We start from the raw sequence: 56,087 nt of genomic DNA, 5'->3' as shown, positions 1-56,087 counted from the left end.
TTCGCCCCATTCCGCGTGGCACTATTGGTGCGGGTAGATGGAGTGGGAACCATGACTGCAATTTTGGACGACATGCGTCGTCTTGATGCCGCGCATGCGCGTGGCGATATCTCGGCGCGGGAACTGGCCGCGGCCAAGGCCGATCTGATCGACGCCATACCAGAGGCAACAGAACACGCGCCCCCCGATCCGGCAGAGGCTGCGGCTAAGCCGCAGGCGTCCGAAGGCATCGGTGTCGGGCAGATCCTGCTGCTTTGTGCGGTGATCCTGATGGTCTGCGTTGGAGCAACCGTCTTGCTGACCGGCGACCTCATGTTGTCGGCCACACTGGCCATCACGGTGCTGGCCGCGTTCACGATCATGCTGTTCCGCCAGCTTGACGGATAGCGCGGGGCGCACCGTGGGGCATGGGGATCAGACACGCTCAATGATCTTCTCCCCGAACAGGCCCTGCGGACGGAAGACAAGGAAGATCAGTGCCAATACATAGGCAAACCAGTTTTCTGTCGCGTTCATGGTGAATCCGAACAGGGCACCGGCCAGATCACTGCTCGACATGAAGAACTCGAACAGTTTCTCGCCCACGCCGATGATCAGCCCGCCGACAATCGCCCCGGGGATCGAGGTGAACCCACCCAGCATCAGCACCGGCAATGCCTTCAGCGCGATCAGCGAGAGGGAGAATTGAACCCCCGATTTCGCGCCCCACATGATCCCCGCGACCAAGGCGACAAAACCCGCAACCGACCACACCAGAATCCAGATGTAGTTCAGCGATACACCCACCGACAGCGCCGCCTGATGGTCATCCGCCACAGCGCGCATCGCACGCCCTTGCTTGGTGTATTGCGAGAACGCCACAAGTGCGATGACCAGCACGATCGCAATGATCGTCGCCGTGATATCAAGGTTGTCGATAAAGAACCCGTAGCCAAAGATGTTGAACGTCACCTCGTCGATGGCAAGGTTGATGCCCTGCGGCAGACAGGTCGCATCGGTCAGACACACGTCCAGCTTCTTGATCTCGGACCCCCACATCAGGTCGGCCAACCCTTCAAGGAAATAGGCAAGGCCGATGGTGGCCATGAACAGGATGATCGGCTCTTGCCCGACCAGAAAGCGGAAGATGAACCGTTGTACCACCCACGCAAGGGCGATCATCACCACCACGGTCAGCACAATGGCGATGATGGAATGCACCTCCCAGCCGAAATAGTGGATGTTGGTGCCGAACAGCGCGTTGATCAGGTGATAGAACGGCACCTGTCCGGTCTGGATGCCCACAAGGGTCATCGCCGCAAACAGGGCCATTACCCCTTGGGCAAAGTTGAAAATCCCCGATGCCTTGAAGATCAGGACAAAGCCGAGCGCGACAAGCGCGTACATCACGCCCGCCATCAGCCCGTTCAGAAAGACCTCCATCGCATAAATCAACTGATCCGGCATGATCTAACCCTTCCATCCCATAGAGGTGCAAAATGCAGCCGCTGTCGGACCCGTGGCCGCAGCGAACACGACGCGGTCACCCGGTCCTGCATTGAACAAGAAATATACGTCCGGCGTCTCGGCAGTGCAGTCGGCATAGGCGCGCTGCGGACCCGGATAGTTCAGCTCGACCAGCCCGTTGCTGCGCAGCCGCGCATCCGCACCGATCCAGCCTGTGATGTCGAATTGCGGCCACAACGGCGATTTCGGCCCCGCGCCTGCACAGGTCCACGCACCAGGCGTGGTCGAAGTGCCCTTGTTGTGTGAAAAGCTGACCCCGAAATCGAAATTGCCCGCCGATCCCGCAGGATAGACAACGCTGGCGTCAGTGCCTGTCTCGCTGCTGTCCATCGAGGCGGGCGGGGTTGGAAAGGCCCACGCCGTCTCCGGTTTGGCGGTGATATAGGCCGCACATTCGCTCAACCCCGTGTCAAAAGCGGCCTGATCCTGCGCCAGCGCTGCGCAAGGCACCGCCCCCATGGCAAGGATCAACGCAGCCGCTGTAACAGGGTTACTCATGCGCCACCCCCAGATAGGCGTCGATCACGTCCTGATTGTTGCGCACCTCGTCCGGTGTGCCATCGCCGATCTTCTTGCCGTAATCCATCACGACCACGCGGTCCGACAGGTCCATGACCACGCCCATATCGTGTTCGATCAGCGCAATCGTGGTGCCGAACTCGTCATTCACATCAAGGATAAAGCGGCTCATGTCTTCTTTTTCCTCAACGTTCATGCCCGCCATCGGCTCGTCCAACAGCAGCAGCGATGGCTCCGCCGCTAGCGCCCGCGCCAGTTCCACCCGCTTTTTCAACCCGTAGGGCAAGCGCGACACAGGTGTCTTGCGGATGGCCTGAATTTCCAGAAAATCGATGATCTTTTCGGCGACTTCGCGGTTCTCGGTCTCTTCGGCCTCGGCGCGTCCTTTCCAGAAGCTTTGGGCAAAAAGTCCCGTCTTCATATGGGTCAGTCGCCCTGTCATCACGTTGTCCAGAACTGACATACCCTCGAACAGGGCGATGTTCTGGAACGTGCGGGCGATGCCCTGACGCGCCACCTCGAACGGCTTCATCGGTGGCCGCGGCGCACCTTTGTACAGAACCTGACCCTCTTGCGGCACATAGAACCCCGAGATCACATTCAGCATCGACGACTTGCCTGCCCCGTTCGGGCCGATAATCGCGCGGATTTCTCCCTCGCGAATGTCGAACGAAATGTCCTTGATCGCCTCCACCCCGCCAAAGCGCAGGGTGATATTGCGCATTTCCATCACGACGGGGCCGATCTTGCGACCGTCCGCGGTGGTATAGCCATCCGTCTGATCAAGCATGAACGCCACCCCTTCTCTGTTCCAAAAAATCCTCCCCGAAGGGCCGGTTGGCCAAACGCGCGGACCCATCCGTCGCAGCGCATGCACAAGACACCACGATCATTCCGCGGCCATCTTCGATGCGACATCCACCACTTCTGCGTCGCAAATCACCAAAGTGGCCGAGATCGCCCCCTTGCGACCGTCCTCATAAGTCACCTCGGTGGTGGTCGAGATCGTTTCCGACCCGTCATAAAGCGCTGCAATGATGTCGCCGTATTTCTCTTCGATGATACGGCGACGGACCTTTTGCGTGCGGGTCAATTCACCATCATCGGCGTCCAGTTGTTTGTGCAGCACAACAAAGCGGTGCACCTGACAGCTCGACAGCATCTCGTCCTGTGCGACCGACCGGTTCACATCCTCGACATGGCTTTTGATCGTAGCCAGCACCTGCGGATGCTGCGCCAGTTCCTGATAGGACGCATAGCCAATATTGTTCCGCTCGGCCCAGTTGCCCACGGCATTCAGGTCGATATTCACAAAGGCCGTGCACTCGTCCCGCTCATTGCCAAAGACGACCGCCTCCAGAATGTTGGGAAAGAACTTCAGTTTGTTCTCAACATACTTTGGTGCAAACAGCGCGCCAGAGGCCATTTTGCCCACATCCTTGGCGCGGTCGATGATCCGCAGATGTCCGGTTTCCGGTTCGATAAATCCGGCATCACCCGTGGCGACCCAGCCTTCGGCATCCTTGGTATCGGCGGTGCTTTCGGGGTTCTTGTAATATTCGACAAACACCCCGGGCGAGCGATAGAACACCTCGCCGTTCTCCTCGATCTTCAACTCGACACCGGGGCACTTCACGCCCACCGTATCGCTGCGCACCTCGCCATCGGGCTGTGCGGTGATGAACACCGTCGCCTCGGTCTGGCCGTAAAGCTGTTTTAGGTTGATGCCGAGCGAGCGATAGAAATCGAAGATTTCCGGCCCGATTGCTTCGCCCGCCGTGTAACCGACGCGCACCCGTGTGAAGCCAAGCGTGTTCTTCAGCGGCCCATAGACCATCGCCTCGCCCAGTGCATATTTCACGCGGTCCATGAAGCCGACCGGCTTGCCATCCAGAATGGCGGGGCCGACCTTGCGGGCGTGACCCATGAAATAGTGGAACATGCGCTGCTTAAGGGCGCCTGCATCCTCCATCCGGATCATCACATTGGTCAGCTGGTTTTCAAAAACGCGGGGCGGCGCAAAGTAATAGGTGGGCCCGATCTCGCGTAGATCGACATGCATCGTTTCCGCACTTTCGGGACAGTTGGTACAGAACCCCGTCCACAGCGCCTGACCGACGGAAAAGATGAAATCCCCGACCCAAGCCATCGGCAGATAGGCCAGAATGTCGTCCGTCCGGCGCAGCCCGTCGAATTCGGACGAGGATTTGCTCGTCTCGATCACGTTGCGGTTGCTCAGTACCACGCCTTTGGGTTTGCCGGTGGTGCCCGACGTATACAGCATCACGCAGGTGCTGTCGTAATCCAGCTTGGCAATGCGACGCTCCATTTCGGGGGTCAGTTCGTCCCGTTTGGCGCGTCCTGCGGCCTGTACATGGGAATACTGGTGCAGCTTGGCATGGTCGTATTTCCGCAGCCCGCGCGGATCAAGGTAGATGATCTGCTCGAACTGGGGCAACTGGTCCTGCACTTCGATGACCTTGTCGACCTGCTCCTGATCTCCGGCAATCACAAAGCGCGCACCGCAATGCCCGAGGGTATAGGCCATCTCTTCGGCGGCGGCGTCCTGATACAGCGGCACCGGAACGGCCCCGCACATCTGCGCCGCCATCATCGCCCAGTACAGGTGCGGGCGGTTGCGACCGATCACGGCGATAAAGTCGCCCTCGGCCACGCCCATGTCGATCAGCCCCAGTGCCAATGCTTGGATTTCGTCGCGGGTTTGGGACCAGTTCCAGCTTTGCCAGATGCCGAATTCTTTCTCGCGATACGCAGGCGCGTTTCCGAATTCTGCCACGTTACGGTGCAAAAGTGCAGGGACGGACTGCAAGCCCACCCCGCCAACAGGCGTCTCAACCAAATTCTTTCCTCCCACGCGCGCCCAGTTTTTGTTATCGGGTCACGCTTGATCGCTCGTGCGATTCTATCCTGCATTCAGGATGTTGATCTGACGGTGAAGGTCAACTTTTTCCTGATGTTGTCACAATCCTTACGAATTGTAACAGGCGCATCCAAACAGTGTACGTGACCGCGCGCTGGTGCTAGCCATTTGGTCATGCAGCATGATAACGCATCGTCCCTCATGGCATCCGGCCTGAACCTGATCGCACAGGCATTGACGATCTATGACAGCGATTTGCGCCTTGCCGTCTGCAATGCCCCGTTCCAGCGGATGTTCGATCTGCCTGACGCTTTGGTGACTCCAGGGGCGGGGTTTCACGAAACGATCCTGCATCTTGCACAGCGTGGTGAATATGGTCCCATCGACGATATCGACGCCTTCATGCAGGAACGCGTCGAACAGGCGCTGGCGTTCGAACCGCATTACATGGAACGCACACGCGCCAACGGCCAGACCATCAGCGTCGAAGGATCGCCCCTGCCGCAAGGGGGCTGGGTGACGGTCTATACCGACATTTCGCAAACCATCGCGCAAGAGGCATTGCTACACGCCCGCGCCAGTGAGTTGAACGCGCAGGTGCTGGGCAATGCCGAAGCACTCAGCGCCAGTAACCGCCAGTTGGCCGCCACCGTTGCCGCGCTGGAAGAAACCAAGCGCCAGTTGACACGGATCGAGGCACGCACCCGCCTGACCACCGAAATGATGCCCGCCCATATCGCCCATGTGGACGCCAGCGGGCATTACACATTTTCCAACCGCCGCCTCAGTTCGGTTATGCCGGGGCGTCCGTCCGACATTGTCGGCATGTCTATTGCCGAGGTGCTTGGCCCCTTCGCCTATGGGCGCATCGCCCCGTCGCTGGAACAGGCACTCACTGGCACGGCCTCTGTGCTGGAATTCACGGACGAAGACAGCACACGCCGCATACGCGTCGCCTTTACCCCCGACGATTCTGGCGGCGTGTATCTGTTGTCGATGGACCTGACCGAAGAAACTCAAGCGCGCGCGGCGCTGCAACAAAACCGGCGCCGGACGTTGGCCGCGCAGATGACCTCGGGCCTTGCCCACGACTTCTCCAACCTGTTGACCATCATCCTCGGCCTGCAATCGAAACTGGCGCGCAATACTGACCTGCCGCCCGACGCGAAGGCGCTGATCGACGGCACCCTTGCAGCGGCCCAGCGGGGCGGAGAGTTGTTGAATTCCATCGCCGACATGACTGCGGGTCCGGTGATGCGCCCCGTCGCAACTGATATTGCCGCTTTGGTCGACGAGGTGGGGATACTGGCCCAATCCACCCTACCCGACGGGATCGAACTGACCACCACCAGCAGCGCGCAAGGGCGCTATGTGCTGGATCCGGGCATGGTGCGGGATTCCCTGCTGAACCTGATCCTGAATGCGCGCGATGCCTGCGGCAGCGAGGGGCGGATCACCCTGACCGCGCAGGCGGTGCACGACACATGGCTGCAATTCACCGTCACCGATACCGGCTCGGGCTTTTCGCCGGACGCGCTGGAACATGGCTGCGATCCGTTCTTTACCACCAAGGGGGGCGAGGGGTCGGGCCTTGGCCTGCCGATGGTCTATGACATGACCAAAAGGGCAGGGGGCGATTTGCGCCTTGGCAACGGCGATCGCGGGGCCATCGTGCGCCTGCGCGTGCCGCTCAGGCCCGCACCGGATGTCACAGGCGCGCTGGTGCTGTTGGTCGAGGATGAAGACGCGCTGCGCCAGCACTACCGCGACTTGCTGACCGGACTGGGCCATTCGGTGATCGAAGCAGGCAGCGTGGACGAGGCGCTTGCCCTCACGGCCGACCTGCCGGATATCGCCTTGGTGCTCTCGGACATAAACCTTGGCAATGGCAGCCGCACGGGCATCGACCTCGCCCGTCAGGTCAAAGGGCGTGTGCCCGTCATCCTGATGACATCCCTTGCCGAAACCGACCCCGCCTACAATGTCGCCACCGGCGTCGCGCCCGTCTTGCGCAAGCCTTTCGGGCCGGACGACCTCTGTGCCATATACCAAGGACAAACCGCATGAGCGCGCCCCTTGTTACTATCCTCGACGACGAACCCGCCATCCGCCTGATCCTGTCGGACGCGTTGGAGGACGCAGGGTTCCGCACGCTCTCCTTCTCTCACGCCCGCGCGTTCGAGGCGGCGCTCAAAACCCACAAACCGGATGTCTGTCTGGTCGATCTCGGCCTGCCCGACACCGACGGGCTGACCCTTGTGCACCGCCTCGCACTGGAACAGGGCGCAACGGTCATCATCATTTCGGGCCGTGCACAGGTGCAGGATCGGGTGACGGGGCTCGAACTGGGGGCGGACGACTATATCATCAAACCCTTTGATCCCGCCGAAGTGGTGGCCCGCATCCGCGTCCGCCTGCGCAGCCCCAAAGCAGCTGGTACAGGCGGCCAGATCGCCCGCTTCAACGGCTGGACCGCGTCATTTGACAGCTATACCCTGACCGACGCGGCAGGCACGCAAACCGCGTTTTCCCATGCCGAAGGGGAAGTGCTGCGCATGTTCCTCGACTCCCCCAAAAGGCTCATCAGCCGCGCCCAGATGCAAGACAGCCTTGGCAGCGCCGCGGGCGACAGCTTTGACCGCGCAATGGACGTGCGCATCTCGCGCCTGCGCACCAAACTGCGCGAAGACCCGAAAAACCCGCGCCTTATCAAAACCATCTACGGCGCAGGCTATATCTTCCTCGGCGATGTCACATGGACAGGTGCGTAACCCGAACCATCAAAAAAGGGCATCCCATCACCACGGAACGCCCACCTTCTTTTGGCTAGAAATACTGTGGGGAGTTTGAGGGGTGAAACCCCTCATTCAAAAACCTTCAAACAGATCCTTCATTCACTCCGCCGCAACCGGTTCCGAAACCGCTTCGACCTTCACGGCCGAGAATTTGAATTCCGGAATTTTCCCATACGGGTCAACCGCAGGGTTGGTCAGGATATTCGCCGCCGCTTCCACATAGGCAAAAGGCAGAAACACCATGTCAGGCGCCACCGCGCGGTCTTCGCGGGCCATAATCTCGATTGACCCGCGCTTGGTGCTCAGGCGCACCAACCCGCCTGCCGGAACCCCCAGCTTGCGCAGAGTTGAAGGGTGCAGCGAACAGTTCGCCTCCGGCTCGACTGCGTCCAGAACGGATGCACGGCGCGTCATCGACCCCGTGTGCCAATGTTCCAGCTGACGTCCAGTGGTCAGGATCATGGGATAGTCCGCATCCGGCACATCATCCGGCGCAATGACAGCGGCAGGGGTGAACCGCGCACGCCCGTCAGGGCGCGGAAACCCGTCGCCAAAGACGATCGCCTGCCCCGGATCCTCGGGCGACAGCGATGGGTAGGTGACTGCGCCTTCTGCCTCCAACCGCGCCCAAGTAATGTTTTCCAGCGACCGCATGTTCAGCTTCATCTCGGCAAACACATCCGCAGGGCCTGCATAGTCCCAGCCAAGGCCAAGCCGCTTGGCCAGTTCCACCTCGATCCACCAATCCGCACGCGCCTCACCCGGAGGGGCCAGTGCCGCTCGGCCCATTTGTACCTGCCGGTTGGTGTTCGTCACCGTGCCGTCTTTCTCGGCAAAGGCACCGGCGGGCAGGATCACATCGGCATAGTTGGCGGTTTCGGTGATAAAAATGTCCTGCACTACCAGATGGTCCAGTTTGGCCAGCGCGGCGCGCGCGTGGTCCACATCAGGGTCGGACATGGCTGGGTTTTCGCCCAGCACATACATCGCCTTGATGTCGCCGTCATGGACTGCATCCATGATCTCGGTCACGGTCAGACCCTTCTCGCCGGAAAAGTCGCCTGATTGCCAGACATCGGTAAAGGCCGACCGCACTCCGTCATCCGTGACAGGCTGGTAGTCGGGCAGGAACATCGGGATCAGCCCCGCATCCGACGCCCCTTGCACGTTGTTCTGCCCGCGCAGCGGATGCAGACCCGCCCCCGGACGCCCGACTTGCCCCGTCATCAGCGCGAGCGAGATCAGACACCGCGCGTTGTCAGTGCCGTGGATATGCTGGCTTACCCCCATACCCCAGAAGATCATCGCGGATTTCGCCCCTGCAAAGGTCCGCGCCACATCGCGCAGCACCTCGGCTTCGATACCGCAAATTTCGGCCATCTTCTCGGGCGCGAAACCTGCCAGATGCGCCTTCTCGGCTTCCCAGTTCTCGGTATAGGCGTCGATATACTGCTGATCGTAAAGACCTTCCTCGACGATCACGTGCATGATCGCGTTCAGCATGGACACATCCGCCCCCGGACGGAATTGCAGCATATGCGACGAGAACCTCTTGAGCGCTTGGCCTCGCGGGTCCATCACGATCAATTTGCCGCCGCGCTTGGCGAACTGCTTGAAATAGGTGGCGGCGACGGGATGGTTCTCGATCGGGTTGCAGCCGATGGCAATCGCCACATCCGCGTTCTCGATTTCGTTGAATGTGGCGGTGACCGCGCCCGAACCGACGTTCTCCATCAGGGCGGCAACCGAACTGGCATGGCACAGGCGCGTGCAGTGATCCACGTTGTTGTGGCCAAAGCCTTGGCGGATCATCTTCTGGAACAGATAGGCTTCCTCGTTGGTGCATTTGGCACTGCCAAAGCCCGCAACCTCGCGCCCGCGCCCTTTCAAGCCAGCAGCCGCGAAATCCAAGGCTTCGTCCCATGTCGCCTCGCGGAACACGTCCGACCAGTTGCCCGGATCGACGTTCAACCCCTTGGCAGGTGCATCGTCGCGGCGGATCAGCGGCTTGGTGAGGCGATGATCGTGGTGGATATAGTCGAACCCGAACCGCCCCTTCACACACAAACGCCCCTCGTTGGCAGGGCCATTGATGCCCTCGACATATTTGACGCGCCCGTCTTTCACCTTGAGGGAAATCTGGCACCCGACGCCGCAGAACGGGCAAATACTCTTGGTTTCGCTGTCGAAATCGGCGCTGTCCCCGACCTGTGCCGCGTCTACAACGCTCGACGGCATCAACGCCCCCGTGGGACAGGCCTGCACACATTCGCCGCAGGCAACACAGGTACTGTCGCCCATCGGGTCCGCCAGATCAAAGGTGGGGAAACTGTCATGACCGCGTCCCGACATGCCGATCACATCATTGACCTGAACCTCGCGACAGGCGCGCACGCACAGCCCACACTGGATACAGGCATCAAGGTTCACCGACATGGCCACATGGCTGTCATCCAGCAACGGAATCCGCCCTTCTTCCAGCTTTGGAAAGCGGCTTTCGCTGACACCATTCAGTTCCACCATATCCCACAGATGCGCTGACGCATCATGCGCCACCTCGCGTTCGGGCTGGTCTGTCACCAGCATCTCGACCACCATCTTGCGCGCCGATTCGGCGCGGGCGGAATTGGTGGTTACCACCATGCCGTCCTTAGGTTCGCGAATGCACGAGGCCGCCAGAACGCGCTCCCCTTCGATCTCGACCATACAGGCACGACAATTACCGTCAGGCCGGTATCCCGGCGCGGGCTTGTGGCACAGATGCGGGATGACAAGGCCGCGCCCGTTGGCAACTTCCCAGATGGTCATGCCCGCCTCGGCCTCGACCTCGGTCCCGTCCAGCGTAAATGTCACCTTGTCCGTCATCGCACGCATCTCCCTGCCACTGCGGCCAACCTAAACCACAGCATAGATCCAAGGGACTCCCATTCCCGACTCCAAATCCCGTTTTCGCGCCCCTCCTGTTTCCGATCGTCAGCATTTTGTTTCATTGTTCCGGTAAATATGCCCGCCGGAGGCTCCCGCGCTTTCCACCACCCCGCCGCTGCCCTAGAACAGAATAAACTTCAGCCAAAGGCGCCCATGTCCCACATCACACTTATCCGCCACGGTCAGGCCAATTCCCTTGCCACCGACGAAGCCGACTATGACCGCCTCAGCGACCTTGGCCACCAGCAGGCCGCATGGCTAGGCGACCACCTGCGCGCCACGCACCAGCATCACACGCGGCTCTATACAGGCACATTGAGGCGTCACCGCGAAACGGCGGCGGCAATGGACACAGGGCTTGATCCTGTCGAAGATGCGCGCCTGAACGAGTTGGAATATTTCACCCTCGCCGCCGCCCTGCGCGATGAACATGGCGTGCCGCTGCCGGCAGAACAGGCGCAGTTCACCAAACACCTGCCCCGCGTGTTCAACGCATGGCAGGAAGGGATCCTGCAAGGCGCGCCCGAAACCTTTGAAAATTTCGAAACCCGCGTGCAATCCGCCCTGCGCGACATTGCAGAGGGCGACGGCCCTGCACTGGTCGTGACCTCTGGCGGGCTGATTTCCATGGCAATGCGCCAGCATCTGGGCCTGACAGTCGATGCGATGGCCAATGTGGCGCTGGCCATCATGAACACGTCGATCCACCGCCTCTACCCGATTGGGGGCACGTGGTCGCCGGTGATGTTCAACGCCGTGCCGCATCTTGAAACGCCCGACCGTCACCATGCCCAAACCCACGTTTGAAAGGTCCGACATGAAACTCTATTACGCGCCCGGCACTGTTTCGATCGCTGTCGCCATCGCTCTGCACGAGGCCGGTGTTCCGTTCCAGACGCACAAGGTCGACTTTCGCGCCGCCGAACAGCGTGGCGAGGCATATGCTGCCATCAACCCCAAAGGGCGCGTGCCTGCGCTTGATTTGAACGGCGAAATCCTGACCGAAACGGGCGCGATCCTTGAATATATCGCAGCGACATCGCCCGAAATGATGCCCGACAACCCGCTGCACGCAGCCAAGGTGCGCAGCGTGATGTACTACCTCGCCTCAACCATGCACGTGAACCACGCGCATAGGATGCGCGGTGCGCGCTGGGCCGACAATGAGAGCAGCTGGGAAGACATGAAAGCCAAGTCGCCACAGACCATGGCCGACAGTGCCCGCTATGTTGAAGATCACTGCCTGCAAGACCCGTTTGTGCTGGGCAATCACCTCAGCATCGCGGACCCGTACCTGTTCGTCGTGTGCAGCTGGCTGGAAGGTGACGAAGTGGACCTTGCGCCGTTCCCGAAACTGCGCCGTTTCATGGATGCGATGAACGCCCGCGATAGTGTGAAAGCAGTGCGCAGCGAAGGGATGTTGCCATGACCCACCTGTGGGTGCGCGCCGAACAGCGCCAGAACGAAACCCGCGTCGGCCTCACCCCTGCGGGTGTGGGCAAGCTGATTGCCACAGGCATCAAGGTCACGGTCGAAGACAGCCCATCGCGCTGCATCCCGATCACCGGTTACCGCGAGGCGGGGGCCGAAATCGCTGAGGCTGGTACATGGCCGGACGCCCCATCCGACGCGATCATTTTCGGCCTCAAGGAACTGCCCGAAGACGGCACGCCGTTGCCGCACCGCCACATCATGTTTGGCCACGCCTACAAAGGGCAACCCGCAGGCCAGACCCTGTTGCGGCGGTTCAAGGCGGGGGGCGGGGCCCTCTATGACCTTGAATATCTGACCGATACGGAAGGTCGCCGCGTTGCTGCCTTTGGCTATTGGGCAGGCTATGCGGGTGCAGCCGTGGCGCTGAAATGCTGGATCGCGCAACAGACCGGACAGGTCGCGGGGCCGGTTGCGTCCTATCCGTCCTCGACCCATCTTCTGGCCGAGTTGCAGTCCGAACTCGTCGCCACGGGCAGCCATCGCCCCACGGCCCTGATCATCGGCGCACTGGGCCGTGTCGGCAAAGGCGTGGCCGACCTATGCACGGCAATGGGCGTGCCATCGACAGGGTGGGATATGGCCGAAACCGCCCATGGCGGGCCGTTCCCCGAAATCCTTGCCCATGACATCTTTTTCAACTGTATCCTTGCCCGCCCCGGCACGCCTGTGTTTGTGCCGAACAGCGCGCTGCACCAGCCGCGCCGCCTGACGGTTATCGGGGATATCGCCTGTGATCCGGACAGTGATTTTTCACCGATCAAGGTCTATGACCGCACGACCACATGGGATGCGCCCGCGCTTCGGGTCCATGACTCCCCCGTGCTGGACGTGACGGCGATCGACAATCTGCCGTCGATGCTGCCCGTAGAATCTTCGGAAGATTACGCCGACCAGTTGCTGCCGAGCCTGCTGACGCTGACGGCGCTTGATGAAGGTGTCTGGGGGCGCGCGAAATCGACCTTTGACACGGCGATCAACACGCTGCGCTAGAAACGAAAACAGGCGGGACCAGTGCCCGCCTGCCAGATAGCTGTTTGCGCCTTAGGTTAGATCCGTGCGAAACGCTGCACGATCTTGGGCAACAGCCCTTGGAACTTCAGCGGTGCGTCGGTAACGGCCAGACATATGCAATCTTCGTGAATGTCGGCCACGGGTGTGTGGTGCATGTCGCTGTCGGCCATTTCCACATCACCGCGTGCGAAATAATCGTCGTCATCCTGAAACGCGCCTTGCAAAACCATCGTCATCTCGGTGCCGTGGTGGCCATGATCCGGCATCGCCGCGCCCGCTGGGATGAACAGCAACCGTGCAGACGCATCGCGCGTGGTCGGCAGGATTGCTTGCTTGACCCCCATGCCTAGTCCGCGCCAGCGCACGTTCTCAAGATCGCCGCCCACATAGTCCTGCACCGGACCGGGCAAAGTCGATCCCTTCACCCGCTTGGGCGCGCTGTCTTGCTCAGGGCCTTGCGCAATCAGTGCCATGGTGGAGGCAAGGCTGTCTTCCGCCACTAGGGTTTCTTGCTCGGTTTCGTCCAAAATCTCTCCGCCGATGGCGTCATAGCTTTCAGCCGCTGCGCGACAGACATCGCACAGCGAAATATGCGCCGCGACCATCAGGTTGAACGCCTCTGGCAGCGTGCCTGCGGCATAGCCCATCAGCACGTCCTGGCTCAGGTGATGTTTGATCTTCTGTTCCATTCCACTTTTCACTTCATCACGTGGCGCAAGCGTTCCAGCGCCAACCTAATCCTACTTTTGATCGTGCCAAGCGGCAGACCGGTACGTTCGGCGATTTCGCTATGGGACATGTCCCCGAAATACGCCTGTTTTATCAATTCCCGCTGGGCATCAGGCAATTCGGCGATGGCCTGCCCCAGAATTTCACTTTCCTGCTGCAAGGCCAGTACGTCGGCCTGATCAGGTTCTTCTTCGGGCCCCCACACCAGTTCTTCGGGCTCGGGGCGGCGCTGCTTGCGCAGCACGTCAATCTTCTTGTTCCGCGCGATCGTGAAAATCCACGTCGCAACAGAGGCACGCGCAGGATCGAACATGCGCGCCTTGTGCCAGCAGGTGGCCATCACCTCTTGCGCACACTCTTCGGCCAGCGACGGGTCAGCCCCCGACTTGACCAGAAACCCTTTGACCCGAGGGGCGAAGTGTTCGAACAGTTCGGTGAACGCCGCCTGATCCTGTTTGTCACGGATGCGTTCCATGTGGCTGACCCACAGCATCCGCTTGTCTTCGTTCTTTTCCATTCTCACAGGTTCCGCGCCCTCGCCCGACAACATGCCGTCAAGCGGGTGTACATCCGACCGAACAGTTTGCGAACCTGCGTACATATCAGGGTTACGACGCAGGGCCCTGTTCGGATCAAATAAATTTTTTGCATAGATTGTGCATCCACTTGCGGTTCTGGCCCGTACCCTTTGCAACACAATAAGCCCACAGGACGCAAATACCCTTATGCCTTTTGAAGAGATATCCGCCGCCCGCAAACGCATCGCTGTCATCGGGGGCGGGATAACAGGCATGGGTGCCGCGCACGCCTTGGCCGACAATCATCACGTCACTCTGTTCGAGGCCGAGCCGCGCCTTGGCGGTCACGCCCGCACCTTCATGGCCGGTAAACGCGGCGACCAGCCAGTGGACACAGGGTTTCTGGTGTTCAACTACGCCAATTATCCCAACATGGCCGCCCTGTTTGCCGAACTGGACGTGCCGGTCATCAAGTCGAACATGAGCTTTGGCGCATCTATCGACGGCGGGCGGCTGGAATACGGTTTGCGCACGCTGGATTCGCTGTTTGCGCAGCGCGCCAATGCGGTGAACCCGCGCTTTTTGGGGATGATCCGCGACATCTTCCGGTTTAACCGCCAGGCCCTGCGCGTCGCGAACGAGGACCGGACCCGCACTGTCGGCCAATTCTTGGAAGTTCTCGGCACGGGGCAGTGGTTCCGCGATTATTACCTGTTGCCGCTCAGTGGCGCGATCTGGTCCACGCCGACCGACAAGATCATGGATTTTCCCGCCCACGCGATGATCCAGTTTTTCGAGAACCACGCCCTGCTGAGCCATACCGGCCAGCACCAGTGGTACACCGTGAACGGCGGATCGGTCGAATATGTGCGCCGCCTTGCCGCGTCGATGAAGGGCAAAGGCGTGGACATGCGCATGGGTACCGCGGTGCAGTCGGTTCGCCGCGACGGCGTCGGCGCCACGGTCAAGGCATGGGGTGCGGAGGACGAACACTTCGACGAGGTTGTCTTTGCCACCCATTCCGATGACAGCCTGAAGATGCTGGCCGACCCGACCGAGGCGGAAAGTGCTGCATTGGGTGCGGTGAAATACCAGCCCAATGACATCATCCTGCACCGTGACGAAAGCATCATGCCCAAGCGTCGCCAGACATGGTCGAGCTGGGTCTATACCGAGGATAAGGGCGCGCGGAATGACCGGATCGACCTGACCTACTGGATCAACTCGTTGCAGCCCGTGCCGATGGATGATCCGCATTTTGTAACGCTGAACACCAAACGTACGATCCCCGACGAGATGATCTATGACCAGACGGTCCTGCGCCACCCTGTCTACGATCTGGCGGCACTGGCCGCACAGGACACAGTGCGCGCAATGAACGGGGCCAAGAACACGTGGTTCTGCGGCGCGTGGATGCGCCACGGCTTCCACGAGGATGGCTTGTCGAGCGGTCTGGAAGTGGCCCAAGCCATCAACAGCGCGCCCGTTCTGCAGGTCGCTGCCGAGTGACCTCTTCCGTGGATCATATCACGGGCGTAACCTTTCACGGGCGCAAGGGGGCGATTGAAAACGCCTTTCGCTATTCGGTGGATTACATGCTGCTGGATGCAGAGGCCCCGCTGACGACCCCGTCGCTGTTTTCGCGCAACGGGCGCAATGTGATGGCGCTGGACGATGTGGATCACGGTGGTGCACCCAAGGACGGGCGGGGGGCCGCGTGGGTGCGCGACGTTTTACAGGCGCATCAGGTCTCCGGCATTGCCAAGATCGAGTTGCTGGCCCAGCCCAAGGTGCTTGGCCATGTTTTCAATCCGGTCAGTTTCTGGCTGTGCAGGCGTGCCGATGGTGCGCTGACCGCCGTGATTGCCGAGGTCACCAACACATTTGGCGACAGGCACAGTTATCTCGTGCACCATTCCGACCTGCGCCCGATTGCCCGCGATGACCGTTTGCAGGCGACCAAAATCTTGCACGTTTCGCCCTTTCAACCGGTCGAAGGCGGGTACGAGTTCCGCTTTGACATCCGCGACGACCGGATCGGCATCTGGATCGACTATTCCCGTGGTGCTGGCGGCTTGATCGCGACGCTGACGGGTCCGCGGGCTGCGCTGACCAACGGGTCGATCCTGCGGTCCTTGCTGCGCCGTCCTTTCGGTGCGCGCCGCGTTCTGGCGTTGATCCATTGGCAGGCGCTCAAGCTGTGGCTGAAAAAGGCGGTGTACCGCCCGCGCCCCGTTCCCCCCTCGGACGAGGTGTCGCGGTGAGCAGAACCGCCCCGCGCGCGCTGCCTGCCTATGCCGTGTTCGCCGCCCTTCTGGCGTCGGCGGGCCTGCCGATCTATATCCATGCGCCCAAATTCTATGTCGATGAATATGGCGTGTCGCTGGCGGCCTTGGGGGCAGTTCTCTTCGGTCTGCGACTTCTGGACGTGGTGCAGGATCCGCTGTTCGGACGGGCAAGCGAGGCACTGCGCAATCATCGCGGGCTCGCGGTCTTTTTCGGCACCGCGCTGATGGCAGTGTCGATGATCGCCCTGTTCGCGGTGCCGCCCCTGCTGCCGCCGCTGGTCTGGTTCGGCCTGACCCTGACGGGCGTATTTTCGGCGTTCAGCTTTCTGACGATCAACTTCTACGCCCAAGGAGTGGTTAAAGCCGACCAGCTGGGCGCGCAGGGTCATCTGAAGCTGGCGCGCTGGCGTGAAACCGGCGCGCTTTTAGGTGTTTGCGTGGCGGCGATTGCCCCTGTGGCGTTCGGCGTGGTGATCGACGCGCCCTTCGCCGGTTTTGCTGTCGGGTTCTGCGTGCTGGCCCTTGCCGCCGTGGTGATGATGCGCGGCGAGTGGGTCAGCGCCAGCCTGCCCGCGTCGGTCGGGTTTGCCGCCGTACTGCGCGATGCACTTGCGCGGCGTTTGCTGGTGATCGCACTGGTCAACGCCGCCCCTGTCGCGGTCAGCTCCACGCTGTTCCTGTTCTTTGTACAAAGCCGTCTGGACGCACCGGGGTTCGAGGGGCCGTTGCTTTTGCTGTTCTTTCTGAGCGCTGCGGGGGCCGCGCCGTTCTGGGGCCAACTGGCCGAACGTTTTGGCACGAAACCCGTTCTGCTGGCCGCGATGGTACTGGCGATTGTCGCCTTTGGCGGTGCGCTGTTCCTTGGGGCGGGGGACTGGATCGCCTTCGGCCTTGTCTGCCTGCTGTCGGGCGCGGCATTGGGCGCTGACCTGACCCTTTTGCCAGCGCTGTTTGCGGCGCGCATGGCACAAATCAGCCCCTCGGCTGCCGAAGGATTCGGCCTGTGGTCCTTTGTGTCGAAATTCACGCTGGCTTTTGCCGCTGTTACCCTGCTGCCCCTGTTGCAAACTGCCGGTTTTGACAGCGCATCGCCTAACAATCCGCCCGAAGCGCTTCTGCTTCTCACCCTGCTTTATGCGGCGGTGCCTTGTGGCCTCAAAGTCATTGCCATCGCCTTGCTGGCCGTGACCGACCTAAGGGAGATTTGAAATGGACGGAGTTTTTTACCTGTTGATCGGCGCGCTTAGCGTTGTGCTGCTGAATTGGGCTTGGTCGCGCTATGCCGGATTTCTGGCGCAATCGCCGGATGATTACGCCCATAGTGACCGGCAGATCGACATCCGCACCCACCTGAACGGCCCGATCATCTGCGAAGGGGTGATTTACGGGCCAACAGGGCGCGTTTCCTCAAGATTTGTGGGGAATTTCGACTGCGTCTGGAAGGGAAACCAAGGCACGATGACCGAGGTGTTCCACTATGATGACGGCAGTGAACAGGCCCGCGCGTGGCAGTTGACCCTTGGCAATGACGGGCGCATTCGCGCCTTGGCCGACGACGTGGTGGGCGAAGGCAGCGGTCTTCAAAAGGGCAATGCGGTGCGGTTGAACTACCGTTTTCGCCTGCCGGAACAGTCCGGCGGTCATGTCCTCGACACGGTCGACTGGATGTATCTTGCGCCAAACGGAACGATCGTGAACCGGTCACAGTTTCGTAAATACGGATTGAAGGTCGCAGAGTTGGTTGCAACGATGCGACCAGCGACACAGACAGAAGTGATGGCAAGGACAGCATGAGTGACATGAATTTAAGCGGTAAGAAGTATTGGCTGGTGGGCGCGAGTGACGGGTTGGGCAAGGCGCTTGCTCATCTGCTTAGCCGTGCGGGGGTCGAGGTTGTCGTATCCGCCCGCAGCGAGGACAAGCTGGCCGCGCTGGTGGATGAATTGCCGGGTAAGGCGTCTTATCAAACCGTGGACATCGCCGACATTGACAGCGTGAAAGCCGCGGCCGAAGCGGTGGGCGACATCGACGGGCTAGTCCTGCTGGCGGGCGTCTACTGGCCGTTTTCGGCGCGCAACTGGGACGCCGAACAGGCCGTCGCGATGGCCGACATCAACTTTACCGGCTTCATGCGTGTTCTGGGGCAGGTGGTGCCCAAATTCGTGGAACGCAACGCGGGCCATATCGTCATCACCTCGTCCCTGACGGGGTTCCGTGGTTTGCCTGGTTCGATTGGCTATACCGCGTCCAAGGCGGCGACCATGTCGCTGGCCGAATGTATGCATGCCGATCTGCACAAGACGGGCGTGCGGGTACAGGTCGCAAATCCAGGGTTCATCAAGACCCAACTGACCGAAAAGAACGATTTTAAAATGCCGTTCATCATGGAACCGGAAGACGCCGCGCGCGAGATGTTCGAACTGATGATGTCGGACAACTTCAAGAAAAGCTTTCCGACGCTGTTTTCGCTGCTGTTCCGCGGGTCGCAGTTTCTGCCTGACTGGCTCTATTACCGCATCTTCGCCTAAGGGCGGGTGTCAGGTATCAGGCGCTTGCAGCGGCACGACGTTCTTGGTCGAATCGTCGAGTTCTTCGAAGTCGAAGTTATCTAGTTTGGCCGCCCGTTTGCCTGCTCGTTCGGCGGCTGTCGAAATCCCTTCGACGTCGCGGCGGGCTTGGTCAAAGTGGGTTTCCAGCTTGCCCGCCCGCTCCACCACCAGTTCCACATCGCGGTGCAAATTGCGCAGCATTTTACGGATTTCGCCCGCCTGTTCGCGCATCCGCGCATCCTTGAGGATTGCGCGCATTGTGTTCAGCGTGGCCATGCAAGTGGTTGGCGAGACAATCCAGACCCGCGCATCGAAACCCGCGCGCACCAGTTCGGGAAAGTTCGCGTGCAGTTCGGCATAGACCGCCTCGGACGGCAGGAACATCAGTGCGCCATCGGCGGTTTCGCCTTCGATGATGTACTTTTCTGAGATGTCGTTGATGTGCTTTTTCACCGCGACCTTCATCTGCGCCACGGCGAGCTTCATCGCATGATCGTTGTCGGCGGCGCGCAGGGCCTCATAGGCTTCCAGCGGGAACTTGCTGTCGATCACGATGGGGCCTGGCGGGTTGGGCAGGTGGATCAGACAGTCGGCGCGCTTGCCGTTGGATAGCGTGTATTGCATCGCATAACTGTCGCTTGGCAGTGCCTTGCTGACGATGTCGCGCAACTGGATTTCGCCAAAGGCCCCGCGCGTCTGCTTGTTCGACAGGATATCCTGAAGGCTGAGAACATCGCCCGACAGTTTGGTGATATTATCCTGTGCGCGGTCAATTGCCGCCAGCCGTTCCTGCAGTTGCGTCAGGCTGGTGGTCGTCTGTTTGCTGTTGCCGTGTAGGGATTCACGCATCCGGTCCTGCAGTTCGGTCATGCTGCGCTGGCTGCGCATCGCATTGTCGGCAAGGCGGTCCTGCATCTGCTGTTGCACTGTCGCCAGACGCTGTTCCAGCGTTTGCGCCAGTTGCGCCTGCCCGTTGGTGGAGGTGTCGGAGACCATCTGTAGCGAGGCACGCAACCCTTCCTGCCCCTGACCAAGCGCCTGCACGTGCTGACCGAGATAGCCAAGCTGCTGCGCCAAGGGCGCCGTGGCGCGGGCCGACCGCGCCGCAGCCCGCAGGGATGCGATCAGAAGGATCACAATCAACAGAACAACCGCCGCGCCGATCAGCGCGGCCAGAACCAGCGGATCACTTGGATCCAGCGTCATGTCACCGATCTGGATCATGTGCGTCCGAACAGCCGTTCAATATCGGCCAGTTTGAGTTCAACATAGGTGGGCCGTCCGTGGTTGCACTGGCCGGAATGGGGCGTTGCCTCCATTTCGCGCAGAAGGGCGTTCATTTCCTCGCCCCGCATCCAGCGGCCCGAGCGGATCGACCCGTGACAGGCAACGCGGCTGAGGATCGCCTCGATCCGCGCTTGTACCGATTGTGACGATCCAAGGTCTGCCAGTTCATCAAGGATATCCTTGATCATCGCCTCGGCGTTCACTTCACCAAGGATCGCGGGTGTTTCGCGCACCGCAATCGCATCGCCGCCGAACGCTTCGATGCCAAGACCAAGCCGCTGCAAGTCGTCCGCGATTTCCAGCAGGGCAGAACGGTCGCCTGAAGACAGGGTCACGATCTCGGGGATCAGCAGCGCTTGTGCCGCGACGCCGTTGTCGGCCATTTGCTTTTTCAGCTTTTCATAGACCAGCCGTTCATGCGCTGCGTGCTGATCCACGATGACCATGCCGGTCGCGGTCTGGGCGATGATGTAGTTTTCATGCACCTGACCGCGCGCCACACCCAGCGGCAAATCCTGCGGATCGGCTTGCGGCACCGTCTCGACAACCTGACCGCTAAACTCGCGCTCCATCTCGGCAAAACCGGTGGACGGGCGCGGGGGCGCGGGGTTCGGCCCAAGGCTGGGGCGGTCCATCTGATAGACACGCGGTTCGGTCTGTTCTGGCCGCATCGCGCCCAGTGTCGCCCCTGCCACGGTCGACGAGGCGCGATGCCCCGCACCGGCAAGTGCATGGCGCAGCCCCGACACGATCAGCCCGCGCGCCAGCCCCGGATCGCGAAAGCGGACCTCGGACTTGGCGGGGTGCACGTTCACGTCCACCAGTTGCGGGTCGCAATCGACAAACAGTGCCGCCGCAGGGTGACGATCACGGCTAAGAAAGTCGAAATAGGCGGCGCGCAAAGCCCCTGTCAGCAGCTTGTCCTTTACGGGGCGGCCGTTCACGAACAGAAATTGCGCCACCGCAGCACCGCGCGAATAGGTGGGCAGCGCAGCATAGCCGGTCAGGTGCAGCCCTTCGCGCATCGTGTCGATGGCGATGCTGTTGTCGGCGAATTCGGTGCCCAACACATCGGCCAGACGCGCGCGCAGGGCCGTCATCGGATCGCCTGTCTGCGCCTCGGCACGGAAAACGGTGCGCGGGTCGCCCGACACGTCGCGCAGTTCGAACCGGATGAATGGCTCTGCCATGGCGAGGCGCTTGATCACATCGGTGATCGCTTGGGATTCGGCGCGGTCTGTGCGCAGGAATTTCAGCCGTGCAGGTGTGGCATAGAACAGATCACGCAGGGTGATGACCGTGCCGCTGTTCAGCGCCGCAGGTTTGACAGGGCCGTGTTCGCCCCCCGCGACGGTGATTTCTGCCGCCATCTGGCCAGCCACGCGGCTGGTGATGGTCAAACGCCCCACCGCCCCGAGGCTTGGCAGCGCCTCGCCGCGAAAGCCGAAGGTGTGGATATTCAACAGGTCCGAGCCGTCGATCTTGGATGTCGCATGGCGGCTGAGGGCGAGTGGCAGGTCCGCGCTGGAAATGCCGCAACCGTCATCAGTCACGCGGATCAGCGTCTTGCCCCCGCCGGACACATCAATGCCAATACGGCGAGCGCCTGCGTCAATCGCGTTCTCGACTAGTTCTTTGACGGCAGAGGCGGGGCGTTCCACCACCTCGCCCGCGGCGATGCGATTGACCGCCGCGCTGTCGAGCTGCCGGATAACTGGACGTATATTGGGGGTGTGATCGTTCATACCACTAGACCTAGCATATTGCGGCGCGATTCGACCATAGTGCGCAGGGGGCTTCGCCGAGACCCTGCGCCCTTGATCCGCCTCTAGCTACCTGTGGCGGCGCGATACCATTCAGCGATCAGGGCGCGCTCTTCCGGTTCCATATAGCTGAGGTTCGCGGGGGGCATCGCATGGCTGATCCCCGACTGCAAGTAGACGGCGCGGGCATTGCGGGTGAGGTCCGCTTGGGTTTCCAGCCGCACGCCTTTCGGTGCCCAAAGCAGGCCGGACCAGACCGGTTCGGCGGCGTGGCACATGCTGCACCGGCCCAGCACGATATCATGTACCTGCTCGAATCCTTCGGCCTCGGCAAAGCGGGTGACAAGCCGCGCCTCGCGTTGGTCGGAGGTGGCCGTGCTGAGCCAGACAATCACGATGAACAGCAGTGCGGTCACTGCCCATGTCCAATGCGGATTGCCCTTGCGCGCGTGATGGGTGTTGAACCAGTGCCGGATCGTAACGCCCATCAGAAAGACGAGAGAGGCGATGATCCAGTTATACTCGCTCGCGAAGGCCAGCGGGTAGTGGTTGGACAGCATCAGGAAGATGACCGGCAGCGTCAGGTAGTTGTTGTGGGTCGACCGTTGCTTGGCAATTTTGCCGTATTTGGCATCCGGTGTGCGCCCTTCCATCAGGTCGGCGACCACGATTTTCTGGTTCGGAATGATGATAAAGAACACGTTTCCGGACATGATCGTGGCGGTGAATGCCCCAAGGTGCAAAAGCGCAGCCCGCCCTGTGAATACCTGCGTATAGAACCACGCCATGGCGACCAACACGCCGAACAGGGCAAGCATCAGAACCGTCTGGTCTGCGTTCACAAAGGTCTTGCACAACTGGTTGTACACCACCCAGCCAAACCCGAGCGACGCCAGTGAGATCGCGACCGCCTGCCATGCGGCAAGGTCCATCACCTCTGGATCGACCAGATAGAATTCCGCCCCGAGGTAATAGACTAGCACCAGCAGCATAAAGCCGCTGATCCATGTCCAATAGCTTTGCCATTTATGCCAGATCAGCCCGTCGGGCATGCCAGCCGGTGCCACCAGATATTTCTGGATGTGATAGAAACCGCCCCCGTGGACCTGCCATTCCTCACCATCCGCGCCCGATTTCAGGTTGCGGTCACGGTGCAGGCCAAGGTCGAGGGCGATGAAGTAGAAAGATGATCCGATCCATGCGATTGCCGTGATCACGTGCAGCCAGCGCACGGCAAATTCGGCCCAAGCGCCGAAGGCGGCGAGATCGTACATGGTAATGCTCCGGTATCTGGTTTGATCCGACAGTATACGCGGCCGGACGCGAGGGGAAGATGCGCGCCCGACATCCTGACGCTTTGCCAGCTGATCCGTCGGACGTGCATATTTTTGGAACAATGATGGGAAGGTGTGGTCAAAGCGGGGAAAGGTCCGCTTTGACCTTTATCGGGCGATCAGATCTCTTCCGGCAGCGTGAGATTGAGGATGATCGACAGGGCCGCTGCGGGCAGCAGGCCCGAAGTCAGCAAGATGCCCAGCGTTTTGGGCAGATGCTGAAGCGCTTCGGGCACCAGTTGCAGGCCCAGACCCAACGAGAGAGAGACGGCGAGGATCACCATGTTGCGGCGCGACCATGTCACATCCGACAGCATGTTGATGCCTGCCGCTGCGACCATGCCGAACATGACGATGACGCCGCCGCCAAGCACGTTGATCGGGACGGTGGCGACGATGGCGCCGACTTTGGGCACGAGACCGCAGAGGATCAGGAAGATGGCGCCGATGGTGACAACGTGGCGGCTCATCACGCCGGTCATGGAGATCAGGCCGACATTCTGGCTGAACGAGGTGTTGGGCAGGCCGCCGAAGATGCCTGCGATCGCGGTGCCCAGACCGTCCGCGTAGGTTGCGCCGCTGATTTCCTTGTCTGTCGCTTCGCGTCCTGCGCCGCCTTTGGTGATGCCCGAGACGTCGCCCACGGTTTCGATGGCGGAGATAACGGCCATGAAGCACATGCCGACGATGACGGCGGCGTTAATCTCGAACCCCCATTTGAACGGCATCGGCGGGGCAAGGACAGCAGCGCGGCCCACATTGCCAAAGTTCACCTGCCCCATGGCCAGCGCAACGAGGTAGCCTGCCACCAGACCGATGAGGACGGCCGCCACGGACCACAGCCCTTTGGTGAAGAATTTGACTGCCAGAGTGACGATGATCACCACCAAGGCGGGGGTCCACATAGCAAGCGAGCCGAATTCGGGTTTTCCCATTAGCGGCACGCCCCCTGCGGCGTACTGGATGCCGACCTTGACCAGTGCGAGGCCGATCATCAACACGATCAGGCCGGTCACCAGCGGCGGCAGCGCAAAGCGCAAGCGCCCGACAAACGCACCCATGATGAAATGGAACACGCCGCCGATCATCACCCCTGTCATTAACGAGGCGAGCCCCGCCGTACCTTGACCCGCGACGGCAGGAATCATGATTGGCAGGAAGGCAAAAGAGGTGCCTTGCACGATAGGCAACCGCGCGCCTACGGGGCCCATTCCGATGGTCTGGAACAGGGTGGCGATGCCAGCGAACAGCATCGACATCTGGATCATGTAGGTCATGTCCGGAAAGCCGAGCGCGCCCTGGTCCGATCCGAACCCGATGCCAGCAGCCCCCGCAACGATGATCGCAGGAGTGACGTTCGAGGCGAACATGGCCAATACGTGCTGGATGCCCAGTGGTACGGCCCGCGCCAGTGGCGGTGTGTAATTGGGGTCGCGCAGTTCCTCTGCAGTGCCCAGCGTCGCGTCTGTCATGTGTTCTGTCCCTATTGCGTGCCGTCTTGTGCGCGGCTGAGGGGAACTATGAGGTCACGATATATGGCGGATCAAGCTTAAACTCTTGCAGGTTCGCGCCTGTCCCGATTCTGTCGACGACTGCGAACAATCCGGGCATGTGCAGCGGAGTCAGGACGCCATGCCATGTGTTGCGGTGCAGGTTGATGCCTTGCCACGGCGCCGTGAGGAAGGCGAGCGGCATCCCGGGGGCGCCGTTCTGATCCGGTGCAACGGTCACAAGGAACGGGTGTTCTGACATCGGGATGAACGCCTGACTTCCATCGGGGTGCCGTTCCAGCAGGTCGAGCGTGTAGGGCAGGGCGCGGGGGGTGGCCTTGAACAGGCTGATGCCCGCGCGCCCGTCGCCAAAGTCCAGCTCCGCACGGTCGTGGTAGCGCCCGCACATGCCTGCGTTGATCATCTTGTCAGGATCGCCGTTGCATTCCAGCACATCGCCGAAGGGCGCGAACGCCTCGGCCGTCAGCGGTTGGCATGTGATGTTAGAGAGCGACATGCCGGTTCACATCCTTGTAGAGCAGATAGCGGAACGGCTCGGAACCCGTGGCGATGCAAGCCTGCGGGCAAAAGGCGCGCAGCCACATAAAGTCGCCCGGTCCGACGGTGACCCAATCGGTATTCAGCAGGTATTCCGCCGTGCCTTGCAGCACATAAAGCCCGTGTTCCATCACATGGGTCTCGGCAAAGGGGATGCGCCCGCCCGGTTGGAAGGTAACGATGTTCACGTGGCAATCGTGCCGGATATCCAGCGGATCGACAAAGCGTTGCGTCGCCCAGACGCCATTTGTGTTCGGCATCGCGACGGGCGGCACGTCCCGTTCGTGGGTGACAAGCGGATCGGGCGGCTTGATCCCGTCGACAGGTACATATTTCTTGCGCACCCAATGGAGGCCACAGGGGGCCTCGCTGCGGTTCCAGAGGGTCCAGCGCGCACCGGGCGGGATGTAGGCATAGCTGCCCGCCGTCAGTTCGTGCAGGTCTGCGCCGAGTTTCAGATGCGCGGTGCCATGGGCCACGAAAAGGATGGCCTGCGCGTCGATGTCCGGTTCGGGATCGTTGCTACCGCCTTCGGGGCCAAGCTCGACCGCGTATTGGGCAAACGTCTCGGCAAAGCCGGACAGCGGGCGTGCCAGAATCCAGATGCGCGTGCCGACCCAGTTGGGCAGAAACGAAGTCACGATATCGCGCTGCGTGATCGCGGGCAGCACCGCGTAGGAGGTGGTGAACACCGCCGTGCCGACCGGATCGACGGTTTGATCGGGCAGGCCACCGGGGGGGAATGCGAAAGTGTTCATGCCAGTGCCTCCAGCCGCAGGCGTGCGATGCGTTCGACCTGACGGCAGGCTTGCGCGAATTCGGTTTGGGTGTCGTTTGCGATGCGTTGTTCAAAGGCGCGCAGGATGCCCGCCTTGTCATGATCCTTGACCGCGATGATGAACGGGAACCCGTGCTTGGCCACATAGGCGCTGTTTTGCGCGTCAAAGCGTGCGCGTTCGTCATCCGTCAGCGCATCTAGGCCCGCGCTGGCCTGTTCGGCGGTGCTGTCGGCGGTCAGGCGCTTGGCTGTGGCAAGTTTGCCAGCAAGGTCGGGGTGGGCGCGCAACACGCCAAGGCGTTGGTCGTCGCTGGCGGCGCGGAACACGCGGCACAGCGCGTTGTGCAGGCCCGCGACGCTGTCATGGGCGGGGCCAAGTTCCAGTGCCCACGCGCTTTCGGCGATCCACGGCGAATGTTCGAAAATGCCGCCAAAGGTGTCGACGAAGGCAGCACGCTCCATCAGGTGCCAGTTGTTGCGTGGTTTGGGCGGGTGGATCGCGGCCCAATGGGCGGCGATATCGGCTCGGCGCGCGCACCAGACACCTTCGTGGCCCTGCACATACTCGATGAACCGGCGCAGCGCCTGAACCCGTCCGGGGCGTCCGATCAGGCGGCAATGCAGGCCGATGCTTAGCATGGCGGGCTTACCAGCGACCCCTTCGGCATAAAGCGCATCAAAGCTGTCACGTAGATAGGCGTAGAACTGGTCGCCCGAGTTGAACCCTTGCGGCGTGGCAAAGCGCATGTCGTTGCAATCCAGCGTATAGGGCAGGATCAACTGGTCGCGCCCGTCAATGTGTGCCCAATAGGGCAGGTCGTCGTCATAGGTGTCGCTAATCCAGTCGAACCCGCGTTCTGCCGCCAAGGCGACGGTGTTGACCGAGCAACGCCCTGTGTACCAGCCCTTGGGCGCCTCGCCGGTGACTTGGGTATGCAGCGCGATGGCCGCATCCATATCGGCGGCTTCTGCCTGTGCCGAATGGTCCTTGTATTCGATCCATTTCAGCCCGTGGCTGGCGATCTCCCAATCGGCCTCTTGCATCGCTTCGACCTGTGCGGGGCTGCGGGCAAGGGCGGTTGCAACGCCATAGACCGTGACCGGAACTGCCGTGCTGGTGAACAGGCGGTGCAAGCGCCAGAAGCCTGCGCGCGCGCCGTAGTCATAGATGCTTTCCATGTTCCAGTGCCGCTGGTTCGGCCACTGAGCCGCGCCAACGATTTCGGACAGGAACGCCTCGGACGCGGCATCACCATGCAGGATGTTGTTTTCGCCACCCTCTTCATAATTCAGCACAAAGGACACAGCGATCCGTGCCCCATTCGGCCAAGCGGCATCAGGGCGGTTCGCACCGTATCCCAAAAAGTCACGGGGATAGCGTGGCGCAGAGTCGGCCATGGACTTCCTTTCACAATCAGAGTGAGATGCGCACGAATGGTGCGAACTTTGGGCAGGTTATAATGGCTGACGGATATCTGACAACACATGTTCTGGACACTGCGCGCGGCATGCCAGCGGCAGGAATACCCATCACTTTGTATCGGGTGTCCGGCAATTCGCACAAAAAAATAGCACAGGCCGTGACAAACTCCGACGGGCGGACCGATGCGCCGATCCTTCCGGTCGGCGAGATGACCGCCGGACAGTACGAGTTAATCTTTGAGTGCGGTGACTATCTGGACACGCACGCGCTGAACGGCGAAGAAATCAAGTTCCTTGACCAGATACCGATCCGCTTTGGCATTTCGGATGACACGGCGCACTATCACGTGCCGCTGTTGCTGTCGCCGTTCGGCTATTCCACCTATCGCGGATCCTGATCGCGGCGGATCAGGGTGATGTGCGAGGTGCCGAACCGGCGCTGGTCCACAGGGGCATAGCCTGCGGGGGCGATCATCGGCGCGCTTTCTTCCCACACAACAAGCGCATCCGGGGTCAGCCAGTCACGCACAACCTCCAGCGCCTTCTCACCCATTCCCTTGCCATAAGGCGGGTCCAGAAACACCAAATCAAACAGTGGCCCGGGCCATGCGCCAAGGCGGGTGGCATCGCCGCGCATCAGCTTTGCCTCGTCCCGCGCGCCGAGTTTTGCGATGTTGTCCGTGATCAGCTTTTGCCCGACGCGCCCGTTTTCCACGAACAGCGCGCTGACCGCCCCCCGAGACAATGCTTCAAAGCCCAGCGCGCCAGTACCTGCAAACAGATCCAGCACATGGGCATCCTGTAGTACGCCGCGACTGTTCAACATGGAAAACAGCGCCTCGCGCACGCGGTCGGGGGTGGGCCGCAAATGCGCCGCCGGATCCCCCTTGCCCACCGATGCCAAAGGTGTGCCGCGCCAACGTCCCGCGATGATCCTCACTTGAGGAGCGCCTTGAGGTCACTAGCGGCGTCCGCCACCACTGCTGGATCGGCGGTTTTGCCGGCTTCGATCAGGCGTTTTCCGATCATATATGCGCGCGGATCATTGGCGGCATCCACTGCCAACAGCTTGTCGCCACGATAGTACCAAAAGGATTTCGCGGCCCCGCCATCGCGGGTGATCACGCGGTCATATCCGGTGTTGAGGCCTGCAATCTGCAATTTCACATCATACTGGTCCGACCAGAACCAAGGGCGTGCGGTGTATTCGCGCTGGGCGCCCATGATGTTTTCAGCCACGCATTCGGCCTGATCAATCGCGTTCGGTACGCTTTCCAACCGGATGCGCCCGCCTTGATAGGGGAAGGATGCGCAATCCCCTGCGGCCCAGACATGCGGCACCGATGTGCGCCCGTGCGTGTCCGTTGCGATGCCGTTGTCGATGGCGATACCTGCCGCTTCGGCCAATGCGGTGTTGGGCGCGATGCCGACGCCCACAATTACGAAATCCACGTCCAGTGTCGTACCGTCCGACAGAACCGCGCCGCTGACCGCCCCGTCGCCGGTCAACCGCTCAAGCCCGACGGATTCGCGGATATCGACGCCGTAGTTTGCGTGCAGTGCACGGAAATAGTCGCTGGTTTCGGGCGCGGCGACCCGTTGCAGGATACGGTCGGCCATTTCGACCAGAACCACCTGCAGGCCCAGTTTGGCCGCGACCGAGGCCGCCTCAAGCCCGATGTAGCCGCCGCCGACGATCAGTACGCGCGCGCCGCTTGAGAAACGGGGGGCCATCGCATCGACATCGGCCAGATCGCGCACAACGAACACCCCGTCCAGATCACCGCCGATGGCACCGGGCAGGCGACGCGGGGTCGAGCCTGTGGCAAGGACAAGATCGCTATAGGACAGTACGCCGTCATCTATGGTCACAGTGCGGGCGGTGGTATCAATGGCGGACACTTCGGTGCCGGTGCGCAGCTCGATCCCCTGATCGGCATAAAACGCTTCGGGGCGCAGATACAGCCGCTCAAGCGGCATGTCGCCCATCAAATAGGCCTTGGACAAAGGCGGGCGTTGATAGGGCGGCGCGGTTTCTGCCCCGATCAAAGTCACCTTGCCGGTGAACCCGCCATTGCGCAGTTTGGCCACGCAGGATGACCCCGCCTGTCCCGCACCGATCACAATCACATGGTCCATCGCACTCACCTTTACTCTCGCCCTTTGCCCGTCCGCAGCCTATATCCCAGAACAAGACTGACGCAATTCCAAGAAAGGTCCGAACCCATGACAATTTCCCAAGGCGACAAACTTCCCGACGCAACCTTGTCCTATATGGGCGACGAAGGGCCCGCGCAGGTCAAGCTGAGCGACAAGACAAAAGGGCGTAAGGTTGTGATCTTTGCCCTGCCAGGTGCCTACACAGGCGTGTGCAGCACGGCGCATGTTCCCAGCTTTATCCGCACCAAAGACCAGTTCGAAGCCAAGGGCGTGGACGAAATCATCTGCGTGTCGGTCAATGACCCGTTCGTGATGAAGGCATGGGGCGACAGCACGGGCGCGAACGAGGCTGGGATCACGATGCTGGGCGACGCCGACGGCGCGTTCACAAACGCCATGGGCCGTGCATTCACCGCACCACCTGCGGGCCTGATCAACCGTTCCAAACGCTATGCCATGGTGGTTGAGGATGGCGTCGTGACCCTGATGCAAGAAGAAGAAGCGCCAGGCGTCTGCGACGTGTCCGGTGGCGAAGGCTTGCTGGCCGCGATGTAATCCGTGACCGCGCTGCCCTGTCTGGGGCGGTGTGAAGCGAAATCTATGATGGCGCGCTGAAGCTGCGGCGCGCCATTTACCTTATTGCCAAGAAGCCGTGACGCGCCCGATCAGATCGCAAAGCGTGGCAATGCGCGCGATATCTGTGCGGCCCTTGCGGGATATGATGCGTAAATCCTGATATCGGCGGGTCGGCAATGGGATCACCGTCAACGCATCCCGCCCTGCAAAGGCATCCACACCGGATTTGGGCAGGATCGTATATCCCAGCCCCTGCGCCACGGGGATCGGGATTTGCCCGATCTGGTTGACAAAGGTTCGTACCCGCAGCCGGTCCGCGCCCTTATATTCCCCATCAAAATTCGCCGAAAACAAATCATCCGCATAGGCGTAGCCATCAGGATGCGCGACAAAGCCAAGCGCGTCGAGGCGGGTAAGGTCAAAGGGTTCCCCCGCCAGCGATTTCGGCACGACAAGGCAAAGCTCTTCTTGCGCGAGCGGCTGCGCTTGCAGTCGCGGGTGGTGGACATCCTCGGCGACAATGCCAAGGTCGAACGCCCCGTTCAGGACCGAGCTTACAATCGTCTGGTGCGGCGCGGCGGTCACGTTGATGACCAGATCGGGCGCGTCCTTCATCCGCTTAAGCAGGTGGGGATAAAGCCACATCGCAAAACTGCCCGAGCAGCCGATGCTAACCTCGCCCACTGTCGGATCATCCCCGCGGACCGCATCGCGCAAGGCCCGTTCCTGCGCGCGGCGCGCAAGGCCGACGGCCTGCACGGCCTCTCCCGCAGGGGTGAGGGTAAAGGATTTCCCGTCCTTCACGATCAGCGGTTTGCCCACTTGCGCGGCCAGCTTGTTCACATGCTGTGACACCCCGGGTTGGGTCATGCCCAGCACGTCAGCCGTGCGGGTGAAATGCCGGACCTCGCAAAGTGTGGTGAAGGTTTCGAGCCATGTGGCGTTCAGCATGTTCATCTCAAACGGTTATAAAAATGATGAGATATGATAATTTTTAATGTGCGCATCGTCCACCTACATTCCAATCAACACAGTTGAAAGGAAACACAATGACACCCACACCGCGCACGTTCTCTCATATCGGCCTGTCCGTACCGGACCTTGAAAAGGCGGTCGCATTCTACCGCGACGTACTCGGGTTCTATGTGATCATGGAACCCACCGTCATCGTCGAGGATGGCAGCGACATCGGCCAGATGTGCACCGACGTTTTCGGCGACGGCTGGGGCCGTATACGCATTGCGCATATGGCCACAGCAGACCGGATTGGGTTCGAACTGTTCGAATTCGAAGGAAACGAGGCACCGGCGGACAACCTCAACTACCGCCAGCATGGCACCTTCCACTTTGCGATTCAGGATCCCAACCTTGAGGATCTGCTGGAAAAGATCGTCGCGGCGGGTGGCAAACAGCGGATGCCAGTGCGCCAGTATTTCCCTGACGAAAAACCCTATCGCATGGTCTATGTCGAAGACCCGTTCGGCATTGTCTTCGAACTCTATAGCCACAGCTATGAACTGACTTATTCCGCTGGCGCGTATTCGTGATGCAGGTCTGAAAACGAAAAAGGCTGCCGGAGAGAATTCCGGCAGCCTTTAATGAATTCGCAAGCGGTTAACCTATGCGCGCCAAGATCACTCGGCTGCTTGCACGATGGTGCGTGTGGGGAAGGGGATGTCGATCCCTTCGGCGTCAAGCGCCTCTTTCACACGGCGTTTCATGTCGGCCTGATACTGGAAGTAGTCCCCGCTGTTGCACCAGACGCGCACCAGAAAATCGACCGAACTGTCGTTAAGGTTGTTCACCTGAACAAAGGGTTTCGGTTCGGTGAGGGACCGCTCGTCCGCCATGATCGTGGCATGAATGACCTCTTCCGCGCGCTTGAGGTTCGCACCATAGCCAACGCCAAAGGTCCATTCGGCGCGCCGTGTTGGATAAACCGAATAGTTGTCGATCGTGTTCCCCCACACTTCGGAGTTGGGGATGATCACCTGAACGTTGCTCAGGTTCGCGAGTTCGGTGAAGTTCAGTGTAACGTCCTTGACGGTACCCATCTTGCCCGCGACCTCGACAAAATCACCGATCTTAAGCGGGCGGAACAGGATCAGCATGACGCCCGCCGCCACATTGGACAGCGTGCCCTGCAAGGCCAGACCAATGGCCAAACCTGCGGCACCGACAGCGGCCACAACCGACGTCGTCTGCACCCCGAAGGTGTTCAGCACGATCAGCGCGGTAAAGCCCAAGATCACATAGCGGACAATAGAGCCGAGGAAGTTGAACAGCGTGTCGTCAAGATGACGGCTGCGCGTGCCGATGGCGGTCACGCGGCGACCCAGCCAAGCGGCGATGATCCAACCGACAGTCAGGATCAGGATGGCGGCCAGAACCGACCCGAAAAGAGATGCCAGAAACTCCAGCGACAGATAGTCGCCAATCGAATTGTCCTGCCAGATTTCAATATCCAGAAATTGTTGCAACTGTTCCATTCTTCTTACTCCGCCAGTCCGTCCATCTTGCGCGCCAGTTTCGCGTCTAGCGGGCTAAGGCCACCGACATCATGCGTCGTCAAGGTCACATCGACTGTTTTGTATACGTTCGTCCACTCGGGGTGGTGGTTCCATTTTTCGGCCCAGATGGCGACCTGTGTCATCCAGCCGAACGCATCTACGAAGTCCTCGAATTCAAAGGTCTTGTGGATCGCGTCTCGGTCGGAGGTCATTTCCCATCCGGTTTTCAACAACGGGTCCAACAACGTGGCCCGTGTTTCAGCGCTCAAAAGCTCGGTCATTCCTGTTCCTCAATACGGACCCGCTTGAACGGGCCGTAATCCGTGAGAATTTCTATCTCCTCTTCCACCGCCTCACGTTCGGCTTCGAGGTATCTTGCGATGGCGTCGGCAAATCCTGCGTCACCTACCCAGTGCAGGCTGTGGGTCTGGGTTGGCAGATATCCACGTGCCAGTTTGTGTTCGCCTTGCGCGCCTGCCTCGACCCGCGCCAGCCCGTGTTCGATCGCAAAGTCGATTGCGCGGTAATAGCACAACTCGAAATGCAAACAGGGGTGGTGTTCGACACACCCCCAATAACGGCCGTATAACGTCTGGGCGCCGATAAAGTTCAATGCGCCCGCCACAAAACGTCCATCCCGTTCGGCCAGTACCAATGCCATGTCGTCGCGTAGCGTTTCCTGCGCAATCGCAAAAAACCGCCGCGTCAGATATGGCGTGCCCCATTTGCGCGCGCCTGTGTCCTGATAGAACTCCCAGAACGCATCCCAGTGTTCGCGTTTCAGATCATCGCCCGTATAGGTGCGGATTGTCCCGCCAAAGCCCTGCGCCTGCGCGCGTTCCTTGCGCATGTTCTTGCGCTTGCGACTGCTAAGGCTGTTCAGAAATGCGTCAAAATCGGCATAGCCCGCGTTCAGCCAGTGGAATTGCTGTGTCGTGCGCCCCATCAGGCCCATCTCGACGCCCGCGTCGCGTTCGGCCTCGGTACAGAAGGTGATGTGCAACGAACTGAGTTCGTTGTTGGCCGCCAGTTGCACCGCCCCTTGCACTAGCGCGGCAAGGCCCGTTTCGGGGAAATCGGGATGCGTTAGGAACCGCCGCCCCGTGGCGGGGGTATGTGGCACCGCGATCTGCAATTTCGGGTAATAGCGGTGGCCAGACCGTTCGTAGGCATGCGCCCAGTTGTGGTCAAAGATGTATTCGCCCTGACTGTGACCCTTGGCATACATCGGCGCGACGGCAATCGTCTGTCCGGCCATCACCGCCTGCAGGTATTGGGGCTGCCATCCTGTGCCCGCGCCAACGGAATGGCTGTCCTCCAGCGCCTTGAGGAAACGGTGCGTGGTGAACGGATCATTGGGCCGCCCGCCATTCGCCGCCTCGGGGCAGGCGCAGGCATCCCATGTTTCGGCGTCAATCGCGTTCAGGCTGGACAGAACACGAATTTCGATCTCTTGCTCTGACACGCGGTCTTTCCTCGGCTTGGGGTTTTGAATGTGTAGCGACGGGCGTAATCTTCAACCGTGAAGCGGGGGCAGATACCCTTCAAAGGTGACATTTTCAGCGACTGCCCGAGCCTCTGCTTCGGCCTCGGGCGATTTGATGGTCCAGCACAGTACGTTCGCGCCTAGGGCCTTTATCTCGGCCACGCGGGGGCGGGCCAGATCCGGTGCTTCGTGACTGATGAAACTGGCACCAACGCGGTCGAAATCCGGAATAGCGCGCAGCCGGTCGCACGTCTGTTCGCTCAGGGGCCATTCAGCGGGATCATAGGCGCTGGTGGTAAGACCCCGCGGGATGTCGGGGCAAACATCCGCCATCCGCGCCACGGCATGGGGGTTGAACGACATCAGGGCGACAGGTCCGGCATAGCCCTTGAGCGCGGCGGCGGTTGCGTCCTCGAGCGGGCCGATATTCGGGCCCATCGCGCCATCCTGATCCTTAATCTCGATCAGCAGCGGTACCTGCCCTGCGACCAGTTCCAGAACGTCGGTCAGGGTCGGAATCGTCTCGTCCGCGCCGCCCAGCAGTGGGATGCGGCCCAGCGTGGCCGCATCAAGGGCGCGGATCGGGCCCTGCGCCTCGGCCAGTCGATCCAGTGCGTAGTCGTGGAACACCATGGCCACGCCATCGGCAGACAGTTGCACATCGATTTCAATGCCATAGCCATGCGCGATGGCCGCGCGGATCGCCGCGCGACTGTTTTCGGGACGCCCGTCCGTCACATCATGCAATGCGCGATGTGCCAGCGGCGCGCCCAGAAACGCAGGATCAAGGCGTGGGGTCATTTGATCTGGAAGATGCCTTCGATCTCGACCGCGACACCCAGTGGCAGCGCAGCTGCGGACACGGCCGAACGGCTGTGCCGACCCGCGTCACCCAATGCTTCGACCATGAAATCGGAACATCCGTTCACGACTTGGGGCTGTTCGGTAAAGTCGGCGGTGGAGTTCACAAAGGCGGTCAGCTTCACAACCCGCACAAGGCGGTCGATGTCGCCACCACAGGCCGCTTTGACCTGTGCGAGCAGGCTGATAGCGCAGAGTTTCGCTGCTTCGGCCCCTGCGGCGGTGTCCATGTCCGCGCCCAGCTTGCCCTTGACCAACCCGTCCGGTCCATTCGAAATCTGACCCGACACATAGACGATGTCGCCGACCTGAACAAAAGGCACATAGTTGGCGGCGGGGGCAGGGGCGTCAGGCAATGTGACGCCCAGTTCGGCAAGGCGGGATTCGATGGACATGGGAGGGATCCTTTTCAAAATGTCAGTCGGCGCGACGCTATCCGCAGCGCACCGGATCGAAAAGGCCCAAGATTAGGATTCGCGGAAGGCGCGGTTGAAATAGTCCGCCAGCGGTTTGACCAGATAGGCCATCGGCGATCGGTCCGCTGTGCGGATAAACGCCTCGACCGGCATACCGGGCAACAGAACCTGCCCGTCGGCCAGTTTGCTAAGCTCACCGGGGTTGAGGGTTATTTCGGCGCGGTAATAGCTGATGCCTATATTTTCATCCTCAAACGCATCGGCAGAGACGATGGCAACTTGCCCCACCAGTTCGGGAGTCGTGCGTTGGTCCAACGCGGAAAAGCGCAGATTGACCTGCTGGCCGGTGATAATCTGGTCGATATGGATCGGATCAACACGGGCGGCGATGACCAGCGGGCGGTCCTGCGGAATAAGGAACAGCACTGGATCGGCCCCGCGCACCACCGACCGTAGCGTCTGGACCCGCATGCCATAGACAATGCCGGACACGGGGGCGCGAATTTGCATCTGTTCGATTTCGGCCAGCAGGGATTGGCGTTCCTCAACCAGTTCCAACTCGCGCGCGCGCAGGTCGCGCAAACGGCCAATCGCCTCTTCGCGTCGCGTCGAGGACAGGCGCAGCACTTCTATTTCGATCTCGGTGATGCGCTGTTCTGATTGCGCCTTGGCGGCAGCAAGTTCGCCCAACTGTCCATCCAAAGACGCCGATTGCCGTTGCAGTGCCAACACGCCCGAGGCTTGCGTCAAACCACGGTCCAGCAGGCTTTGCTGGGCGGTCAGTTCCTGTTCGATCAGTTCGAGCTGGCGGGCAAGCGATGCTTCTTGCGCGGTGATGCCGACGATCTGGTTGCGGGTCTGGTCGGCGCGTTGCGCCAGTTGTTCGGTCTGGCGCGCCACGGAGTGGCGGCGGGCAAAGAACAGGTTCCGCTGTCCTTCGACCAGTTCGGCGATTTCGGGCCGCGTGTCGGCAAGGGACAGCAGTTCGGCGTCAAAGGTGATGGTGTCGCGCCCGTCCCGTTCCGCCGACAGCCGCCCGCGTCGTGCCATCAGTTCGAAAAGCTGCCCTTCGACGATGGACAGTGTCGATTCCAGCTGGCGCACATCCAGTTGCAGCAGCAGATCACCCGCTTGCACGCTGTCGCCTTCCTTGACCGCGATTTCCGACACGACGCCGCCGACGGGGTGCTGCACAATCTGACGGTTCTGATCGACCTCGATCCGGCCCGGGGCGATGATTGCGCCCGCGATCTGGGTCAGGGTTGCCCACGCAACGAAACCACCGAGCAGCACGATGAGACCAAGAAATCCCAGCGTGACCGGAACGGTGGCGGACCAGCGCGAATCGCTCATGAGACACCTCCGGCACCTTGGGGCGCGCGTTGGATTTCCTGATGGTTTTTGACCATGGATTTCAGCACCTCGTCTTTCGGGCCAAAGGCGGTGCGCACGCCGCCGTCGATCACCAGCAGCAGGTCGCATTCCTGAATGGCCGCAGGACGGTGCGCCATGATCATCACCGACCGCCCGTCCGCCTTTAGCGATCTAATCGCCTTGTTCAGAGCCAGCGTGCCTTCGTTGTCGAGGTTTGAATTGGGTTCGTCCAGCACAAGGATTACCGGATCGTCATACAGCGCACGCGCCAACCCGATGCGCTGGATCTGTCCGCCGGACAGGCGTTGCTGGCCGGAATTGATCCGCGTGTCATACCCGTCGGGCAGTTCGAGGATCATCTTGTGCGCGTCGGCCTTCTGCGCGGCGGCAACGACCTTTTCCGCGTCGGGTTCCAGCGACAGGCGGGCAATGTTTTCCGCGATGGTGCCGTCGAACAATTGCACGCGTTGCGGCAGGTATCCGATGTGCTGGCCCAGCACCTCGGGCGCATATTGATCCAGCGCCGCCGCATCCAGCCGGATCGACCCGCCCGCAGGCCGCCAGACGCCGGTGACGCACCGCGCAAGTGTGGATTTCCCCGCACCGGACGGGCCGATAACGCCCACCGCATGGCCGGGCGGCAATTCGAAGTTAAGCGCACGCAGGGCGGCCGACTTTTCCCCCGGTGCGACCACGGTCAGCGCCTTGGCCACCAGACGTGCGGCGGGTTTCGGCAGGGCGGTACGTGGCTGTTCGGCAGGGACCGCGCCCAGCAGTTCGGACAGTTCATCCCAACCCTTGGCGGCGCGCTGTACTATGGGCCATTGCGTTAGCATCAATTCGATCGGGGCGAGGGCGCGGCCCAGCAAAATAGACCCCGCGATCATCGCACCCGGCGTCATTTCGTTCTGCAACACCAGATAGGCCCCAAGGCCCAGCATCGCGCTTTGCAGAAACAGGCGCAGCGTTTTGGTAAGCGAGGTAAAACCGCCGCCCACATCGGTGGCGCGTATCTGTTCGTCAAGCGCCGTGCCGCGCGCCTGTTGCCAGCGGTCAAAAGCGGCGCGGCGCATCCCCATGGCTTGCACCATTTCGGCCTCGATCCGTAGCTGGTCGGACATGGCGCTGGCAGCTTGGCCTGCCTGACCGGCCCGCAGTTGCGGCAGGCGCGATAGCATTTGGTTGGCAAGGGCGATCAGAATCAGAACCGCGCCGCCCACAACCGCCAACCAGCCCAGCATCGGGTGGAAAACAAAGATTGCTGCTATAAAAATAGGCGTCCACGGCAAATCGAAAACGGCCATCAAAACGGGCGAGGTCAAAAGGCGCTGGATCGCCTCAAGATCGGCAAGACCCGACTGCGTGCGTGCATCTGGCGCGATCGCGGCCTTGCGCACGACGGCGTCAAAGACACGGCGGTCGAGCGCGGCCTGAAACCGCGCCCCGACACGAGCCATGATGCGCCCGCGGGTGTAGTCGAGAATGCCCATGACGCCATAGAGGAACACCACCAACAGCGACAAAGCGATCAATGTTTCAACGCTTTTGCTGCCCAACACGCGGTCATAGACCTGCAACATATAGATCGGGCCGGTCAGCATCAGCAGGTTGGCGAAAAGGCTGAAAATCCCGACGGTCCAATACAGGCTGCGCGATTTGACCCGTGTCGACCGCAATTCTGCCCGACCCAGTTTTTTCACGTCACTTTGCATAGGCACCTTTTCGCTCGCTTGGTCGTTGGAGGCCGGGTTTGTGCCAGCTATCTCTTAATTTTCGTGTCACGCAAGTGCCACAGCCGTGCAAATGCGTTTTGCACGGTATAGGCATTTTACACAGAAACACTAAGTAACCGATACGAATAGTCACCGGAGAAATACTTTGACCCTTTTCACTCGCCTGCAGCGCGGCGCCTTGGTGCTGGTGGCTGTTGCATCCCTTGCCGCCTGTGCGGGGTCCAACGGAAGTGTCATGACTGCGGACGGGATCAACGACCCTTACGAGCCGCAGAACCGCCGTGTGCATGCCTTTAACCGTGGTCTGGACCGCGCCATCGTGCGCCCCGCGGCGGTCGGCTATTCGACTGTGCTGCCGGACGAGGTTGAGGACAGCGTGACCAATTTTGCCGTCAACCTTGGCCAGCCGTCGGTCATGGTGAACAGCCTGTTGCAGGGCAATTTGCGCGGTCTTGGCCAGTCGACCTTGCGTTTCACCGTCAACTCGACGCTGGGGCTGCTGGGCTTTTTCGACGTGGCAACAGAATTCAAGATGGCCAATCACGACACCGACTTTGGCGAAACGCTTTATGTCTGGGGCGCGAACGAGGGGGCCTATATCGAACTGCCCTTGTTGGGCCCGTCCACTACGCGCAACGCGACCGGCAAATTCGTCGATCTGTTCACCAACCCGCTCAGCTATACGATGAACAGCCCCGAGAAATACTATGGCACCGGCGCCTCTGTTGCTGCGGGCCTCAGCTCGCGGGGGCGGTTCTCGGAAACGGTGGATTCGATCCTGTATGACAGCGCCGACAGCTATGCCCAAGCGCGCCTGATCTATTTGCAGAACCGCCGGTTCAAACTGGGCGATGCCTCTGCGGACACTGAAATCGACCCATTTGAACTAAGCACGGAAGGTTTTTGATATGGACCGACGCAATTTCATCGCCCTGACAGGGGCCGCAACGCTGATGCCCGCACTGCCGGCATTTGCGCTGACCGAAGCCAGTGCCAAGCAGCTGATCGACACCTTGGTCGCTGACATCAACAAGGTGATCGCATCCGGCAAAGGCGAAAACGCAATGTTCCGCGAATTCGAACGCATCTTTGCCCGCTATAGCGACACGTCCTACATCGCCGCCTATGCGATGGGCGCGGACGGGCGCACCGCCTCTGCTGCGCAAAAGCGTGCGTTTTCGGATGCGTTCCAAGGATATGTGGCGCGCAAATACGGCAAACGCTTCCGCGAGTTCATCGGCGGGCGGCTTGAGGTGCAGCGCGTCAAGAAGGTCAAGAACTGGTACGAGGTCGACACCACCGCCTATCTCAGTGGGGAGTCCCCCTTTACCGTGACTTTCCATGTGTCTGACCGGTCGGGTCGCGATCTGTTCTTCAACATGTTCATCGAAGGCATCAACCTGCTGCTGACCGAACGGACAGAGATCGGCGCGATGATCGACCGCAATGGCGGCGACATCGATGCGATGATCAAACAGCTTCAAACAGCGGGCTAATCGCCCCGCAATGTAATCTCGGCAACTTTATCTGTTGCCGAGATTTCCCCCGAAAATATCCCGCACCAGTTTTTCGATCAGGTTCTCGGCCTTGCTTGGCCGGTTCTGTTGGCGTGGCTGTGTGTTGGGTTGCGGTGCGGGGGCCTGTTGCTGCACGCGGTAACCTTCGGGTTCGCGCATCGGCAGGGGGCGTGCGGGGACGCCCTCGTGCACGCGGACCATGGTTTCGCGCCAGATTTCAGCAGGCAGACCACCGCCCGTTACGCCGGTAAGGGGCGTGTTGTCGTCATACCCCATCCAGACGCCTGCCACATAGTCAGCGGTAAAGCCGATGAACCACGCATCCCGCGCCGCTTGGGTCGTGCCGGTTTTGCCTGCGATTTGGCGGTCGTCGAACTGGGCGCGTTTGCCGGTGCCTTCGCTGACGACCTTTTCCATCATCCAGATCAGTTCGGCCGCCGCTGTGTCGCCAATTACGCGTTCGCGGATACCGCCACCGGATCCCATCAGCGGTTCTGTATCACCCTTGAGGCGCAGATCGACGAGGCCATAGGGCGCAACGGACGACCCGCCGTTCAGGATGCCCGCATAGGCCCCCGTCATGTCCAGCAGGGTGCTTTCGGACGCGCCAAGCGCCAGAGCGGGGCCATCGGCAAGGTCGCTTTCGATGCCAAAATCACTTGCCACCCGCCGGACCAGATCGCGCCCGACACTTTCCGAGATTTTCACCGCCGGAATGTTCAGTGAATCCTTGAGCGCATCAACAAGCGTCACGCGGCCCTTATAGTCGTTGGTGTAGTTGCGCGGCGACCATGGCCCCGATCCGGGGATGTTAATGGTCAGCGGCGCGTCATCCACAAAGTCGAGCGGGGAATAGCCCAGTTCGAGCGCGGCGGCATAGACAAAGGGTTTGAACGCCGATCCGGTCTGCCGCTCGGCCTGAATGGCGCGGTTGAACACGCCGGAGACCTGCGTTTCACGCCCTCCCACCATGGCACGTACCGCACCGTCCGCATCCATCACGACGATGGCGGCCTGCGCCTTGGACCCTGCGCGTACCTTGTTCTCGAACACATAGGATAGTGCCTGTTCGGCGGCCCGTTGCAGGCGCTGGTCAAGCGTGGTGCGGATAATCACATCTTCGGTGGTGTTGCGGGTAAAAAATTCGGGACCGGTCGACATCACCCAGTCCGCGAAATACCCGCCCGCATTGCGCCGCGCCGCAGGGGACAGGGTTGCGGGGTTCTGCTGCCACTGGGCGACTTCAGCGTCAGAGAGATACCCTTGCTCTCCCATCAGGCGCAGGATCGTGGCGGCGCGGTCTTGGGACCGTTCAAGGTCGGATGTGGGGGCCAGTCGTGACGGGGCAGTCAGCAGGCCTGCAATCATCGCGCCCTCGGACGGGTTCAACTGCGATGCGGGTTTGCCGAAATAGCGCTGTGCGGCGGCCTCGGCCCCGTAGGCACCGCCGCCCATATAGGCGCGGTTAAGGTAGATCGACAGGATCTCGTCCTTGGAATACTTCGCTTCCATGGCAAGGGCATAGACCGCCTCCTTCGCCTTGCGCTGTAGCGAGTTGCGGCGGCAGTCGGCGACATATTCCGCCTCGTTCTTCCACTCTGCTGGATCGTATTCCACGCCAAGGCACAGCAGTTTCGCTGTCTGCTGTGTGATGGTCGACCCGCCATGGCCCGACAGCGGACCACGCCCTTCGCTCAGGTTGATGCGCACCGCGCTGGCGATACCCCGCGGGCTGAGCCCGAAATGGCGGTAAAAGCGTTTATCCTCGGTCGCGACGACGGCGTTCTTGAGCGCGGGCGCGACGGATTGTGCCGTGACTGCGCCGCCGAACTGGTCGCCGCGGCGGGTAAAGATGCGGTCCTCGCGGTCCAGCAGCGTGACAGAGCCACGCGCGCGGCCATCCATCAACGCGGTCACTTCGGGCAGGGTGGTCCAGAAATACCCGACGACCAGCGCGAGAATGATCGCAGCCACGGCCGTCACGCGCCAGGTCACGATCCAGATCAGTCGCAGAATCCAGCGGAACAGGCGCACGAATATATTGCGCTTCCTCGGCTTTTTCGCCGCCGGTTTGCGCTTGGGCGCGGCTTTGCGCGCTGTGGGTTTGGGTTTCGCCTTGCCCGCGCCATAGCGTCGGTCGGCAACCAAAGGCCGTTTGCCTTTTCTTGAATCACTCATCTTTTGACCCCTGCCCGGCCTTTTGTTTCGGTCACATTATCGCCTTTCAACCCCGTTGGCACGCCCCGACGGGCCACAGTTTCGATTCTTATTTGTCTAATTTTTAGGCACATCACATACAGCGCACAAATTTTGAGCATGTGCCGATAACTCTGACGGGAAAATGGGCGCGATATCTTTGCCCCCGCAGCGCAATCGCTTCTTTTGCGTCTGGTAACGCAGGGCAACCTGCCAATCGAAGGGGACACGTGGTGAAACTCATCATAGCAACGATCAAGCCGTTTAAACTGGAAGAGGTGCGCGAAGCGCTGACCGAAGCCGGTGTGCGCGGTATGATGGTCACAGAAATCAAGGGCTTCGGCTCTCAATCCGGGCACACAGAAATCTATCGCGGCGCAGAGTACGCCGTGAATTTCGTGCCCAAGGTCAAAATCGAGATCGTGGTTGCCGAAGGCATGGCCGACCAGATCGTCCAGACCATCACGAAAACCGCCCAGACGGGTAAAATCGGCGACGGCAAGATCTTTGTCCTCGACGTCGAACAAGCTGTGCGCGTGCGTACCGGCGAAACCAACGAAGACGCGATTTAAGCGGCTGAGCAAAGGGAAACACGGACAATGAAACTGAAACATTCACTCCTCGTTGGTGCGGGTCTGACCGCGCTGCCAACGCTGGCCTTGGCCCAAGACGCAGCCGCGCCCGGCTTTGACGAGATCGGCCCCTATATCATGACCACCCTGCTGTTCCTTGTGGGCGGCTTTCTGGTGTTCTGGATGGCAGCAGGCTTTGCCATGCTCGAAGCGGGCCTCGTGCGTTCCAAGAACGTTGCGATGCAGCTGACCAAGAACATCGCGTTGTTCTCGCTGGCGGCCATCATGTACTGGCTGGTCGGTTTCAACCTGATGTATCCAGGTGATTTCAACGGCTTCTTCGCGTTCAACTTCGTCCCCACATCGCTTGAGCCTGTCGGCCTTGGCGCTGCGGATGCGTCGCTGGATTATGCGTCGGTCGGTTCCGACTTCTTCTTCCAGCTGATGTTTGTAGCTGCGACCGCGTCCATCGTGTCCGGTGCATTGGCCGAGCGTATCAAACTGTGGCCCTTCCTTGCCTTTGTCGCGGTTCTGACAGGTATCATGTACCCGATTTCCGGTTCCTGGCAGTGGGGCGGCGGCTGGTTGTCCGAGCTGGGCTTCTCCGACTTCGCCGGTTCGACAATCGTGCACTCGGTCGGTGGCTGGGCTGCATTGGCGGGTGCCCTCGTACTGGGTCCACGTCTGGGTAAATACAAAGACGGCAAAACCGTTCCAATGCCAGGTTCCAACCTCGCGCTTGCCACTCTGGGTACATTCATCCTGTGGCTCGGCTGGTTCGGCTTCAACGGTGGTTCGCAGCTGGCGATGGGCACCGTGGGTGACGTGACAGACGTATCGCGCATCTTTGCCAACACCAACATGGCCGCAGCAGCAGGTGCAATCGTTGCACTGGTCCTGACACAGGTTCTGTACAAAAAGCCCGACCTGACGATGGTTCTGAACGGCGCACTGGCGGGCCTCGTGTCCATCACGGCTGAACCTCTTGCACCTTCGCTGTTCGGCTCGCTGCTGATCGGTGGTGTGGGCGGCGTCATTGTGGTCTTCACTGTGCCTCTGCTCGACAAGCTGAAAATCGACGACGTGGTCGGCGCCATTCCGGTTCACCTGTTCGCAGGTATCTGGGGCACCATCGCCGTTGCCTTCAGCGGCAGCGCAACCATCAGCGCACAGCTGACAGGTATCGTGGCCTACGGTGTGTTCACCTTCGTCATCAGCCTCGTGTTGTGGTTCATCCTCAAAGCCGTCGTCGGCATCCGCGTCAGCGAAGAAGACGAGATCAACGGTCTGGACATGGCGGAACTGGGCATGGAAGCCTATCCCGACTTCTCCAAGGGCTAAGCCTGAAGGTAAAAGTAAAGAAAAGGCTGCGCTGGAATGCGCGGCCTTTTTGTATCTGCGGTGGTGTTTAAATAGACAAGCGGGCCAACGGCCCGCCTGTTTTAGACGCCAGCGGCGATGATCGCGTCGGCAAGTACCGGAATGGTTTGGGCGTTCAGGCCCGCGATGTTCATGCGGCTGTCACCGACCATGTAAATCCCGTGCTCTTCCCGCATCTTCGCAACCAGTTCCGGCGTCGTCCCCAGCCGCGAGAACATGCCGCGGTGCTGGGCAAGAAAGCCGAAACGGTCCGATCCTGCGCGCTGTTGCAAGGCTTGTGCCAGTTGTTCACGCAGGCCCAGCATCGACAGGCGCACCTCTTCCAGTTCGGCCATCCAGTCGGCGCGCAAGGCGTCGTCGTTCAGGATCATCGTCACCAGACGCGCGCCGTGGTCCGGCGGGAAGGAAAAGTTCTGGCGGTTGAGGAAGGCTAGCGTGCCTTGGGCCACGCCCTTGTCGGTGCCGCCCGCCACCATCATCAGAATGCCGGTGCGTTCGCGATAGATGCCGAAGTTTTTCGAACAGCTTGCCGCGACCAGCGCTTCGGGTACCGAGGACACAACAGCGCGTGTGGCGGCAGCGTCTTCTTCCAGCCCGTCGCCAAAGCCCTGATAGGCGATGTCGACCATCGGCACGGCGCCTGTTTCCAGCAGCACGGCAATCACATCCTGCCACTGCGCCATGGTAAGGTTCGCACCCGTCGGGTTGTGGCAGCATCCGTGCAACAGCACCACGTCGCCTGCGCGCGCAGTTTTCAGGTCGGCAATCATGCCGTCAAAATCGACGCCGCGTGTTTCGTCATCGAAATAACGATAGGCGACGCGCTCAATCCCCAGATAGTCGAGGATGGACAGGTGGTTCGGCCATGTCGGGTTCGACACAAAGACGCGCGCCTCGGGGCGGGCCATCTTGATCAGTTCGAACGCCTGACGCACGGCACCGGTGCCACCGGGTGTGGCGGCGGCACTTACAGCGTCACGCGCAACGGCATCGCCCAGCACCAGTTTGATCATCGCGTCGGAATAGGCGGGATCGCCGACAAGTCCGACATAGGATTTGGTTTGCTCGGCTTCCCACAACTGATGCTCGGCCGCCTTGACGGCGCGCATGACGGGCGTGTTGCCGCTGGCGTCTTTATAGACGCCCACACCAAGGTCGACCTTGGTGTCGCGCGGGTCATCACGGTACATTTGCATCAGCATCAGAATGCCGTCCGGCTTCTGTGCGGTAAGGTGTTCAAACATCATGCGTCTCCTGTTGCGATTGGCACGGTGGGGAACAGCCCCCATTCGGACCACGATCCGTCGTAAAGCGACCAACTGTCATTTCCCGCCCGCTCAAGCGCGAGCGCCAGCACTGCGGCTGTCACGCCCGACCCGCAGGTGGTGATCACGGGCTTTTTCATGTCGATACCGGCGGCTTCGAAAATCGCGACGGTTTCGGCGGGTGATTTCAGAGTTTTGTCTTCGTTCAGCAGATCGGTGAACGGCACGTTGCGCGATCCCGGAATGTGGCCTGCGCGCAGACCTTCACGCGGTTCGGGCGCATCGCCGCGAAAACGTGCTGCCGAACGGGCATCGACGATCTGTGTGGTGCCCAGCTTGGACGCTTGGGAAACTTGGGTAACATCGCGCACCAGCTGGTTCTGGAAGCGCACCGTCAGGTGGCGGTCCTTGATCACGGGGGGCATGTCTTCGGTCGGGTGCCCTTCCGCCTGCCACTTGGGGAAACCACCGTCCAACACAGCCACGTCGCGGTGCCCCATCAGACGGAACAGCCACCAGACGCGTGCAGCACTCATCAGGCCCGCACCATCATAGACAACAATCTGGTGCCCGTCGCCGACGCCCATGGCGCGCATCCGGCTCATGAACTTCTCCGCGGGCGGTGCCATGTGTGGCAGGTCCGAGCGCGCATCGCTGATTTCGTCGATGTCAAAGAAGCGTGCGCCGGGGATATGGGCGGCATCATATTCGGCGCGTGGATCGCGGTTTGCATCCGGCAGATACCATGACGCATCCAACACCCGCAGATCGGGGTCTTTCAGATGCGCGGCAAGCCATTGCGTCGATACAAGCGTTTTGGGATCGTCGTACATTTCCATGCTCCCCTCGGGCGCTTTTAAAACGCCTTCGGGTTACGCGCGGGGCGCGAGGTTGGCAAGGGCCTGTGCCCCATTTGGGCCGCTCTGTACGGGTCGAAACGGTGCTGTTCGGGGACGCTTAGCCCTGTTTCAGCAGACGCTGCTTCTGACGGCCCCAATCGCGCTTGGCCGAGGTGTCGCGTTTGTCGTGCAACTTCTTACCTTTGGCGATGCCGATTTTGATTTTGGCCATGCCTTTGTGGTTGAAGTACAGGACCAGCGGCACAAGCGTCATGCCCTTGCGCTGCGTCGCATTCCACAGGTTGCCGAGTTCCTTGCGGCTGACCAGCAATTTGCGGCGGCGGCGTTCTTCGTGGCCAAAGGATTTAGCCTGCGCATAGGGCGCGATATAGCTGTTCACCAACCACAATTCGCCATCCTCGACCGCGGCATAGCTTTCAGCGATATTGGCGCCGCCGATCCGCAGGGACTTGACCTCGGACCCTTCAAGGATGATGCCGCATTCGATGTCATCCTCGATCGCATAGTCAAAGCGCGCACGCCGGTTCTCGGCTGCGATTTTGTAGTTGGGGTCTGATTTACCTTGTACCATCGGCGAAGGATGTAGGCGGTGGGCAGGGTCTGTGCAAGGGCAAGGCGGTGTTCACCAAACTTAAGGGCCGTGCATGCAGACTATGCAGCGGTCCAATGGCAGGAGGTTTTATGGTTCGGGTTCTGGCGGTTCTGATCGTTGCGGCACTGTTGTCGGGCTGCGCCGAAGCGCCCCCTGCCAACGGGAACGCGCGGGTGCTCATGATGGGCGACAGCCTGTTCGCGGTGCATCGCGGCTCGCGCCGTTCTGTTTCCGACCGGTTAGAGCAGATGACAGGCGCGCCTGTGGTTGACCGATCATTTGTCGGCGCGCAGTACCTCTATGCCTTGCCGATCTCGGGACGCTTTGGCCTACGGATCAGTCGCCAATACGTGGCGGGGGATTGGGACTGGGTCATCCTGAACGGCGGCGGCAACGATCTGTGGCTGGCCTGCGGCTGCCGCGCCTGCGAGGACAAGCTGAACAGGTTGATCTCGGCAGACGGGTCGCGGGGCGAGATTGTCGATGTGGTCGCCCGCACCCGTGCAGGTGGTGCGCGGGTTCTTTATGTCGGATATCTGCGCAGTCCGGGTGTGGCATCGTCCATCGACCACTGCGCCACCTATGGCGATGTGCTTGAGGCGCGGCTGAGCCGCATGGCACAGGCAGACAAAGGCGTCACGTTCCTGCCGCTAGACGATCTGGTGCCGACGGGCGACCGCAGCTTTCACGATAGCGACCTGATCCACCCGTCCCATAAGGGCAGTGCTGCCATCGCCGCCCGTATCGCACCGGTTTTGCAAGGGCGCTAAGGCGCTGGATAGATGGGTGAAATCAGCCCTTAGTCGCCGAGTTTCTTGTGCACTTCGTCAAGGTCGATCTCTCCGATAGGCATCTTGTTACCGGGGTTCTCGAAGTCATACTTGAACAGGTTGAAGTCGCGTTTGAACACTTCGTAGACAAGGTGCATTGACAGGTCGTCAAAGTAGTCCTCGACCGGATGCGCGCGTTTCGGGCCGTGGCCTTCGCTTTCGTTAAAGCGGGGGATCGCGTTGATGTCGACCGTATGGGGCGTTTCAATCGCGTTCAGCACGTCCTGCATCCCGTCGTTGAACTTTTCGGTCCACAGAATTTTGTCATAGCGCCCGCCATTTACGATGAATGTCGAGACGTGACCGGACATGGCAGACCAATGGATGTCAGGCTCCATCGGGCGGCGCCAGCGGATGGTGTCGCGCGCGAACAGCAGAAACCGGCGGAAGGATTTGATCTGGTCAAACTCCTGTTTGCCGTCAGGGCCGCCGACCTCGATCCCGTATTTCTGCACCAGAAGTGGTACAAGGTTGCCGCGATAGCGCTTGCCGTTGCGCTGGATGCCGCAAATCTTGTCGAAGAACGAACTCAGGATGCGGGTGTAGGGATTGCGCACGCAGGTGAAAGCATAGGATTTATGCGCCTGCACGTTCTCGGTGATGACCGGCTGGCTCTGCTCAAGCGCCCATTTGTGCATGCCGCCCTGTGCATCATGGATGTCACCGTCAAAGAACTCTCCGTGGTCGGAGTAGTACATAATCTGTCCAATGGTCGAGCACGCGCATTTCGGCACAACGCGGTACACCACGCTTTCGCTCTCTGTCATCCAAGTCCCGGGAAAGCCCATACTACTCGCCTTATATACACACTGCCTGCGCCAGCAGGTCTCATTGCCGCCAAAAAAGCAAAGAAATCAGGTTTATTCAATCTCTCCTTACCTTTATCTACGTAAACAATATCGCGTAAAGGGGCAGTTAAGTTTCCAGTATGGCAAAAATCGCCTATATCCTGTTGTGTCACAAGGACCCGGACGCCATCATCAAGCAGGCGGAGCGGTTGACTGCGGCTGGCGACTACATGGCCATCCATTTTGACGCCCGCGCCAATCCTGCCGACTATCAACGCATCCGCGTGGCCCTCAAGGATAATCCGAATGTTGTATTCTCGCATCGCCGCATCCGCTGTGGCTGGGGCGAGTGGAGCCTTGTGCAAGCGACATTGTACGTCGTTGAATCGGCGGTAAAGGCGTTCCCGCGCGCGACCCATTTCTACATGCTGTCGGGCGACTGCATGGCGATCAAGTCGGCGGAATACATCCACAACTTCCTTGACGAGAACGACGCGGATTTCATCGAAAGCTTTGACTACTTCGAAAGCGACTGGATCAAGACCGGCATGAAGGAGGAGCGGTTGATCTATCGCCACTTCTTCAACGAACGCACACAGAAATGGCGGTTCTATACCAGCTATCACCTGCAACAACGCTTTGGCATCACGCGGGAAATTCCGGCGGATATTCAGGTTCAGATCGGCAGCCAGTGGTGGTGTCTGCGGCGGCGCACCATCGAATGGGTGCTGGATTTCACTAAAAAGCGGCGCGATGTGATGCGGTTTTTCCGCACCACGTGGATTCCGGACGAGACGTTCTTTCAGACCATCGTGCGCCATGTGGTGCCCGAACAGGAAATCCGAAGCCGGACACTGACCTTCTTGCTGTTCACCGATTACGGGATGCCGGTGACGTTTTATGACGATCACTATGATCTGCTGCTGAGCCAAGATTTCCTGTTCGCCCGCAAGATCAGCCCCGAGGCGCAGGATCTTAAGCGCCGTCTTGGCCTGCTATATGCCGCCGAAAGCGTGCCGTTCCAGATTTCGAACGAAGGGGCGAGCCTGTTCAAGTTTCTGACGGGGCGCGGTCGCATCGGCAGGCGCTTTGCCACGCGCTTCTGGGAAACCGAAAGTACGCTGGGCCGGAACCGCGAGTTGCTGATCATCATCTGCAAGAAGTGGCACGTGGCAAAGCGCCTGCTTGAGCGTATCCGTCAGATGACAAACGTGCCCGCCATCGAATACCTGTTTAACGAAGGGCACACGCCGCTGCCTGATCTTGGCGGTATTCAGAACACGCTAGAAAAGCGTACCCGACACCGGCGCGCCCTGATGCGGATGCTGTTTGATTATTACGAAACCGACCGTCTGATTGTGTGCATGGACCCAGGAAACCTGGATCTGTTACAGGATTTCGCGGGCGACCGGTCGGTGACGCGCATGCTGGAAATTCAGTGTAATTTCACCGACGAATACCTTGTGGGCCATGCGATGCGCGTGGGTCTGGCGGGTGAACAAACCTCGATCGAGACGCTGGAGCGGCTGCTGCCCACCATCCGCAACGACATGGTCTTTGAATCCGACCGGATCGGCGATGCGGGGTTTGAAAACCTCGACCATTTCTCGGAATCCGCCGAACTGGACGAAAACGCCACGGCCTTGGCGAACTTCCTGTCGGTCAGCGATGAAAAGGCGCGAGAAATCGCGCAGGTCGATTACCTGTTTGCGGACTGACGCTGTTCGCGATGCCATCCGCCGCGGGCGATCGGACGCAAATAGCACTCGAATACTGTCCTGCGACGCCCTATGCAGGCGTTTATGACTGACGCAGCACCCTTAATCCTATTCGCAATCACCCTTCCGGGGCTTGAGGCCACACTGGCGCAAGAGGCCCGCGGGCTGGGTTTCAACGTGACCGAGGTCGAGCCGGGCGGCGTTACCATGTCCGGCGACTGGAGCGAAGTTTGGCGCGCCAATCTGGAACTGCGGGGCGCGACCCGTGTGCTGGTCCGTATCGGTGACTTCATGGCCTTCCACCTTGCGCAACTGGACAAACGGGCGCGCAAGTTTCCGTGGGCCGACGTGCTGCGCCGCGATGTGCCGGTACGGGTGGACGTTGCCACGTCGCGCAAATCCAAAATCTATCACGCAGGGGCCGCCACCTCGCGAATCGAGGCCGCGCTGGTCGAAGAGGCGGGGATGACCATCGCCAAGGACGCGCCGGTGATCCTGAAGGTCCGTATCGAGGACAACCGCGTCACGATCAGCGTCGACACTTCGGGCGAGCTTTTGCACAAACGGGGCCACAAACCAGCCGTCGGCAAGGCACCGCTGCGCGAAACTCTGGCTGCGATGTTCCTGCTGCAATGCGGGTTCGATGAAACCACGCCCGTTTATGACCCCATGTGCGGGTCCGGGACATTCGTGATCGAAGCGGCGGAAATCGCGGCAGGTTTACAGGCAGGCCGGTCACGCGATTTCGGTTTCAACCATCTTGCGACCTATGACGCGAATGCCGAATCCCTGCGCCGCACGGACCGTCTGCGCACCCCTGCCGTGCGGTTCTTTGGCTCTGACAGGGACGCGGGGGTGATCGACATGGCGCGGGCAAATGCGGCGCGCGCAGGGGTGGAGGACCTGACCGTCTTCGACATCGCGAATGCGGGTGACGCCACACCGCCCGAAGGCCCCAAGGGACTGGTGATGATCAACCCGCCCTATGGTGCGCGCATCGGTGACAAAAAGGCGCTGTATCCCGTCTATGGCCGTTTGGGGCAGGTGCTGGCCGAACGGTTCAGCGGTTGGCGTGTCGGCATTGTCACCTCGGAACAAAGCCTCGCCAAAACGACCGGACTACCGTTCTTGCCGGATGGCCCCGCCATTGCCCATGGCGGGTTGCGTGTCAGGCTGTATCGCACCGATCCGCTGCCCTAAGGCGCGCTTATTTCGACCGCCACGTGCCAAGCCATCGGCGAATGCGCCCCCGCCGTTCGTCCATCGCATCACCTGCCGCTTCCCAATTGTCCTGAAGCTCTTCGAGTTTGGGGTCGATCCGCGCGCGGCGGAACCGCCGCCAGCGCACCCAGATCGCATAAAAGATCAAACCCAGCGTGGTCAGGATCGTAATGTTGATCCACGGGATACCCTTGGACGCATCCGGCCCCTCGACAGCGTCCACCGTGATCGCGTTGGGGAAGATGGAAAAGAACTGGTTGCGCCAGCCATAGTGACGGATCAGCACCCATTGCGGATCTGCCTTGGTCGACTTCAGGTCCGCCGCCTCGGTCTGGAGGTCGTTTGTGTCGAACTTGAAATAGGGCGGCCAGCCGCCGCTTGTGTCCTCGTTGCGATACACCATGGGGCGCCCGTTGGCGCGCACCGTCTGGATGAACAGCACATCACGGTTCTGCGGATTGATCGCATTGCCGGAATTTTGCTGCGCCCAGAACCAAGAGTTTTCGCCAAAATCCACGCGCTGTTCGAACGTATCAACAATCCGCACGATGTCCTTTTGCGGCAGCGTGTAGTGCAAAAAGGCCGCAAGCAGCACCCAGAAGGTGATCAGTAAGGTCCAGCCGATATAGCGCATAGATGCGTCCCTTTCAGGTGAAGTTCACAAGGTAGACGATAAGACACACAAGCGTCATAGGCACAATATAGACACCCAAAATCAGTTTGCGCCGCAGCGACCCGTCATAGTCGGCTAGCCCCGCCTGCACATAGGCCTCGCGCGGGATGTCGAAATCGCCGTTGTCCCATTCCTCTTCCAGGCGGTCACGGGCGCGGGCCCGCGAATAGAGCGACAAGGAAAGGTAGATAATGCTCAGCACCACAAAGGCGATAAAAAGAAGTCGAACTAGGGCCATGGCTTACCTCTTTACAGCGCCCCATGGACCCACGCGCGCGATCAGGTCCTCGGTCTGTGGTTTCGGGGGCTCCATCGGGGCATCATGCCCGAACAGGGCGGCGCGCGCCCCGACCTTGTCGGCCTTGTACTCGGCTTCGAGGTAACGTGCGACATATTCCTTTTTCGCCTCGGGCCATGTGGCGTAGGCGTCATAGAACGCCTGCTTGTGACAGATGAACAACTGGCGCACATCCCGCGGCGACAGTTCGGACAGCAGCATGTTGACTAGTTCGGCCTCTGGCGTCGCGGCGGCGCGCAGCGTGTAGAAATACGCCGGATGATCCGACGAGATGCGCGGCCACTGGCCACCGTTCTCGGCCCAGTTCACCAGATCCCCCAAGGCGCGGAATTCATCCGGCAGCAGGTGACTGTGCTGGCGCGCCAGCATGCGCATGTCCCGCCGCGTGGTGCCTGCAAGGTCCACACCGGCCTCGGTCACCGCCGACACAAGGATAAAGTCCATCTTTTGCCGCAGGATCGCGGCCCCGTTGATGCCACGCGCCCTGACCACAGGTTCGACCAGATCGTTATATTCCAGAAACTTCGCGATCTGGTTCCGGTCATTCAGGTCAAAACTGTATTTGGTCGGCACGCCCTCGGCTTTGCGCTTGGACGCGATCGTTGCCGGATGATCGAGCGTCTGGAAGATATACAAACCGCCGAAATGCGCGGTCCAGAAGTTGCCCTTGGCCACCTTTAGCGGCTTGAGGCGCACTGGGTTGCGCGTCACGTCGCCGGTTTCGCTGGCCAGTTTGATCATGTCCGCGATCAGCACGTCATCGAACCACGCGTCCTCTTGCGTGAGGAACGTATCGACCTTGTCGGCCAGCGCGCCCGCATTGCGCACCGTGCCACGGGTTGTGTCCGCCTCGACCGTGATGGCGCGGATGTCGAACAGGCGCGCGGGGTCCGAGATGTCGTAGACTGAATTCACCAACTCCCCCGCCACCGCATCACGCGCGGTCAGGGCAAACAGCGCCGCCTCGTTTTCCGCAATGAACTGTTGCAGGATCGTGCGGGAGGTCGAGAATTTCGCATCCAGCAGCGGGCAATGGCGCTGCTCCGTGCTCAGCAGAATGAACTGCCGGTTCACCCCGTTGTGGTTGAGGTACAGCGGATCACCCAGTTCCGCGCCCACCTCGGGGGAAAAGCCCGAGATATCGATGTAAAAGTCGCTAAGTTCCGTCCGCTTGCCCGTCAAATGCTCAAGCGCACGGTTATAGCGTTCGACCAAGGCGGGCGAAGAGACGTGAAACAGGTTGCCATACATGAGGCCGCGTTGGATGAGGCGGATCATGGTTTCTGTCCAAAATACTTCGTCAGGAGAAACTCGTACTTTTTCATTGCTTCAGAACTTAAATCTCTTTTGGTTGCTGGGCTCGATTTGGCCAAGCATGCGTTGAGGTCTCTCAAACAGATTAAAACGCGGCTTAAGTGTTCTGAAGTTGAAATTTCTCCTACATTTTCATCCTTTGGTAAGACGGTAACCAGTCCCTTCGTGAGAAACCCCAAATGTCTTACCGTCGGGAGTCTTTTAAAAGAACTTATATCGCGAAAGTTCTGGTCACCGAACTGCATTGGTTCAAAGCTCAGAATCTGCCCGTCTCTTGTTAAAACCTCTACTTTGATCCAAGGGTCACTTGTCAGAATATTGTGCAATTGTTTTTCAATAGAGACAGCCTCTAACGAGTTGTATTCTTCAACTCTTTGTTGTTGCTCATGCTCATACATGTCGGCTTGCGCGGCCATTGCCCGCGCCATATCCTGTGTTGCTAAACGCTGATGGCGGAATTCCCTACGTTGTTCTCGTAGTTCTCGGCTTTGCATAAAAACCGTCACGATAATCCAAATGAAGGCCAGAGCTGAAAATAGCCCGGCCAATGTGTCACCCATCTCACTTGGCTTTAGTGCAAGAAATTCATCGAGCTTTGAGTGACAACCGTCCGAATGACACTGTTGCGGCAGTGCAAGACTTAGGACCATTACAATTACTGCAATCGTCAACACCCAACCTGTGTCAGTCGGTTCCCAACCTTTAGACAGCTCCTTCATCCTAAACCACCGCCAATAGACTCTAAGTCTTCGCAAAATGCACCCCCGGGGCTCCGCCCGTTCGCGATGGAAACGCTCTCCCAGAGCGTTTCTTCTTCATCGCTCACCCTCCAAATACCGTCGCTTCGCCTCTTCCTGCCGCCCGAACTCCCGCACCATCTGCTCAATCGCCACCTCGTCCGACTTGTCGGCGTAGCGGAACTCGCTATCGGCGTAGCGGTTGATCTCCTGCACCACCATCTCGACCGTGATCGGTACGCGCAGGTCGGAGATCATCTCTTTCTTCCCCTCGTAATCCTTGAACAGGAACAGTTCGGGGTTCTCCATCCATTCATCGGGCAGCTCGAAATCCATCGCCCGCACCTTGACCGCGTCGGTGATGTTCTTGATCGCACGGCCTGTGAACCGCTCGTCCGCCTGCTGGATCGCCTTCAGGTAGGTGCCCAGCTTGGCAATCGTGTCCAGCGCGCCGATGTCGGAATGCACGCGGTCGAACACGTTCATCAGCCCCTCTTCGTGCGGGCGCGAATGCGACTCGAACGACGCCGCCACGGCTTTCTTGATTTCCTGCGCAGAAAACACCTCGTGATCGCCGACGGGAATGTCGTGGTTCTTGCCCATCAGCAGGTACAGGATGTCGATGTAATCCTCGCGGGTTTGCGGCCCGTCCACCAGAAACCGCGCACCGGCACGTTGGCGCAGCGCGTCGTCCACATTTTCGGGGTAGTTGCTGAACATGCCGAAGGTGCAGTTGCCGCGCACGACCGTGTTGGCGCCCGCAAAGCTTTCCATCAGCACGGCGGTGATTTCCAACTGGCCCGCGCTGGACTGGCGGTCGCCGCGCTTGCCCGCAAGCTGGTCGATGTCGTCGATGGTGCCAAAGCCGATGGCGGCAGGGTCCACCACGTTGTTGATGAACGCCTTGGCATTCTGACCCGATTTGCCCTGATAGCTGTCGATATTGTCTGTGCTCAGGTTCTGATAGCGGAACGGATAGCCCGCAACCTGACAGTAATCGTTTAGCAACCCCGCCATCATCTGGATCAGCGTGGTCTTCCCCGTGCCCGGTTTGCCGTCACCCATAAAGGTAAAGATGAACCCGCCCAGTTCGGCAAAGGGGTTCAGGCGACGGTCAAAGTCATAGGCCATGAGCATTTTGGCCAGCTTCATCGCCTGAT

General features: G+C 60.4%; 55 protein-coding genes (1 of these 55 only partly in view). 21 read left to right on the top strand and 34 right to left on the bottom strand.

The features are described 5' to 3' along the window. The first annotated feature begins 51 nt into the window (after positions 1–51). Entirely contained in the window at positions 52–387 is a 336-nt protein-coding gene (locus AC6GQJ_RS10745; RefSeq protein ID WP_500768036.1) for a hypothetical protein, read from the top strand. 27 nt (positions 388–414) lie between these two features. Here the strand turns inward: AC6GQJ_RS10745 and AC6GQJ_RS10740 are convergent, their stop codons facing one another. The 4 genes from AC6GQJ_RS10740 to AC6GQJ_RS10725 all read right to left on the bottom strand — a co-directional run bounded on the left by AC6GQJ_RS10740 (position 415) and on the right by AC6GQJ_RS10725 (position 4,885). Beyond that, positions 415–1,446, bottom strand: coding sequence for a branched-chain amino acid ABC transporter permease (locus tag AC6GQJ_RS10740; protein ID WP_500768034.1), 1,032 nt, complete (start codon positions 1,444–1,446; stop codon positions 415–417). 3 nt (positions 1,447–1,449) lie between these two features. After that, the gene (locus tag AC6GQJ_RS10735) at positions 1,450–2,004 is read right to left on the bottom strand and encodes a hypothetical protein (RefSeq protein ID WP_500768032.1); all 555 of its coding nucleotides are present in this window, start codon (positions 2,002–2,004) and stop codon (positions 1,450–1,452) included. Continuing rightward, a complete protein-coding gene (locus AC6GQJ_RS10730) occupies positions 1,997–2,815 on the bottom strand; it encodes an ABC transporter ATP-binding protein (protein WP_500768030.1) in 819 nt (272 codons plus the stop codon). The genes AC6GQJ_RS10735 and AC6GQJ_RS10730 overlap by 8 nt, the downstream gene beginning before the upstream one ends. 99 nt (positions 2,816–2,914) lie before the next feature. Beyond that, on the bottom strand, positions 2,915–4,885 hold the full coding sequence (locus AC6GQJ_RS10725) for an AMP-binding protein (protein WP_500768028.1): 1,971 nt from the start codon (positions 4,883–4,885) through the stop codon (positions 2,915–2,917). A 222-nt stretch (positions 4,886–5,107) separates the two neighbouring features. Here AC6GQJ_RS10725 and AC6GQJ_RS10720 point away from each other — a divergent pair, with 222 nt between their 5' ends. Then, the gene (locus AC6GQJ_RS10720; protein ID WP_500768026.1) at positions 5,108–6,973 is read left to right on the top strand and encodes a hybrid sensor histidine kinase/response regulator; all 1,866 of its coding nucleotides are present in this window, start codon (positions 5,108–5,110) and stop codon (positions 6,971–6,973) included. Continuing rightward, positions 6,970–7,677 (top strand): response regulator transcription factor, encoded by a 708-nt coding sequence (locus AC6GQJ_RS10715; protein WP_500768024.1) that lies wholly within the window; start codon positions 6,970–6,972, stop codon positions 7,675–7,677. Before AC6GQJ_RS10720 ends, AC6GQJ_RS10715 begins: the two co-directional genes overlap by 4 nt. A 123-nt stretch (positions 7,678–7,800) precedes the next feature. Here AC6GQJ_RS10715 and fdhF read toward each other — a convergent pair whose 3' ends face one another. Next, a complete protein-coding gene (gene fdhF, locus AC6GQJ_RS10710; RefSeq protein ID WP_500773891.1) occupies positions 7,801–10,566 on the bottom strand; it encodes a formate dehydrogenase subunit alpha in 2,766 nt (921 codons plus the stop codon). 216 nt (positions 10,567–10,782) lie between these two features. Between fdhF and AC6GQJ_RS10705 the strand changes: the two genes are divergently transcribed. From AC6GQJ_RS10705 to AC6GQJ_RS10695, 3 genes are read left to right on the top strand one after another with little or no spacing between them, the layout of a single operon-like run. Then, positions 10,783–11,436 carry a histidine phosphatase family protein gene (locus tag AC6GQJ_RS10705; protein ID WP_500768022.1) on the top strand — a complete coding sequence of 218 codons (654 nt, stop codon included), beginning with the start codon at positions 10,783–10,785 and terminating at the stop codon, positions 11,434–11,436. Positions 11,437–11,446: 10 nt separating this feature from the next. Next, positions 11,447–12,058 (top strand): glutathione S-transferase family protein, encoded by a 612-nt coding sequence (locus AC6GQJ_RS10700; protein ID WP_500768020.1) that lies wholly within the window; start codon positions 11,447–11,449, stop codon positions 12,056–12,058. Continuing rightward, positions 12,055–13,113 carry a saccharopine dehydrogenase gene (locus tag AC6GQJ_RS10695; protein WP_500768018.1) on the top strand — a complete coding sequence of 353 codons (1,059 nt, stop codon included), beginning with the start codon at positions 12,055–12,057 and terminating at the stop codon, positions 13,111–13,113. Before AC6GQJ_RS10700 ends, AC6GQJ_RS10695 begins: the two co-directional genes overlap by 4 nt. A 56-nt stretch (positions 13,114–13,169) precedes the next feature. Here the strand turns inward: AC6GQJ_RS10695 and AC6GQJ_RS10690 are convergent, their stop codons facing one another. Then, the gene (locus tag AC6GQJ_RS10690; protein ID WP_500768016.1) at positions 13,170–13,823 is read right to left on the bottom strand and encodes a ChrR family anti-sigma-E factor; all 654 of its coding nucleotides are present in this window, start codon (positions 13,821–13,823) and stop codon (positions 13,170–13,172) included. An 8-nt stretch (positions 13,824–13,831) separates the two neighbouring features. Beyond that, positions 13,832–14,380, bottom strand: coding sequence for a sigma-70 family RNA polymerase sigma factor (locus AC6GQJ_RS10685; RefSeq protein WP_500768014.1), 549 nt, complete (start codon positions 14,378–14,380; stop codon positions 13,832–13,834). Positions 14,381–14,588: 208 nt separating this feature from the next. On the opposite strand from AC6GQJ_RS10685, the gene AC6GQJ_RS10680 reads away from it, so the two are divergent. Genes AC6GQJ_RS10680 through AC6GQJ_RS10660 form a run of 5 tightly spaced genes read left to right on the top strand, consistent with a single transcriptional unit; the run spans position 14,589 to position 19,197 of the window. Continuing rightward, complete coding sequence (locus tag AC6GQJ_RS10680) at positions 14,589–15,890, top strand: NAD(P)/FAD-dependent oxidoreductase (protein WP_500768012.1); 1,302 nt, start codon at positions 14,589–14,591, stop codon at positions 15,888–15,890. Continuing rightward, positions 15,887–16,645 (top strand): DUF1365 domain-containing protein, encoded by a 759-nt coding sequence (locus AC6GQJ_RS10675; protein WP_500768010.1) that lies wholly within the window; start codon positions 15,887–15,889, stop codon positions 16,643–16,645. The genes AC6GQJ_RS10680 and AC6GQJ_RS10675 overlap by 4 nt, the downstream gene beginning before the upstream one ends. Beyond that, entirely contained in the window at positions 16,642–17,877 is a 1,236-nt protein-coding gene (locus AC6GQJ_RS10670; RefSeq protein ID WP_500768008.1) for an MFS transporter, read from the top strand. Before AC6GQJ_RS10675 ends, AC6GQJ_RS10670 begins: the two co-directional genes overlap by 4 nt. A 1-nt stretch (position 17,878) precedes the next feature. Continuing rightward, positions 17,879–18,463, top strand: a complete 585-nt coding sequence (locus tag AC6GQJ_RS10665) for a DUF3833 family protein (protein ID WP_500768006.1) — start codon at positions 17,879–17,881, stop codon at positions 18,461–18,463. Then, on the top strand, positions 18,460–19,197 hold the full coding sequence (locus AC6GQJ_RS10660) for an SDR family NAD(P)-dependent oxidoreductase (RefSeq protein WP_500768004.1): 738 nt from the start codon (positions 18,460–18,462) through the stop codon (positions 19,195–19,197). Before AC6GQJ_RS10665 ends, AC6GQJ_RS10660 begins: the two co-directional genes overlap by 4 nt. A 9-nt stretch (positions 19,198–19,206) precedes the next feature. On the opposite strand, the gene AC6GQJ_RS10655 is transcribed toward AC6GQJ_RS10660, so the two are convergent. The 7 genes from AC6GQJ_RS10655 to puuE all read right to left on the bottom strand — a co-directional run bounded on the left by AC6GQJ_RS10655 (position 19,207) and on the right by puuE (position 27,826). Further along, positions 19,207–20,442, bottom strand: a complete 1,236-nt coding sequence (locus AC6GQJ_RS10655; protein WP_500768002.1) for a DNA recombination protein RmuC — start codon at positions 20,440–20,442, stop codon at positions 19,207–19,209. Further along, complete coding sequence (mutL, locus tag AC6GQJ_RS10650) at positions 20,439–22,250, bottom strand: DNA mismatch repair endonuclease MutL (protein WP_500768000.1); 1,812 nt, start codon at positions 22,248–22,250, stop codon at positions 20,439–20,441. The genes AC6GQJ_RS10655 and mutL overlap by 4 nt, the downstream gene beginning before the upstream one ends. An 83-nt stretch (positions 22,251–22,333) precedes the next feature. Beyond that, positions 22,334–23,542, bottom strand: coding sequence for a urate hydroxylase PuuD (locus AC6GQJ_RS10645; protein ID WP_500767998.1), 1,209 nt, complete (start codon positions 23,540–23,542; stop codon positions 22,334–22,336). A 179-nt stretch (positions 23,543–23,721) separates the two neighbouring features. Beyond that, positions 23,722–25,074, bottom strand: a complete 1,353-nt coding sequence (locus AC6GQJ_RS10640) for a uracil-xanthine permease family protein (protein WP_500767996.1) — start codon at positions 25,072–25,074, stop codon at positions 23,722–23,724. 46 nt (positions 25,075–25,120) lie between these two features. Beyond that, on the bottom strand, positions 25,121–25,609 hold the full coding sequence (locus AC6GQJ_RS10635) for an ureidoglycolate lyase (RefSeq protein WP_500767994.1): 489 nt from the start codon (positions 25,607–25,609) through the stop codon (positions 25,121–25,123). Then, a complete protein-coding gene (locus AC6GQJ_RS10630; protein ID WP_500767992.1) occupies positions 25,596–26,408 on the bottom strand; it encodes a bifunctional allantoicase/(S)-ureidoglycine aminohydrolase in 813 nt (270 codons plus the stop codon). Before AC6GQJ_RS10630 ends, AC6GQJ_RS10635 begins: the two co-directional genes overlap by 14 nt. Then, a complete protein-coding gene (puuE, locus tag AC6GQJ_RS10625) occupies positions 26,405–27,826 on the bottom strand; it encodes an allantoinase PuuE (RefSeq protein ID WP_500767990.1) in 1,422 nt (473 codons plus the stop codon). The genes AC6GQJ_RS10630 and puuE overlap by 4 nt, the downstream gene beginning before the upstream one ends. Positions 27,827–27,888: 62 nt before the next feature. On the opposite strand from puuE, the gene uraH reads away from it, so the two are divergent. After that, positions 27,889–28,248, top strand: coding sequence for a hydroxyisourate hydrolase (uraH, locus tag AC6GQJ_RS10620; RefSeq protein WP_500767988.1), 360 nt, complete (start codon positions 27,889–27,891; stop codon positions 28,246–28,248). Here uraH and rsmD read toward each other — a convergent pair. Both rsmD and AC6GQJ_RS10610 read right to left on the bottom strand, forming a co-directional pair. Beyond that, positions 28,233–28,790 (bottom strand): 16S rRNA (guanine(966)-N(2))-methyltransferase RsmD, encoded by a 558-nt coding sequence (gene rsmD / locus AC6GQJ_RS10615; RefSeq protein ID WP_500767986.1) that lies wholly within the window; start codon positions 28,788–28,790, stop codon positions 28,233–28,235. The genes uraH and rsmD overlap by 16 nt on opposite strands. Further along, positions 28,787–29,989, bottom strand: coding sequence for an NAD(P)/FAD-dependent oxidoreductase (locus AC6GQJ_RS10610; RefSeq protein WP_500767984.1), 1,203 nt, complete (start codon positions 29,987–29,989; stop codon positions 28,787–28,789). The genes rsmD and AC6GQJ_RS10610 overlap by 4 nt, the downstream gene beginning before the upstream one ends. An 87-nt stretch (positions 29,990–30,076) precedes the next feature. Between AC6GQJ_RS10610 and AC6GQJ_RS10605 the strand changes: the two genes are divergently transcribed. Next, entirely contained in the window at positions 30,077–30,565 is a 489-nt protein-coding gene (locus tag AC6GQJ_RS10605; RefSeq protein WP_500767982.1) for a peroxiredoxin, read from the top strand. Between the two features lie 81 nt (positions 30,566–30,646). Here the strand turns inward: AC6GQJ_RS10605 and AC6GQJ_RS10600 are convergent, their stop codons facing one another. Next, complete coding sequence (locus AC6GQJ_RS10600) at positions 30,647–31,537, bottom strand: LysR family transcriptional regulator (protein ID WP_500773889.1); 891 nt, start codon at positions 31,535–31,537, stop codon at positions 30,647–30,649. A 98-nt stretch (positions 31,538–31,635) separates the two neighbouring features. Here AC6GQJ_RS10600 and AC6GQJ_RS10595 point away from each other — a divergent pair, with 98 nt between their 5' ends. Continuing rightward, entirely contained in the window at positions 31,636–32,133 is a 498-nt protein-coding gene (locus tag AC6GQJ_RS10595; protein WP_500767980.1) for a lactoylglutathione lyase family protein, read from the top strand. A gap of 87 nt (positions 32,134–32,220) precedes the next feature. Here AC6GQJ_RS10595 and AC6GQJ_RS10590 read toward each other — a convergent pair whose 3' ends face one another. The 7 genes from AC6GQJ_RS10590 to AC6GQJ_RS10560 all read right to left on the bottom strand — a co-directional run bounded on the left by AC6GQJ_RS10590 (position 32,221) and on the right by AC6GQJ_RS10560 (position 38,945). After that, positions 32,221–33,075 carry a mechanosensitive ion channel family protein gene (locus AC6GQJ_RS10590; protein WP_500767978.1) on the bottom strand — a complete coding sequence of 285 codons (855 nt, stop codon included), beginning with the start codon at positions 33,073–33,075 and terminating at the stop codon, positions 32,221–32,223. 5 nt (positions 33,076–33,080) lie between these two features. Continuing rightward, a complete protein-coding gene (locus AC6GQJ_RS10585; protein WP_500767976.1) occupies positions 33,081–33,377 on the bottom strand; it encodes a 4a-hydroxytetrahydrobiopterin dehydratase in 297 nt (98 codons plus the stop codon). Then, positions 33,374–34,561 carry a GNAT family N-acetyltransferase gene (locus tag AC6GQJ_RS10580; RefSeq protein WP_500767974.1) on the bottom strand — a complete coding sequence of 396 codons (1,188 nt, stop codon included), beginning with the start codon at positions 34,559–34,561 and terminating at the stop codon, positions 33,374–33,376. Before AC6GQJ_RS10580 ends, AC6GQJ_RS10585 begins: the two co-directional genes overlap by 4 nt. A gap of 51 nt (positions 34,562–34,612) precedes the next feature. Continuing rightward, positions 34,613–35,383: a glycerophosphodiester phosphodiesterase family protein gene (locus AC6GQJ_RS10575; RefSeq protein ID WP_500767972.1), complete on the bottom strand. Its 771-nt coding sequence runs from the start codon at positions 35,381–35,383 to the stop codon at positions 34,613–34,615. Then, positions 35,380–35,838 carry a RidA family protein gene (locus tag AC6GQJ_RS10570; protein ID WP_500767970.1) on the bottom strand — a complete coding sequence of 153 codons (459 nt, stop codon included), beginning with the start codon at positions 35,836–35,838 and terminating at the stop codon, positions 35,380–35,382. The genes AC6GQJ_RS10575 and AC6GQJ_RS10570 overlap by 4 nt, the downstream gene beginning before the upstream one ends. Positions 35,839–35,910: 72 nt before the next feature. Next, complete coding sequence (locus AC6GQJ_RS10565; RefSeq protein WP_500767968.1) at positions 35,911–37,212, bottom strand: HlyD family type I secretion periplasmic adaptor subunit; 1,302 nt, start codon at positions 37,210–37,212, stop codon at positions 35,911–35,913. After that, positions 37,209–38,945 (bottom strand): type I secretion system permease/ATPase, encoded by a 1,737-nt coding sequence (locus AC6GQJ_RS10560; protein ID WP_500767967.1) that lies wholly within the window; start codon positions 38,943–38,945, stop codon positions 37,209–37,211. The genes AC6GQJ_RS10565 and AC6GQJ_RS10560 overlap by 4 nt, the downstream gene beginning before the upstream one ends. A 166-nt stretch (positions 38,946–39,111) precedes the next feature. Between AC6GQJ_RS10560 and AC6GQJ_RS10555 the strand changes: the two genes are divergently transcribed. Further along, entirely contained in the window at positions 39,112–39,873 is a 762-nt protein-coding gene (locus tag AC6GQJ_RS10555) for an MlaA family lipoprotein (protein WP_500767965.1), read from the top strand. Between the two features lies 1 nt (position 39,874). Continuing rightward, a complete protein-coding gene (locus AC6GQJ_RS10550; RefSeq protein WP_500767963.1) occupies positions 39,875–40,462 on the top strand; it encodes an MlaC/ttg2D family ABC transporter substrate-binding protein in 588 nt (195 codons plus the stop codon). A 27-nt stretch (positions 40,463–40,489) separates the two neighbouring features. On the opposite strand, the gene AC6GQJ_RS10545 is transcribed toward AC6GQJ_RS10550, so the two are convergent. Beyond that, positions 40,490–42,661, bottom strand: a complete 2,172-nt coding sequence (locus AC6GQJ_RS10545) for a transglycosylase domain-containing protein (RefSeq protein ID WP_500767961.1) — start codon at positions 42,659–42,661, stop codon at positions 40,490–40,492. A gap of 251 nt (positions 42,662–42,912) precedes the next feature. On the opposite strand from AC6GQJ_RS10545, the gene AC6GQJ_RS10540 reads away from it, so the two are divergent. Further along, positions 42,913–43,251 (top strand): P-II family nitrogen regulator, encoded by a 339-nt coding sequence (locus tag AC6GQJ_RS10540; RefSeq protein ID WP_415404702.1) that lies wholly within the window; start codon positions 42,913–42,915, stop codon positions 43,249–43,251. Between the two features lie 27 nt (positions 43,252–43,278). Continuing rightward, positions 43,279–44,592: an ammonium transporter gene (gene amt / locus AC6GQJ_RS10535; protein WP_500767958.1), complete on the top strand. Its 1,314-nt coding sequence runs from the start codon at positions 43,279–43,281 to the stop codon at positions 44,590–44,592. A gap of 101 nt (positions 44,593–44,693) precedes the next feature. Here the strand turns inward: amt and AC6GQJ_RS10530 are convergent, their stop codons facing one another. The 3 genes from AC6GQJ_RS10530 to smpB all read right to left on the bottom strand — a co-directional run bounded on the left by AC6GQJ_RS10530 (position 44,694) and on the right by smpB (position 47,327). Continuing rightward, a complete protein-coding gene (locus tag AC6GQJ_RS10530; RefSeq protein WP_500773887.1) occupies positions 44,694–45,875 on the bottom strand; it encodes an amino acid aminotransferase in 1,182 nt (393 codons plus the stop codon). Next, positions 45,875–46,729 carry a 3-mercaptopyruvate sulfurtransferase gene (gene sseA / locus AC6GQJ_RS10525; RefSeq protein ID WP_500767956.1) on the bottom strand — a complete coding sequence of 285 codons (855 nt, stop codon included), beginning with the start codon at positions 46,727–46,729 and terminating at the stop codon, positions 45,875–45,877. Before sseA ends, AC6GQJ_RS10530 begins: the two co-directional genes overlap by 1 nt. Before the next feature lie 124 nt (positions 46,730–46,853). Next, on the bottom strand, positions 46,854–47,327 hold the full coding sequence (gene smpB, locus AC6GQJ_RS10520) for an SsrA-binding protein SmpB (RefSeq protein ID WP_500767954.1): 474 nt from the start codon (positions 47,325–47,327) through the stop codon (positions 46,854–46,856). Positions 47,328–47,437: 110 nt separating this feature from the next. Here smpB and AC6GQJ_RS10515 point away from each other — a divergent pair, with 110 nt between their 5' ends. Beyond that, positions 47,438–48,118 (top strand): SGNH/GDSL hydrolase family protein, encoded by a 681-nt coding sequence (locus AC6GQJ_RS10515; protein ID WP_500767952.1) that lies wholly within the window; start codon positions 47,438–47,440, stop codon positions 48,116–48,118. 29 nt (positions 48,119–48,147) lie between these two features. Here AC6GQJ_RS10515 and AC6GQJ_RS10510 read toward each other — a convergent pair whose 3' ends face one another. After that, a complete protein-coding gene (locus AC6GQJ_RS10510; RefSeq protein WP_500767951.1) occupies positions 48,148–48,966 on the bottom strand; it encodes a sulfotransferase family protein in 819 nt (272 codons plus the stop codon). A gap of 140 nt (positions 48,967–49,106) precedes the next feature. Here AC6GQJ_RS10510 and AC6GQJ_RS10505 point away from each other — a divergent pair, with 140 nt between their 5' ends. Beyond that, positions 49,107–50,684 (top strand): DUF5928 domain-containing protein, encoded by a 1,578-nt coding sequence (locus AC6GQJ_RS10505; RefSeq protein ID WP_500767949.1) that lies wholly within the window; start codon positions 49,107–49,109, stop codon positions 50,682–50,684. An 84-nt stretch (positions 50,685–50,768) separates the two neighbouring features. Next, entirely contained in the window at positions 50,769–51,884 is a 1,116-nt protein-coding gene (locus tag AC6GQJ_RS10500; protein WP_500767947.1) for a THUMP domain-containing class I SAM-dependent RNA methyltransferase, read from the top strand. A gap of 7 nt (positions 51,885–51,891) precedes the next feature. Here AC6GQJ_RS10500 and AC6GQJ_RS10495 read toward each other — a convergent pair whose 3' ends face one another. The 5 genes from AC6GQJ_RS10495 to AC6GQJ_RS10475 all read right to left on the bottom strand — a co-directional run. Continuing rightward, entirely contained in the window at positions 51,892–52,539 is a 648-nt protein-coding gene (locus AC6GQJ_RS10495) for a DUF1523 family protein (RefSeq protein WP_500767945.1), read from the bottom strand. A 13-nt stretch (positions 52,540–52,552) separates the two neighbouring features. Beyond that, positions 52,553–52,816, bottom strand: coding sequence for a hypothetical protein (locus AC6GQJ_RS10490; RefSeq protein WP_500767943.1), 264 nt, complete (start codon positions 52,814–52,816; stop codon positions 52,553–52,555). 3 nt (positions 52,817–52,819) lie between these two features. Beyond that, positions 52,820–54,154 carry a DUF6638 family protein gene (locus AC6GQJ_RS10485; protein ID WP_500767941.1) on the bottom strand — a complete coding sequence of 445 codons (1,335 nt, stop codon included), beginning with the start codon at positions 54,152–54,154 and terminating at the stop codon, positions 52,820–52,822. Then, complete coding sequence (locus tag AC6GQJ_RS10480; protein ID WP_500767939.1) at positions 54,151–54,909, bottom strand: hypothetical protein; 759 nt, start codon at positions 54,907–54,909, stop codon at positions 54,151–54,153. Before AC6GQJ_RS10480 ends, AC6GQJ_RS10485 begins: the two co-directional genes overlap by 4 nt. Before the next feature lie 96 nt (positions 54,910–55,005). Then, positions 55,006–56,087 carry the 3' portion of an AAA family ATPase gene (locus AC6GQJ_RS10475; protein ID WP_500767937.1) on the bottom strand. Its footprint extends 853 nt past the window's final position, so 1,082 of the gene's 1,935 nt are visible here — the last part of the coding sequence; its start codon lies beyond the right edge, outside the window; the stop codon is at positions 55,006–55,008.

The organism is Tateyamaria sp. 7Alg 36 (assembly GCF_059882455.1).
This window is presented reverse-complemented; position numbering and strand designations above follow the sequence as displayed.

Coding starts and splice junctions, on each gene's coding strand:
- AC6GQJ_RS10480 (WP_500767939.1), bottom strand. CDS start 54,909: ATGAAGGAGCTGTCTAAAGGTTGGGAACCGACTGACACAGGTTGGGTG.
- AC6GQJ_RS10665 (WP_500768006.1), top strand. CDS start 17,879: ATGGACGGAGTTTTTTACCTGTTGATCGGCGCGCTTAGCGTTGTGCTG.
- fdhF (WP_500773891.1), bottom strand. CDS start 10,566: ATGACGGACAAGGTGACATTTACGCTGGACGGGACCGAGGTCGAGGCC.
- AC6GQJ_RS10645 (WP_500767998.1), bottom strand. CDS start 23,542: ATGTACGATCTCGCCGCCTTCGGCGCTTGGGCCGAATTTGCCGTGCGC.
- AC6GQJ_RS10715 (WP_500768024.1), top strand. CDS start 6,970: ATGAGCGCGCCCCTTGTTACTATCCTCGACGACGAACCCGCCATCCGC.
- AC6GQJ_RS10680 (WP_500768012.1), top strand. CDS start 14,589: ATGCCTTTTGAAGAGATATCCGCCGCCCGCAAACGCATCGCTGTCATC.
- AC6GQJ_RS10545 (WP_500767961.1), bottom strand. CDS start 42,661: ATGAGTGATTCAAGAAAAGGCAAACGGCCTTTGGTTGCCGACCGACGC.
- AC6GQJ_RS10705 (WP_500768022.1), top strand. CDS start 10,783: ATGTCCCACATCACACTTATCCGCCACGGTCAGGCCAATTCCCTTGCC.
- AC6GQJ_RS10560 (WP_500767967.1), bottom strand. CDS start 38,945: ATGCAAAGTGACGTGAAAAAACTGGGTCGGGCAGAATTGCGGTCGACA.
- AC6GQJ_RS10655 (WP_500768002.1), bottom strand. CDS start 20,442: ATGATCCAGATCGGTGACATGACGCTGGATCCAAGTGATCCGCTGGTT.
- AC6GQJ_RS10660 (WP_500768004.1), top strand. CDS start 18,460: ATGAGTGACATGAATTTAAGCGGTAAGAAGTATTGGCTGGTGGGCGCG.
- puuE (WP_500767990.1), bottom strand. CDS start 27,826: ATGGCCGACTCTGCGCCACGCTATCCCCGTGACTTTTTGGGATACGGT.
- AC6GQJ_RS10575 (WP_500767972.1), bottom strand. CDS start 35,383: ATGACCCCACGCCTTGATCCTGCGTTTCTGGGCGCGCCGCTGGCACAT.
- AC6GQJ_RS10500 (WP_500767947.1), top strand. CDS start 50,769: ATGACTGACGCAGCACCCTTAATCCTATTCGCAATCACCCTTCCGGGG.
- AC6GQJ_RS10640 (WP_500767996.1), bottom strand. CDS start 25,074: ATGACAGACGCGACGCTGGGCACTGCAGAGGAACTGCGCGACCCCAAT.
- AC6GQJ_RS10630 (WP_500767992.1), bottom strand. CDS start 26,408: ATGAACACTTTCGCATTCCCCCCCGGTGGCCTGCCCGATCAAACCGTC.
- AC6GQJ_RS10740 (WP_500768034.1), bottom strand. CDS start 1,446: ATGCCGGATCAGTTGATTTATGCGATGGAGGTCTTTCTGAACGGGCTG.
- uraH (WP_500767988.1), top strand. CDS start 27,889: ATGGCTGACGGATATCTGACAACACATGTTCTGGACACTGCGCGCGGC.
- AC6GQJ_RS10515 (WP_500767952.1), top strand. CDS start 47,438: ATGGTTCGGGTTCTGGCGGTTCTGATCGTTGCGGCACTGTTGTCGGGC.
- AC6GQJ_RS10485 (WP_500767941.1), bottom strand. CDS start 54,154: ATGATCCGCCTCATCCAACGCGGCCTCATGTATGGCAACCTGTTTCAC.
- AC6GQJ_RS10635 (WP_500767994.1), bottom strand. CDS start 25,609: ATGTCGCTCTCTAACATCACATGCCAACCGCTGACGGCCGAGGCGTTC.
- AC6GQJ_RS10690 (WP_500768016.1), bottom strand. CDS start 13,823: ATGGAACAGAAGATCAAACATCACCTGAGCCAGGACGTGCTGATGGGC.
- AC6GQJ_RS10570 (WP_500767970.1), bottom strand. CDS start 35,838: ATGTCCATCGAATCCCGCCTTGCCGAACTGGGCGTCACATTGCCTGAC.
- AC6GQJ_RS10685 (WP_500768014.1), bottom strand. CDS start 14,380: ATGGAAAAGAACGAAGACAAGCGGATGCTGTGGGTCAGCCACATGGAA.
- sseA (WP_500767956.1), bottom strand. CDS start 46,729: ATGTACGACGATCCCAAAACGCTTGTATCGACGCAATGGCTTGCCGCG.
- smpB (WP_500767954.1), bottom strand. CDS start 47,327: ATGGTACAAGGTAAATCAGACCCCAACTACAAAATCGCAGCCGAGAAC.
- AC6GQJ_RS10595 (WP_500767980.1), top strand. CDS start 31,636: ATGACACCCACACCGCGCACGTTCTCTCATATCGGCCTGTCCGTACCG.
- AC6GQJ_RS10700 (WP_500768020.1), top strand. CDS start 11,447: ATGAAACTCTATTACGCGCCCGGCACTGTTTCGATCGCTGTCGCCATC.
- AC6GQJ_RS10565 (WP_500767968.1), bottom strand. CDS start 37,212: ATGAGCGATTCGCGCTGGTCCGCCACCGTTCCGGTCACGCTGGGATTT.
- AC6GQJ_RS10585 (WP_500767976.1), bottom strand. CDS start 33,377: ATGACCGAGCTTTTGAGCGCTGAAACACGGGCCACGTTGTTGGACCCG.
- AC6GQJ_RS10695 (WP_500768018.1), top strand. CDS start 12,055: ATGACCCACCTGTGGGTGCGCGCCGAACAGCGCCAGAACGAAACCCGC.
- mutL (WP_500768000.1), bottom strand. CDS start 22,250: ATGAACGATCACACCCCCAATATACGTCCAGTTATCCGGCAGCTCGAC.
- AC6GQJ_RS10735 (WP_500768032.1), bottom strand. CDS start 2,004: ATGAGTAACCCTGTTACAGCGGCTGCGTTGATCCTTGCCATGGGGGCG.
- amt (WP_500767958.1), top strand. CDS start 43,279: ATGAAACTGAAACATTCACTCCTCGTTGGTGCGGGTCTGACCGCGCTG.
- AC6GQJ_RS10745 (WP_500768036.1), top strand. CDS start 52: ATGACTGCAATTTTGGACGACATGCGTCGTCTTGATGCCGCGCATGCG.
- AC6GQJ_RS10505 (WP_500767949.1), top strand. CDS start 49,107: ATGGCAAAAATCGCCTATATCCTGTTGTGTCACAAGGACCCGGACGCC.
- AC6GQJ_RS10550 (WP_500767963.1), top strand. CDS start 39,875: ATGGACCGACGCAATTTCATCGCCCTGACAGGGGCCGCAACGCTGATG.
- AC6GQJ_RS10730 (WP_500768030.1), bottom strand. CDS start 2,815: ATGCTTGATCAGACGGATGGCTATACCACCGCGGACGGTCGCAAGATC.
- AC6GQJ_RS10590 (WP_500767978.1), bottom strand. CDS start 33,075: ATGGAACAGTTGCAACAATTTCTGGATATTGAAATCTGGCAGGACAAT.
- AC6GQJ_RS10510 (WP_500767951.1), bottom strand. CDS start 48,966: ATGGGCTTTCCCGGGACTTGGATGACAGAGAGCGAAAGCGTGGTGTAC.
- AC6GQJ_RS10495 (WP_500767945.1), bottom strand. CDS start 52,539: ATGCGCTATATCGGCTGGACCTTACTGATCACCTTCTGGGTGCTGCTT.
- AC6GQJ_RS10605 (WP_500767982.1), top strand. CDS start 30,077: ATGACAATTTCCCAAGGCGACAAACTTCCCGACGCAACCTTGTCCTAT.
- AC6GQJ_RS10720 (WP_500768026.1), top strand. CDS start 5,108: ATGGCATCCGGCCTGAACCTGATCGCACAGGCATTGACGATCTATGAC.
- AC6GQJ_RS10530 (WP_500773887.1), bottom strand. CDS start 45,875: ATGTTTGAACACCTTACCGCACAGAAGCCGGACGGCATTCTGATGCTG.
- AC6GQJ_RS10490 (WP_500767943.1), bottom strand. CDS start 52,816: ATGGCCCTAGTTCGACTTCTTTTTATCGCCTTTGTGGTGCTGAGCATT.
- AC6GQJ_RS10610 (WP_500767984.1), bottom strand. CDS start 29,989: ATGGACCATGTGATTGTGATCGGTGCGGGACAGGCGGGGTCATCCTGC.
- AC6GQJ_RS10600 (WP_500773889.1), bottom strand. CDS start 31,537: ATGCTGAACGCCACATGGCTCGAAACCTTCACCACACTTTGCGAGGTC.